Raw genomic sequence first — 56,733 nt, forward strand, 5'->3', positions numbered from 1 at the left:
GGTGAGATCATCGAGAAGCTGTCGAAGATGCTGCGCAGGGGCGGCAAACCCGGCAGCGGCACCACTCCGTCGGCGGCGAAGACGTCGCCGAAGTCGCCGGACACCACCCCGAACAGCCCGGACACGCCCGACACCACCCCGTCCAGCACCGACACCACCCCGGGGAGCACGAACACCCCCGGAAACGGCAGCCGCGGCCCGGACGCCAACGGCAAGCCGCTCAAGGGCCAGGCGGACGACCCGAAGACCGCCGGGCGCGACACCAGCGTCAAGGAGGGCTGCGGCGACCCGGTCGATCCCGCCACCGGCGAGATGTTCTCCGTGCAGACCGATCTGCGGCTCCAGGGCGTGCTGCCGCTGGTGCTGGAACGCGCGCACACCTCGTCCTACCGCGCGGGCCGGTGGTTCGGCCGCACCTGGTCGTCCACCTTCGACCAGCGGCTGGAGGTCGACGGCGAGCGGATCCACTACGCCGCCCCCGACGGCGCCGTCCTCGTCTACCCGGCACCACCTGGCCCCGGTGGCACGACGCTGCCGGTGTCCGGCGCCCGGTGGCCGCTCACCCGGGACGCCGACGGCCACTTCAGCATCCGGCAACCACAGCAGCAGCTCGTGCTGCACTTCGCCGAAGGCGACGGGACCACGCTGCCCATTTCCGCGGTGGCCGACCACAACGGCAACCGCATCGACTTCGAGTACGACCCGGATGGCCAGGTGACCGGAGTCCGGCACAGCGGCGGTTACCGCGTCCGGGTCACCACCGGCGGTGGCCTGATCACCGGGATGTCGCTGGTGGCGGCGGACGGCGTGGAGATCAAGGTGAGGGACTACCGCTACGACGACGCGGGCAGGCTGGTCGAGGTGGTCAACTCCTCGGGCAGGCCGACGAGGTTCGAATACGACCACGCCGGCCGGGTGACCGCCTGGCACGACCGCAACGGCGAGTGGTACCGCTACACCTACGACGGCTCCGGCCGGGTGGTGCGCACGGAGGGCTCCGGCGGCTTCCTGGCAGGCACCTTCGACTACGACCCCGAGCACCGGATCACCCGCTACACCGACTCCCTCGGGCACACCACCACCTACCACCTCACCGAGGGCGGCCTGGTGGAGCGGCAGATCGACGCGCTGGGGAACGTCACCACCAGCGAGTGGGACGAGGCCAACCGCCTGGTGCGCCGCACCGATCCGCTCGGCCGCACCATCGGCTCCCGCTACGACGAGCAAGGCAACCTGGTCACCCTCACCCGGGCCGATGGCGCGCAGGTGCTGGCCGAATACAACGAGTTCTCCCAGGCCACCACGATCATCGACCCCGGCGGCGCGGTCTGGCGCAACGAGTACGACCACCGCGGCAACCTGGTGGCCACGGTCGACCCGCTCGGCGCGACGATCCGGTTCGACCGCGACGAACGCGGGTTCCTGGTCTCCCGCACCGACGCCGCCGGGGTCACGGTGCACGTCACCAACGACGACGCCGGGCTCCCCATCGCGCTGACCGAGGCGAGCGGCACCAGCCGGATCCAGCGGGACGCCTTCGGCCGGGTGGCCGCGATCACCGATCCGTCCGGCGGGGTGACCAGGTACGAGTGGACCGTGGAAGGCGCGCTGCTCAGCCGCACGCGACCGGACGGTTCGGTCGAGCGGGCGGTGTACGACGCCGAAGGCAACCAGGTCCGGCACATCGACGCGCTCGGTCAGGAGACCCGCAGCGAGACCACGCACTTCGACCTGCCGCTGGCCGAGGTCCGGCCGGACGGGTCGCGGATGGAGATCAGCTACGACACCGAGCTGCGCCCCGTCGCGATCACCGATTCGCGGGGCCAGGCGTGGCGCTACGAGTACGACGCGGTGGGACGGCTGGTCCGGGAGATCGACTTCAACGGCCGGACCACCGACTACCGCTACGACCCGGCCGGTCAGCTCGTCGAGCAGTGGGACAACACCGGCACCGCGGTGCGGTTCGTCCGCGACCGGCTGGGCAACGTGGTGCAGCGGCAGTCCGGGGACCGAACGGTGACCTTCGAATTCGACCCGATGGGCAGGCTGGCCCGCGCGGTCAACGCCGACGCCGAACTGCGCTATGAACGGGACGCCACCGGCCGGGTGCTCGCCGAAACGGTCAACGGGCGCACGGTGCGCTCCGAGTACGACCTGGCGGGCAGGCGGGTGCGGCGGGTGACGCCGAGCGGTGCGGAAAGCGTGTGGGAGTTCGGCGTCGGCGGCAGGCCGGAGGCCCTGCGCACCGCGGGCCGGATCATCACCTTCGGCTACGACAACGGGGGCCACGAGGTCGAGCGGCTGCTGGACACCGGCACCATCCTCGCCCAGTCGTGGGACAGCGCCGACCGGCTCATCTCCCAGACGGTGTCCGCGGTCGGCGGAGCCGGCCGGGCCAGGCTGATCCAGCAGCGCCGCTACCACTACCGCGCCGACGGCTACGTCACCGGCGTGGACGACCACCTGGCGGGTACGCGCCGGTTCGAGCTCGACGCGCTCGGCCGGATCACCACGGTGCACGGCGGTGCCGGGGTGGAGCGCTACGGCTACGACGCTTCGGGCAACATCACCGCGGCGGCCTGGCCCGGGGCGGACACGGACGCGCAGGGGTTGCGCGAGTACCAGGGCAGCCAGGTCGAACGCGCGGGCAACGTGCGCTACCGCTACGACGGCCGTGGCCGGGTGGTGCAGCGCCAGCGCAAGCGGTTGTCGGCCAAGCCCGACACCTGGCAGTACCACTGGGACGCCGACGACCGCCTGGTCGGCGTGGTCACGCCGGACGGCGCCCGCTGGCGGTACCTCTACGACCCGTTGAACCGCCGCATCGGCAAGCAGCGCCTCGACGCCGGCGGTGCGGTGGTCGAGCGCGTCGACTTCGCCTGGGACGGGGCGCAGCTCGCCGAGCAGACCGAGGGCGGGGTCCGCAGCACGAGCTGGGACTGGAACCCGGTCCGCTTCCAGCCGGTCACCCAGGTGGAGCGGGTACCGGTGGCGGAGCGGCCGCAGGAGTGGATCGACGAGCGGTTCTACTCGATCGTCACCGACCTCATCGGCACACCGGCCGAACTCGTCGATCCGTCGGGCAACCTCGCTTGGCGCAGCCACGCCACCGTGTGGGGCCGGGCACTGGGCCGGTTGGCCAACCAGGCGGACACGCCGCTGCGGATGCCGGGGCAGTACTTCGACGCGGAAACCGGGTTGCACTACAACCTCAACCGCTTCTACGACCCGGAAACCGGCCGGTACCAGAGCGCTGATCCGCTCGGCCTGGTGCCCGGGCCCAATCCGCACGCCTACGTGCACAACCCGGTCGGTGTGCTGGACCCGACCGGCCTGGTCGAGGTCTGCCCGAAGGAGTGGCAGAAGCAGCGCGACAACTACCTGGCCGAGATCGACTGGACGCATTCGAACAAGGTGGCCCAGGGGGTGGACTACAACTACGGCCGGATGGACCCGCAGAACCCGAAGAACACGCCCGACCACATCAGGAGCCACAACCTGCCGGACATCGGCCAGGACCCGCACAAGATGGCGGACTACTTCCGCCAGTTCGAGGGCAAGGGGACCCACCAGGAGATGGTCGACGGCAATCCGAAGGCCAACGTGCGCGTTTCCTACGACCCGGAGAAACAGGTGATCATCGTGGAGAACGCGCAGATGATCCACGGTTACCGGATGAGCCAGGCGGATTGGGACAAGTACGTGCAGCAAGGAAGGTATCGGCTCGGAACATGATTTCCACGGTGAAGGTCGTCGACGCGGGTGGGCCCTCGTTGCAGCTTTGGCTCCAGCAGGCGCAGTTGCTCCACAGCGCCCTGCTGTACGTGCTGTCCGCCGAGGTCGGCGACGACGTGGTCGAGGCGTGGCTGGGTACCGGCATCGCCGGGGCGCGGCGGTTCGGGGACGAGTTGCTGGACAAGATCGGGGTGGCGCAGCGGGCTTACGAGACGCGTGAGTCGAAGGAGGCGACCAAGGTCCTGTTGCCGCTGGCGCGGGCTCATCTGGCGTACTGCGTGCTGGTGGTGTCGACCAGGCAGACGGGTTCGGAGGAGGAGTACAACATCCGCGTCGGTTACTTCAAGGAGCACGCGCTCGACCTGGCGGACGGCATCATCGACGCCCTGCGGACGTGATGCACTTCCGCGAGGAATTCGAGCGGTTGCTGGGGGAATCGGATTTGCTGGATCTCGACGGATTGATGGCGTACGACGGGTACTTCGACGAACTGCCGCTGTACTCGACGCGGCGGCAGATCGCTTTTCTCGACGAACTGCCACCGATGGAGCGGAACGGGGTGCTCGTCCGGGCGGCCGCCGGGTACCTCGATCGCATTCTCGACCACGCCCGTGGTTATCACGCGGGTGAGGAGTTCGACTTCTTCTGCGCGGTGACGGTGACCGGCTGGGACTTCTTCGCTGAAGGTGACCCGCTGACGCCGCGGTTCTGGCTGGCCAATCCCAGCAAGGGTGTCTTCGAGCACCTCCGCCTGCGGCCGCCGGAGAGCGAAGGCAGCGCCGTGGTCGCCCACCTGCTCGGCCACGACCACGGTTATCTGCTCAACGACGACGTGGTGGCGGAATTCGGCGAAGAACGCCTGGAACGCGTATTCGTCCAGCGAGCCGACTGCCCGGTACCCCGGGAAAACGTCGAGCGGTAGCCGCCGCTTTTCAAGTGGTCGTGAAGAGCGTTGACTGTGATGTGGGCACCAGGGACCTCGAGGCATGACGCTCAAGAAATCTGGAAAGTCGCCTTGGTGGCCTGACCACCTACCTCGGGCACTGCTGACCCGCTTTGGACCAGTTCGGCAGCGCTTGATTGGACCTGTTCAGTGGGCCACACCGGCTCCAGGATGGGCGCCGTGACTATCGAGTTCCCCCTGGCGGCGCTGGTCGTCGCGGCCACCCCGGGTGCCGGGCCGGCCGCGCTCCTGCACACCAGCGCGACCGCCTTCGAGGTGCTGAAGTACCTCGGCGTCGCCTATCTGCTGTACCTCGTCGGGACCCGACGCAGGTTCGCCGGGCCGGCGGTGACGCCGGCATGAGCACCTTCCACCACACCGGCGCCATCTGGGCCGACTTCCCGCAGCTGGTACCCGGCGTGCTGCACGTCGAAAGCTTCGCCGCCGAGTACGACCTCACCAAGTACCACGAGATCGCCAGGAACCGCCTCAACGGCACCACCGAAGCGCAGCTGCCCGAGATCCAAGCCTGGCGGCGGGCCTTCGGCCGGCTCGGGCTCAAGCCGACGCAGTACCGCTGCGCCTCCGAATCGCTGCTGCGCCGCTTCCGCCGCGAAGGCGCGCTGCCGCGCATCCACCCGATCATCGACCTGTGCAACGCCGTCTCCCTCGCCTACGCGATCCCGGTCGCGGTGCTCGACCTCGCGCACATCACCGGCGACCTCGAAGTGCGCTATGCCACCGGCGAGGAGGAGTACCTGACCTTCGGCGGCGAGGTCGAGCACCCGCAGCCGGGCGAAGTGGTCTTCGCCGACGGGGCCGGGCACGCCCACGCCCGCCGCTGGACCAATCGCCAGAGCGGGCGGTCGGCCGTCAGCGAACGGACCGAGACCGTGCTGATCGTCGCCGAAGCCCTGCACGAGACCGCGGCCGAGGACGTGTCTTCGCTGGTCAGCGCCTTGTCCGAAGAACTGGGACAGCCCCGGTCGGTGATCCTGCGGAACTCGGCACCGGAATTCTCCTTCTGAAGCGAGAATGGGTGTCCGGGACGCCGCCGCGGCTCCGACGTCTCCGGTGAAGGGCACCGACGACCGAGGAGCGGGCGCATGAAGTACATGATCCTGAGCTATGGCACGCAGCGGCAGTACGACGCCATGGCGGGCAAGGGCGACTACCGGCCCGAGGACTTCGCCGGGCTGTACGAGTTCATGGCGAAGTTCAACGCCGACCTGGAGGAGTCCGGCGAACTGGTCGAGACCCGCGGCCTGCACCAGCCGGTGCACACCCGCCGGGTGCACGACGCCGAGGACGGCGTTCCGGTGTGGACGGACGGCCCGTACGCCGAGACGCAGGAGGTGCTGGCGGGCTACTGGGTCGTCGAATGCGAGAGCTTCGACCGGGCCACCGAGATCGCCGGGCGGCTGGCCGGCTGCCCGGCGCCGGCCGAGTTCGCCGAGCCCGCCTACGCCGACGTCCGGCCGATCATGGAGTCCGCCGGCGACCTGGACTTCTAGTGCCCGCCGAGTTCGAGGACCTGCTGCGCACCCTGGCGCCGCAGGTCCTCGGCGCGGTGGTCCGCCGGTTCGGCCACTTCGACACCGCCGAGGACGCGGTGCAGGAGGCCCTGCTGGCGGCCGCCACCCGGTGGCCGTCCGACGGTGTGCCGGACCACCCGCGCGGCTGGCTGATCACCGTCGCCTCCCGGCGGCTGACCGACCTGCTGCGCAGCGAGTACGCCCGGCGCCGCCGGGAGGACACCGCCGCCCAGCAGGTGCTGCCCGAGCAGTGGCTGGCCCCCGCCGCGGACCGGTCGGCGGCCGCCACCGACGACACGCTGGTGCTGCTGTTCCTCTGCTGCCACCCGTCGCTGTCCCCGGCCGCGCAGATCGCGCTCACCCTGCGTGCGGTCGGCGGGCTGACCACCGCCGAGATCGCCAGGGCGTTCCTGGTGCCCGAAGCCACCATGGGCCGTCGCATCAGCCGGGCCAAGCAGCGGATCAAGGACAGCGGTACCCCGTTCGGCCTGCCCGCGGACCCCGGGCGCCGGTCCGCCGTGCTGCACGTGCTGTACCTGATCTTCAACGAGGGCTACGCCAGCACCTCCGGCGACCGGTTGCAGCGCACCGAACTCACCGCCGAGGCGATCCGGCTGACCCGGCTGGTCCACCGCCTGCTGCCCGAGGACAGCGAGGTGGCCGGGCTGCTCGCGCTGATGCTGCTCACCGACGCCCGCCGCGCGGCGCGCACCGGACCGGACGGCGCGCTGATCCCGATGGCCGAGCAGGACCGCCGCCGGTGGAACGCGGACGACATCACCGAGGGGATCGCGCTGCTCACCGCCGCGCTGCCCCGTGGACCGGTCGGCGAGTACCAGTTGCAGGCGGCCATCGCGGCCGTGCACGACGAGGCCCCCAGCGCCGAGGAGACCGACTGGCCGCAGATCGCCGCCCTGTACGAAGCGCTGCTGCGGTTGTCCGGCAACCCCGTGGTGGCGTTGAACCACAGCGTCGCCGTGGCGATGGCCCGTGGCCCGCGGGCCGGGCTGGACCTGCTCGCCGCGGTGGCCGAACGGCTGCCCGGTGACCACCGCGTGGACGCCGTGCGCGGGCACCTGCTGGAACTGGCCGGTGAGCGGGCGAAGGCCCGTGAGTCCTATGTGGTCGCGGCGGGCCGGACGACGAGCGTGCCGCAGCAGCGTTACCTTCTGGGGAAGGCGGGACGGCTCGCCGGCGACTGAAGGGAGCTGTTGTGTCCCAGGAGGAAACGCGGCGGCGCGATGGATCGCTGTTCAATGAGGACTCGATGGACGGGTTCCTGCACCGGGCGTTCCTGCGGGCGACCGGCCGGTCCGGCGAAGAGGTGCGGCAGCGGCCGGTGATCGGCATCTGCTCCTCGGCCAGCGAGCTGAACCCGTGCAACGCCGGGCTGTCCGTGGTGGCCGAGTCGGTCAAGCGCGGGGTGCTGGCGGCAGGCGGGCTGCCGGTGGTGTTCCCGACCATCTCCATCTCCGAGCCGTTCGTCCGGCCCACCTCGATGTTCCTGCGCAACCTGATGGCGATGGACGTCGAGCAGATGGTCACCTCCAGCCCGATCGACGCGGTGGTGCTGCTCGGCGGCTGCGACAAGACCGTTCCGGCGCAGGTGCTGGGCGCGCTGAGCGCGGGCAAACCGGCACTGGTGCTCGCGGCGGGGCCGCGGCCGGTGCCCCGCTGGAACGGCGAAGCGCTGACCGTGGACGACTTCTGGCCGCTGGCCGCCCGGCGCCGCCGCGGTGAACTGTCCGATCAGGACTGGAACCGGCTGGAGGGTTGCCTGATGAGCGGGGTGGGCACCTGCAACGTGATGGGCACGGCGACCACCATGGCGACCGTGGCCGAGGTGCTCGGGCTGGCGCTGCCGGGCTCGACGCTGCTGCCCGCCACCGGCTCGGCGCGGCAGGACGCGGCGGTCCGCACCGGTACGCGGGCGGTCGCGCTGGCGCGGGAGGGCCGTGCCCCCGCCGAGGTGGTGACCGCGGCGGCGATCGAGGACGCCTTCCGGGTGGTGTGCGCGATCGGCGGGTCGACCAACGCGATCGTGCACCTGGCGGCGATGGCGGGCCGGATCGGCGCGCCGGTGGACTTCCGGCGGTGGAGCGAGACCACCCCGCTGCTCGGCGACGTCCGGCCGTCCGGCCCGTACCTGCTGGCGGACCTGGAGGAGGCCGGTGGGATCCCGGCCGTGGTCAAGGAACTGGCGCCGGTGCTGCACCTGGACCGGCCGTCGGCGAGCGGCGCCACCTGGGCGGCGGAGGTGGCGGGCGTCCAGCCGAAGACCGGGGGCGCGCTGCGCCCGTTCGACCGGCCGGTCGCCGGCGGTGGGGCGCTGGCCGTGCTGACCGGCTCGCTGGCCCCGGACGGTGCGGTGATCAAGCGGTCCGCGATGGACCGGCGGCTGCTGCGGCACACCGGCCCGGCGCTGGTGTTCGACGGGGTGGGGGAGATGAACGCCCGCATCGACGACCCGGACCTGCCGGTGACCGCCGATTCGGTGCTGGTGCTGCGCGGGGTCGGCCCGGTCGGCGGGCCGGGCATGCCGGAGGTCGGGCACGTGCCGATCCCGGCGAAGCTGGCGCGCGCGGGTGTCGAGGACATGGTCCGGGTCTCGGACGGGCGGATGAGCGGGACGGCCGATGGCGCGGTGGCCCTGCACGTGGCGCCGGAGGCCGTGGTGGGCGGCCCGCTCGCGCTGGTCCGCGACGGCGACCTGATCGAACTGGACGTCGACGCCGGTCGGCTGGACCTGCTGGTCCCCGAGGCGGAACTGACCCGGCGGCGGGCGGATTTCGTGCTGCCGGAGGCACCGGCGCGTGGTTACGAACGCCTGTACCACCAGCACGTCCTGCAAGCCCCGGACGGCTGCGACTTCGACTTCCTGCGGCACAGCTGATCGAAGTGCGCTTCCCGCGCCGGACTCAGCTGAACGGCAGTGGGGTGGCGCCCCGGTCGGTGAGCATGCCGGTCATCACCCGGGCCTCGGCGCTCTGCGACTTGAGGATGCTGTTCGTCAGCGACTTCACCGCGTTCATCCCGGTGTGGTCCTGGGCGTACTGCGCCATCTCCGTACCGCCCTGGTGGTGGCGCAGCATCAGCTGCAGGAAGTAGACGTCCAGCTCGCCGCCGGAGAGCGAGCGCAGCTTCGCCAGTTCGTCGTTGGTGGCCATGCCCGGCATCAGCCCGCCGGTGGTGGCCGGGTCGGGTGCCGAGGCGTGGCCGCCGTGGGCGTGGCCGGCGGGCTCGGTCATCCAGGTCATGTACCCGCCGATGGCCTGCTCCGGCTTGTCCCACAGCATCAGCCAGCCCTTCATCCGCCCGACCTGCTCCAGCTGGGTGCTGGCGATGTCGAAGGCGAGCTGCTGGACCTGCGGATCGGTGGAGTGGTCCCGGGCCCAGTTGGCCATGGTGACCGCCTGGAGGTGGTGCACCGCCATGTCCTGGGCGAAGCCGACCTCCACCGCACCCGGTCCGGCGGGCTCGGCCCCCTCGTCCAGCGACCGGGTCAGGAACATGCCGATGGTGGCACCGACGAGCAGCACCGCCAGCGTGGCGGCGCCCAGGATGACCACCCGCGACCAGGCCGGGCGGGTGTCCTCGAACTCCGCCCGGTCCTGGTCCTCGTCGGGTACGGCCGAACTCATCCGCCGGCCGGCGGCTGCTGCGCGGGCGGCTGCTGCTGGGCGGGCGGCGTGCCGCCGGTCATGCCGGTGGTGTCCGGCTCGGCGCCTTCGGTGCCCTTGTAGTCCATCGGCTTGGCGTCCGGGCCCGGCGGCGTGGGGTCGAAGGCGGGCGGCGCGTCCACGTCGAACCGGCCGGGGCCCATCGCGTCGCAGGAGGCGCCCTGCTCGGGGTAGGTGCTCGGGTTCAACCGCAGCGCGGCGATGAACTGGTCGATGCGCTCGTCGTCGACCGAGTCGACCTTGAGCTGGTGGCCCCACGCCTGCAGCGAGACCGGCTTGTCCAGGCCGGGGAACGGCGACATCATCGTGTACGGCTTGCCCTCGGCCCGCACGCGCAGCTTGTTCACCGCGTCGCCGGTGACCTGGTCGGGGTTGTAGGCGATCCAGACCGCGCCGTGCTCCAGCGAGTGCACCATGTTCTCGGTGCGCACCGCGTTCGGGTAGACGATGCCGGTGCAGGCGGCCCAGAACCCGTCGTGCGGACCGCCGAAGGCCGGGGTCTTGTCGTAGGCGACGCGCTCGGTGGGCAGCACGTGCACGCTGGCCTCGTACTGGTGGGTGACGATGCCGGGGATCTTCAGCGACGGGTCCGGGTTCTCCGCCGACGGCGCGAAGGCGGCGGCCGCTTCCTCACGGCTCTTCTGCTCGCGCTTGTCCGCCGAGTTGATGTAGTAGTAGCCGAAGACCACCCCGGCGAGCGCGACGATCGCCACCACCGCGACGATCGTGCCCCACGGCGTGCCCTTCTTGGCCACCACGGATCCGCGAGCCGACTTCACGGCGTTCTTCGGCCTGCCCTTTTTCTTCGTGCCGCTTGCCATCGTGCTGTACCGACCTCGTCTCGTCGTCGCCCCGGTCATGGAGCACCCCGGCCAGTGTAGGGATGGCGTGTCTGGTCGGTGTAGGGCGCTTCGGAGGGTTCGTCAGGCCACCAGGTGGGCGCGGACCAGGGCGTCCAGCCGCCGCCACGCCGGGGAGGCGGCGTTCACCGCGCTCTGGATCAACGCCGGGACGGCCGAGCCGGGGTCGTACCCGGGCAGGTCGCTCCCGTAGCGCGTGCGGGTGGCGTCGACGATCCGGCGGGCGAGGTCGTCGACGCGCGGGTCGTCCGGGGCGAGGTCGTGCGCGCGGTCGTAGTCGAGGCAGATCTCCCGCAACGCCGGGTCGGTGAGCAGCTGGGCCTGGTCGCGGAACATCGTGCTCGCCGTCTCGGGGTGGGTGGCGAAGGACAGGATCCACAGGTCCCGCAGCAGGGCCACCCAGCGATCGCTGAACCCGAAGCCGGGCAGCCGGTCCAGGTGCGCTTCGACCTCGGCGGGCAGGCCCGAGACGTGACCGCCGGCGAGTTGCCGCAGCCGGTCCCGGGTGGCCCGCAGGGCGCGGATCCGGGCGGACAGCTCGGTGTCGATCCGGTCCAGCGCCCGCTGGAACTCGTGCCCGTCCGCCGACCGGAGGTCCCGGATGCGGGCCAGCGGCACCCCGGCCTCGGCCAGCGTGCGGATCTTGATCAGGTCGATCGCCTGGTCCGCGCCGTACCGCCGGTACCCGGAGGCGTCGCGCTCGGCCTCGGGCAGCAGGCCCTTGTCGTGGTAGACGCGAATGGTCTTCACCGAGACCCCGACGTAGGCGGCCAGCTGTCCGATGGTGAGCACCGGGTCATCGTGGCACTTGACCCCGCCCCAGGGGCAGGGCCGCACCATGGCGCCATGAACCGGGAAACCCTGCGTGCACTGGCCGACGAAGGCAACGAAACCGCCATGGACCGGCTCGCCGACCTCGCCGACGCCCGCGATGACGTCGACGAGCTGGCTGAGCTGCTGGACGAGGGCTGCCTGCACGCCGGGCGCCTGCTCACCCGCCGGGCCGTCGCGGCGGGTGACCTGCTCGCCCTGCAGCGGATCTCCGACGCCGGTTGCGAAGAGGCGGGCACCGAGCTGGAGCGGCTGCTTCGGCCGGGCGGCTGAGCGTCCGGGCCGGTGCCCGGTCGCGTGCGGAGGTGGTCGCCTGACCGGCCACCGCGCGCTCCGCCGTGAGCACCGCCACGCCGATCAGCGCCGCACTCGCCAGCCGTACCGCCACCAGGGCGGTGACCAGCGCCGTTGTCCTCGAATCCAGCGACTGCCGGCCTTTCGCGCGGTGGTGGGACCGTCTTGGTGCCGGTCGGCGGGGCACACCTAGAATTCTGCAGGTGACTCCCGCCGATCTCGCCGAACTTGTCCGTACCTCCGCCGTGGACGTCCTGACCGCACGCGGTCTCGACCCGGCGGTGCTGCCCGACGCGGTGACGATCGAGCGACCCCGCAACCCGGAGCACGGGGACTACGCCACCAACCTGGCGCTGCAGGTGGCGAAGAAGGCGGGGCTCAAACCGCGGGACTTCGCCGACGCGCTGGCCGAATCGCTGGCCGAGACCGAAGGCGTCGACGCCGCCGAGGTGGCCGGGCCCGGCTTCCTCAACCTGCGGCTGGCCGCGGACGCCCAGGGCGCGCAGATCAGCCGGGTGCTGGCCGAAGGCGAGGCGTACGGCCGCGGGGACGCGCTGGCCGGGACCAGGATCAACCTGGAGTTCGTCTCGGCCAACCCGACCGGGCCGGTGCACCTGGGCGGCACCCGCTGGGCGGCCGTCGGTGACGCGCTGGGCCGGGTGCTGGCCGCGCAGGGCGCCGAGGTCACCCGCGAGTACTACTTCAACGACGCCGGCGCGCAGATCGACCGGTTCGTCAACTCGCTGATCGCCGCCGCGAAGGGCGAGCCCGCGCCGGAGGACGGGTACGCGGGCAGCTACATCACCGACATCGCCGCCGAGGTGCTGCGCAAGGAGCCGAGCGCGCTGTCGCTGCCCGAGGCCGAGCGCCACGAGACCTTCCGCCGGGTCGGCATCGAGCTGATGTTCACCGAGATCAAGAAGAGCATGCACGAGTTCGGCACCGACTTCGACGTGTTCTTCCACGAGAACTCGCTGCACGAGAACGGTGAGGTCGCCCGGCTGGTGGCCAAGCTCAAGGACGAGGGCTCGCTGTACTTCGAGGACGGCGCCTGGTGGCTGCGCACCACCGACCACGGGGACGACAAGGACCGCGTGGTGATCAAGCAGGACGGCCAGCCCGCCTACATCGCCGGTGACATCGCCTACCTGCACGACAAGCGCAGCCGCGGCTTCGACCTGTGCATCTACATGCTCGGCGCGGACCACCACGGTTACATCGTCCGGCTCAAGGCCGCCGCCGCCGCGCTCGGCGACGACCCGGCCGTGGTCGAGGTGCTGATCGGCCAGATGGTCAACCTGGTCAGCGACGGCAAGCCGGTGCGGATGAGCAAGCGCGCGGGCACCGTGATCACCATGGAGGACCTGGTCGAGGCGGTCGGCGTGGACGCCGCCCGCTACGAGCTGGCCCGCTACTCGGTCGACTCCACCCTGGACATCGACCTGGACCTGCTGCGCAAGCACAGCAACGAGAACCCGGTCTACTACGTGCAGTACGCGCACGCCAGGCTGGCCTCGCTGCAGCGCAACGCCGCGGACCTGGGCCTCGAGGCCGGCGGGGAGCCGGACCTCGGCCTGCTCACCCACCCGCGGGAAGGCGACCTGATCCGAACGATCGGCGAATTCCCGGACATGCTGCGCAAGGCGGCCGAACTGCGGGAACCGCACCGCGTCGCCCGGTACCTGGAGAGCCTGGCCAGCGCCTACCACAAGTTCTACGACGTGGCCCGCGTGCTGCCGCAGGGCGGCGAGGAAGCCACGCCGCTGACCTTCGCCAGGCTGGCGCTCTGCGAAGCCGCCCGCCAGGTGCTCGCCAACGGTCTCGAACTGCTGGGCGTTTCGGCGCCGGAACGGATGTAGTTTCATGGCTCACCCCGCGGGACCCCGGTACGCCGAGGTCCATGCCCATGCGGACACCGCCGGGTTCCCACCGGCCAACTCGGGCGAACTCGACCGGCTCTACCCGAAGGTGTGGCCCCGCAACGCCTTCCGCGCCCCGGACGGCGTGGTCCGGATCGCCGGGGTAGACGTGCGGGAGCTGGCCGAGACCTACGGCACCCCGCTGTTCGTCATCGACGAGGCCGACTTCAAGTCGCGCTGCGCCGAGTACGCCGAGGCGTTCGACGACCCGGCGCTGGTGCACTACGCGTCGAAGGCGTTCCTGAGCACCGAGATCGCCCGCTGGGTGGCCGCGCAGGGGCTGAGCCTGGACGTGTGCAGCGGCGGCGAACTGGCCGTCGCGCAGCGCGCGGCGTTCCCGCCGGAGCGGATCACCTTCCACGGCAACAACAAGTCGGCCGCCGAACTGGAGGCCGCGGTCGAGGCCGGGGTGGGCACGGTGGTGCTCGACTCGTACTTCGAGATCGCCCGCCTGGCCGAGATCGCCGCCCGCCGCGAGGTGGTCCAGCAGGTGATGGTGCGGGTCACCGTCGGTGTCGAAGCGCACACCCACGAGTTCATCGCGACCGCGCACGAGGACCAGAAGTTCGGCTTCTCGCTGGCTTCCGGGGACGCCGCCGAGGCGGTGCGCCGGGTGCTCAACGCCGGTTCGCTGAAGCTGATCGGCCTGCACAGCCACATCGGCTCGCAGATCTTCGACGCCGACGGCTTCGAGGTGGCCGCCCGCCGGATCATCGGGCTGCTCGCCGAACTGGGCAAGGAGCACGGCCCGGAGCTGGTCGACCAGCTGTCCACGGTGGACCTCGGTGGTGGCTTCGGCATCGCCTACACCGACCGCGACAACCCGCCGCCACCGGCGCAGATGATCACCCAGATCCGGGAGATCGTGCGCAAGGAGTGCGCCTTCGCCGGGCTGCCGGTGCCGCGCATCGCCGGTGAGCCCGGCCGCGCCATCGCCGGTCCCGGCACGGTCACCCTGTACGAGGTCGGCACCATCAAGGACGTCTCGCTCGGGGACAACGCGGCCCGCCGGTACGTCAGCGTCGACGGCGGGATGAGCGACAACATCCGCACCTCGCTCTACGACGCGGTCTACGACGTCCGGCTGGTCTCGCGGGCCGCCGCGGACGGCCAGGACGACGAAACCCACCCCGCGTTGTCCCGCGTGGTGGGAAAGCACTGTGAGTCCGGCGACATCGTGGTCCGCGACTGCTGGTTGCCCGACAACCTGGCTCCCGGTGACCTGATCGCGGTCGCCGCGACCGGTGCCTACTGCTACTCGATGGCCAGCAACTACAACCGCCAGCCGCGTCCGGCGGTGGTCTCGGTGCGCAACGGCGGGGCGCGGTTGCTGCTGCGCCGGGAAACCACCGAAGACATGCTGGGCTTGGAGGTGTCGTGAGGTCCGCTCCCATCCGCGTGGCCCTGCTCGGCTGCGGCACGGTCGGCGGTGAGGTGGCGCGGTTGCTCACCGAGCAGGCCGAGGAACTGGCCGCCCGCGCGGGTGCGCCGGTCGAGCTGGCCGGCATCGCGGTCCGCCGCCCGGACAAGCACCCCGAGCTGCCCGCCGAACTGCTCACCGCCGACGCGGCGGAGCTGGTCACCGCGGACGACGTGGACGTGGTGGTCGAGCTGATCGGCGGCATCGAGCCGACCCGCAGCTGGCTGCTGGCCGCCCTGCGCGCGGGCAAGTCCGTGGTCACCGCGAACAAGGCGCTGCTCTCGGAGCACTCGGCGGAGCTGTCCGAGGCCGCCGACGCCTCGGGTGCCGACCTCTACTTCGAGGCCGCCGTCGCCGGGGCCATCCCGCTGCTGCGCCCGCTGCGCGAATCGCTGGCCGGTGACCGGATCACCCGGGTGATGGGCATCGTCAACGGCACCACGAACTACATCCTGTCCGCAATGGACTCCACCGGCGCCGGCTACGCCGAGGCGCTGGACGAAGCGAGCAGGCTGGGCTACGCCGAGGCGGACCCGACGGCCGATGTGGACGGTTACGACGCCGCCTCGAAGGCCGCCATCCTGGCCTCGCTGGCCTTCCACAGCCGGGTGACCGCGGCCGACGTGCACCGCGAGGGCATCGCCGGGGTCACCGCGTCGGACATCACCGCGGCGAAGATGCTCAACCGCACGGTGAAGCTGCTCGCCATCTGCGAGCGGGTGACCAGCGAGGACGGCAGCGAATCGGTGTCCGCCCGGGTGCACCCGGTGATGATCCCGCGGGCGCACCAGCTCGCCGGGGTCAGCGGCGCGTTCAACGCGGTCTACGTGGAGGCCGACGCCGCCGGGGAGCTGATGTTCTACGGCCAGGGCGCCGGTGGCGCGCCGACCGCCAGCGCGGTGCTCGGCGACCTGGTCGCGGTGGCCCGCAACCGGGTGCTCGGCGGGCTCGGCCCGCGTGAGTCGGCGCACGCCGCGCTGCCGGTGCGGCCGATGGGCCAGACCCCGACGCGGTACCACGTCAGCCTGGACGTGGCCGACCGGCCGGGCGTGCTGGCCCAGGTGGCGCAGGCGTTCGCGGCGAACGGGGTGAGCATCGCCGCGGTCCGCCAGCGCGACCGGCTGTCCACCGCGAGCCTGGTGATCGTCACCCACCTGGCGCCGGACGCCGCCCTGGAGTCCACTGTGGACGAGATCGCGAAGATGGACGTGGTGCACGAGGTGGTCAGCGTGATGCGCGTGGAAGGCGAAGACCAGTGACCGGGATCATCGAGGCGTACGCCGACCGCATCCCCGTCCCCGACGGGGCGAAGATCGTCACCCTGGGGGAGGGGAACACACCGCTGCTGGCCGCGCCGCACCTGTCCGAGCTGACCGGCTGCTCGGTGTACCTGAAGGTCGAGGGCGCCAACCCGACCGGCTCGTTCAAGGACCGCGGCATGACCGTGGCGATCACGCACGCGCTGGCCAGCGGGCTCAAGGCGGTCATCTGCGCCTCCACCGGCAACACCTCGGCCTCGGCTTCGGCCTACGCCGCCCGCGCCGGGCTGACCAGCGCGGTGCTGGTGCCCGAGGGCAAGATCGCGCTGGGCAAGATGGCCCAGGCGGTCGCCCACGGCGCGAAGATCCTCCAGGTGGAGGGCAACTTCGACGACTGCCTGGAGCTGGCGCGCAAAACCGCGGCCGACTACCCGGTGACCCTGGTCAATTCGGTCAACCCGGTGCGCCTGGTCGGGCAGAAGTCGGCTGCCTGGGAGGTCTGCGACGTGCTCGGCGCGGCCCCGGACATCCACTGCCTGCCGGTCGGCAACGCCGGCAACATCTCGGCCTACTGGGCCGGGTACGCCGAGTACGCGGCCGACGGTGTGGTGGACAGCACACCGCGGATGTTCGGCTTCCAGGCCGCCGGTGCGGCACCGCTGGTCGACGGCGAGCCGGTGACCCGGCCGGAGACGGTGGCCACCGCGATCCGGGTGGGCAGCCCGGCTTCCTGGACCAAGGCGGTCAAGGCGAAGGACTCCTCCGGCGGCCTGTTCGAGAAGGCCACCGACGAGCAGATCCTCGAGGCGTACCGGCTGCTGGCCCGCAAGGAGGGCGTGTTCGTCGAGCCCGCCTCGGCGACCAGCGTGGCCGGACTGCTGATCACCGCCGCCGACGGCCGGATCCCGCGTGGCTCGACGGTGGTCTGCACGGTGACCGGGCACGGCCTCAAGGACCCCGCCACCGCGCTGAACGGCGTGGTCGAGGTGGAGCCGCTGGCGGTCGACCCGACGGCCGTGGCGGCGGCGCTGGAGCTGGCGTGAACCTGCGGGTGACGGTCCCGGCCTCGACGGCGAACCTGGGGCCGGGGTTCGACGCGCTGGGGCTGGCGCTCGGGCTGCACGACGTGGTCGAGGTGCAGGTCACCCACACGGGGCTCAAGGTCGAGGTGCTCGACGCGGGCGCCGGTGGTGTGGCGGACGTGCCGACCGACGACTCCCACCTGGTGGTGCGGGCGCTGCACCGCGCCTGCGAGCACCTCGGCTTCCCCGTGCCGGGGCTGCACCTGCGGTGCCACAACGCGATCCCGCACGCACGCGGCCTCGGCTCCTCGGCCGCCGCGGTGGTTTCCGGGGTGGCCGCCGGGTACGCGCTGGCCGGGCGGAACCTCGACGACGACGCGTTGCAGCTGGCCGCGGGCTTCGAGGGCCACGCGGACAACGCGGCGGCCAGCCTGCTCGGCGGGCTGGTCGTCGCCTGGGAGTCCGGTGGCCGGTTCGGCGCCGAACGGCTGGACCCGCACCCGGACCTGCGGCCGGTGCTCGCCGTGCCGGGGCAGCGCAGCTCGACCGACGCCACCCGCGGGCTGCTGCCCGAACGGGTGCCGCTGGCCGACGCGGCGTTCAACGCCGGGCGGGCGGCGCTGGCGGTGCACGCCCTGACCCGGCGGCCGGAACTGCTGCTCACCGCCACCGAGGACCGCCTGCACCAGGGCTATCGCGCCCCGGCGTACCCGGCGAGCACGCGCCTGGTGGCCCAGTTGCGGGCGCACGGCGTGCCCGCCGCGATTTCCGGTGCCGGGCCGACGGTACTGGCGCTGACCACCACGGGAATACTGCCGGAGGTGCCCGGTGTTACGTCTTTCGAGGTCACCGCGCTGCCGATCGACAAGGGCGGCGTCCAGGTCGCTGTGGGATAACACGCCGAAGGCAAAGTAGGGGTGGTTGTTGCACGGCGAAGCGGGCCGGTCTACCCTCGGGGGCGTTCGATCACCGTGCGCAGTCCGCACCCGGTGCAGGTTCCGGGGGTTCAGCCCGGATCGCATTTTCCCGTTCAGTCCAGGGTCCTGCGGGGGTCCTGGAATGCGGCAACGGGCTCCGGTGCGGTCGCGGTGACGGATTTCGCGTGTGCCGTATGGGGCACGTACTTCCCGTGTCGGCGGTTCTCCCGCCGTGACTCGTACGTCTCGGCTGGATCTGGCTTCCGGCCACGGGAACAACTAGCCGTCTCGTGATTCGGACGCGGGCGGCAGTCCGCTGATCCACCTGGAGGCGTGGATCGGTAAGGAAGGACTTGTGTGAGCAACACCGATCTACTCAGCGGCGACGCGGCGGTGGCTCCGCCGGAGGGCGAGCCGCAGGCCAACGGCACCGCCGCGCCGAAGCGCCGACCGGGCGGTCTGTCCGGGATGGTCATCGCCGACCTGCGTTCGCTGGCCGGGGAACTCGGCATCAGCGACACCGCGGGCATGCGCAAGGGGGACCTCATCGCGGCCATCCGCGAGCGCCAGGGCAAGACCAAGCGGCGCACCGCCGCGACCGCCACCACGGACACGCTTCCGCTGGACGGCATCGAGGCGGACAAGCCGGCCCAGCCCAAGGCCCGCGTTTCGCGCAGGACGGCCGAGAAGCCGGCCGAGCAGCCGAAGGCGGAGTCCCCGGCGACCCCGGTGACCCAGCCGGAGCAGGCCCCGCCTGCCGTGAAGGCGCCCGAGCCGCAGCCGCAGCCCGAGCGCAAGGAGCCCGAAGGCGAGGCGCCGTCGTCCGGCGACCAGTCCGCCGGCGGGGAAGACGGTGGCCGCCGCGAAGGCGGGCGCCGCCGCCGCGGGGCCAACCGCGCCGCCGACTCCTCCGGGGGCTCCGGCGAGCAGCGCCGCGACCGCCAGGGCGGTGACCGCCAGCAGGGCGACCGCCAGCAGGGTGGGGACCGCCAGCAGGGCGGTGACCAGCAGCAGCGGGGCGACCGCCAGCGCGGGGACCGGCAGAACGACCGCCAGCGCGGTCAGCAGGACAGCCGGGACAACCGGGACAACCGGGGTGGCCCGCAGGCCGACGAGGACGAAGAGGGCGGCCGTCGCGGCCGCCGCTTCCGCGACCGCCGCCGCCGCGGTGGCCGCGGTGAGGGCGGCAGCCCGGACACCGAGGTGCGCGAGGACGACGTCCTGCTCCCGGTGGCCGGCATCCTCGACGTGCTGGACAACTACGCGTTCGTCCGCACTTCGGGCTACCTGGCCGGGCCGAACGACGTGTACGTCTCGCTGTCGCTGGTCCGCAAGTACGGCCTGCGCCGCGGTGACGCCATCACCGGTGTGGTGCGCCAGCCGCGTGAGGGCGAGCAGCAGCGGCAGAAGTTCAACCCGCTGGTCCGCGTGGACAGCATCAACGGCCTCGAGCCGGACCAGGCGAAGAAGCGCCCGGACTTCACCAAGCTGACCCCGCTGTACCCGAACGAGCGCCTGCGGCTGGAGACCGAGCCGCACAAGCTCACCACCCGCGTGATCGACCTGGTGATGCCGGTCGGCAAGGGGCAGCGCGCGCTGATCGTGTCGCCGCCGAAGGCCGGCAAGACCACGATCATGCAGGACATCGCGAACGCGATCACCACGAACAACCCCGAGTGCCACCTGATGGTGGTGCTGGTCGACGAGCGGCCGGAAGAGGTCACCGACATGCAGCGGTCGGTGAAGGGCGAGGTCATCGCCTCCACCTTCGACCGCCCGCCGTCAGACCACACCTCGGTCGCCGAGCTGTCCATCGAGCGGGCCAAGCGCCTGGTCGAGATGGGCCTCGACGTGGTGGTGCTGCTCGACTCGATCACCCGCCTCGGCCGCGCCTACAACCTGGCGGCCCCGGCGTCCGGGCGCATCCTGTCCGGTGGTGTCGACTCGACCGCGTTGTTCCCGCCGAAGCGCTTCCTCGGCGCGGCGCGCAACATCGAGAACGGTGGCTCGCTGACCATCTTCGCCACGGCGATGGTGGAAACCGGCTCCACCGGTGACACGGTGATCTTCGAGGAGTTCAAGGGCACCGGCAACGCCGAGCTCAAGCTGGACCGCAAGATCGCCGAGCGGCGCGTCTTCCCCGCGGTGGACATCAACCCGTCCGGTACCCGCAAGGAGGAGCTGCTGCTCTCGCCGGACGAGCTGGCCGTCACGCTGAAGCTGCACCGGGTGCTGCACGCGCTCGACTCGCAGCAGGCCATCGACCTGCTGCTGTCCCGCCTGCGCAAGACGAAGACCAACATCGAGTTCCTGATGCAGGTCTCGAAGACGGCGCTGGGCCCGGACGACGACTGAGCCGGTACGACGAAGGGGGTGCGACCACACCGTGGTCGCAGCCCCTTCGCTTTCCTCCGGTCCCCACCGAGAGGTCCGGGTTCGAGGTTACTGGTGGGGGACCGCCGCGGGGGTCCAGCCGCGGTAGTTGTTGAAGTAGTTGACGCTGGAGGCGTGGCCGATCTTGCCGCCGATGCTGGTGGCGTAGATGCCGCCGTTGCCGTCGGCGATGCCCACGTGCCCCCACTGGCTGATGTTCCAGTACACGAACGCGCCCTTCGGCGGCCTGCTGCCGTCGGTGTGCTTCGGGCTCGCGCCGTTCCAGTGCGCGTTCGCCGAGGCCCAGACGCCGGTGGTGCCGTAGGCGTTCTCCACCGCCTTCTCGCAGTAGCCCTGGTAGGCGGTGCTGCCCAGCCTCGCCTTGAACCAGGCCACCGCCCCGGCTGGTGTGCCGTCGCCCGCGCCGAGGGTGGACAGCTCCGCTTCCGGAACGGTGGTGAACGCGCCGGCCGCCGGGTTGACGTCGGCGGCGGTGATCTCCGCCGTCAGCGGGCTCGCCTGGGCCGGGGCCACCGCCGCGCCGGCGACGGCCGCCGCCACGGCGGCCCCGATCAGCAGTCTCCTGGTGCGCATGTCCACTCCTCCGGTCGGGAATTCACGAACTCGGGCACCTTCTCGTGAAGATGTACAAGATCCGTACAAGCCGGGGAATATCCGCAGGCCCCGCCCGGTTGAACCGACTACCAGCGGCGTCTGGCAGAATGAGCCGCTGACGTCCGGCTCCGGTTCACCCCGTGAAATCCCGGGGACCCGGCGGCCAGCCAAGAGAGGACACCATGAAGAGCGGTATTCACCCCGAGTACGTGGTCACCAACGTGACCTGTGGCTGCGGCAACACCTTCACCACCCGGAGCACCAAGACCAGCGGCGACATCCACGTCGAGATCTGCTCGAACTGCCACCCGTTCTACACCGGCAAGCAGAAGATCCTCGACACCGGTGGCCGGGTCGCGCGCTTCGAGGCCCGCTACGGCAAGCGGCAGAAGAAGGCCGACGCCAAGTAGCTTCACCGACGGCGCCCACCCGCACTGCGGGTGGGCGCCGTTTTCGCGCCAGCCCCTCTCCGGAAGAAGGACAGACCGTGGATTCGAGCTCGTTGCGCGGGCTGCTCGACGAGTACGCCGAGCTGGAACAGCAGCTCGCGGACCCGTCGGTGCACGCCGACCAGGGCCGGGCGCGCAAGCTCGGCCGCCGCTACGCCGAACTCACCCCGGTGGTGCGGGCGATCGGTGAGCTGGAGACCGCCAGGGACGACTTGGAGGCCGCCCGTGAGCTGGCCGAGGACCCGGCGTTCGCGGCCGAGGCCGAGGAGCTGGCCGCGCGCATCCCGGCGCTGGAGGCGCGGCTGACCGAGCTGCTGCTGCCGCGCGACCCCCACGACGGCTCCGACGTGGTGATGGAGATCAAGTCGGGGGAGGGTGGCGAGGAGTCCGCGTTGTTCGCGGGCGACCTGCTGCGCATGTACCTGCGGTACGCCGAGCGGCACGGCTGGAAGGCCGAGGTGCTCGACTCGGTGGACTCCGACCTCGGCGGCTTCAAGGACGCCACGGTGTCCATCAAGAGCAAGGGCGCCGAGGCCGACGGCGTGTGGGCCCGGCTGAAGTTCGAGGGCGGGGTGCACCGCGTGCAGCGCGTGCCGGCGACCGAGTCGCAGGGCCGCATCCACACCTCCGCGGCCGGCGTGCTGATCTACCCGGAGCCGGAGGAGGTCGAGGTCGAGATCGACCCGAACGACCTGCGGATCGACGTGTTCCGCTCGTCCGGCCCCGGTGGGCAGAGCGTGAACACCACCGACTCGGCGGTGCGCATCACCCACCTGCCGACCGGCATCGTGGTCTCCTGCCAGAACGAGAAGTCGCAGATCCAGAACCGCGCGCGGGCGCTGCAGGTGCTGCAGGCGCGGCTGCAGGCGATCGCCGAGGAGGAGGCCGCGGCCAAGGCCTCGGACGCCCGCCGCTCGCAGGTGCGCACGGTGGACCGGTCCGAGCGGGTGCGCACCTACAACTTCCCGGAGAACCGGATTTCCGACCACCGGGTGAACTACAAGGCGTACAACCTCGACCAGGTGCTCGACGGTGAACTGGACGGCGTGCTCGACGCCCTCCGCGCCGCCGACCGAGACGAACGGCTGGCCGCCCACACCGGCTAACGAATCTTTTCCCGTTGTCGATCGAAGAAGTGCGTAGATCGACGAGGGGGACAAGTGCAGACCGATCAGTACGGCCGGACCATCCTGCCGGAAAGACCCGCGCCGAAGCGGCGGGGCCGGGCCGGGTTGCTCGTGCTGGCGGTGGTCCTGGTGGCCGCCGCCGCGGTGGGCAGCTACTTCGCGCGGGCGGCCCGCGAGCCGCTGCCGGTGGGCACCAACGCCGACCTGGCGCAGGCGCTGTGGTCGCTGGACAAGAGCCGCCCGTTCCTCGGCACCCCGGCGCAGGACTGGGCCGAGGGCGAGGCGGCGCTCAAGCTGCCCGAGCCCGTCGCCACCGGTGGGTTCACCGCCAAGCAGGTGGGAACCGCGCTGGGCAAGGTGAAGGAGTTCCTGGTCGCGGGCCGGGTGAACCGGCAGGTGCTGACCGGGGCCGACCTGGAGCCGCTGTACGCGCCGCTCGCGCCCAGCTCCCGTGAACTGGTGCGAGACCAGCTCCGCGAGCCGACGTGGCCGGACTCCTACGCCACCAAGGTCGCACCCGGTTTCCGGTTGCTGCCCGCCGAGCCGAAGATCAACGGCACCATCCGCGTCGAGCCGGGCGCGCAGCGGGGCGAGCTGCTGGTCAAGACGAACCTGGTGTTCTCCTACGCCTTCGACATCGACGACCCGAGCCAGGCGTCGGCGCCGCTGGACGTGGTCACCGGCGCCCGGTGGGACCTCGACTTCACCTACCGGGACGGCACCGGCTGGGCCGCCGAGGACCGCGGCCTCGCCGCCCCGGTGGGCCAGGGGTACACCTATTCGATCGCCTGCGCGCCCGCCAGGCAGGGGCTGCTGGCCCCCGCCTACAGCGATCGCACGGTGAGCACCACCGGTGGGGTGGCGAAGCGGCCGACGGAGTACTTCGACCCGGCCGCTCCGATCACCGGCGAGGAGAGCTGCTAGCGCATGGCTCCGGCGAACGCGGCCATGCGTTCTTCGTAGCCGTCGTCCTGGCCGAACCAGACGGCCAGGAACTCCGCGCCCGCCTCACGCAGGGCCCGGGCGCGGTCCACCGTCGGTTCCAGCCCGTCCCAGGAAATGCGCGTGCCCACCCGGATCGGCCGATCAGCGTGTTCACGCAGCCTCGCCACCTGCCCGGCGAATTCGGCCGGATCGGCGGCGATGCTCTGCCATTCGTCGGCCACCCGTGCCACCCGGCGCAGGGCGGCATCGCTGATTCCGCCGACCATCAACCGCACGTTCCCGCGTGGTCGCGGCTCGAACACACCACCGTCGAAACCGTAGAACCGGCCCTCGAAAGAACGCGCACCGGAGAACAACGCGCGCATCAGGTCGATGGCCTCGTCCGTCCGCGCCCCGCGCGTGGTGAAGTCCGAGCCGACGTTCTCGAACTCCTTGCGGTCCCAGCCGACCCCGAGGCCGAGCGTGAGCCGTTCACCGGAGAGCCGGTCCAGCGTGGCGACCTGCTTGGCCAGCGAGAACGGCTCACGCAGCGGCAGCACCAGCACCGAGGTGCCGAGCCGGATCCGGCTGGTCCGGGCGGCCAGGTGGGACAGCGTGATCAACGGCTCGTACACACCGCCGTAGAAACTGCCGTACTCCTCCGGCGGCAACACGTGGTCGGGCAACCAGGCCGTGTGATAACCGAGTTCCTCGGCCCGCACGGCGATTTCGGCTGGCCTGCCCGGTTCCATTTCCGGCGACTCGTTCGGCAGCACCACTTGGAGGTCCATTGATCAACCAATCTCGGAAAGGAACTTCTGGATCAATTCCAGCCATTTTTCGCGTGCTTCGGCACCAATGTTGTGCCCCGCGTCGACTTCGGCGAGGCGGGCGCCGGGGATTCCGGCGGCCAGCTCGGCCGACAGCGCGGGGGAGGCCAGGCCGTCCGCGAGGGTGGCGATCACCAGCGTGGGCACCGCGATCCCGGCCAGTTCGGCGCGGGTGTCCACCGAGGACACCAGGTCGACGTGCTCCGGGGAGCCCGCGGGGATGAAGGCGGTGAGGTCGTCGAGCGCGGCGTCCAGTTCGGCCGGGCTCAGCGCGTTCAGCGCCCGTTCGCCGGTGCCCATCAGCATCAGGTACTTCGCCAGGAGGCGGCGGTCGCCGGCGTCCAGCAGCCCGCGCCACACCTCGGCGGCCAGCCGGAGCTTGTTGCCGGGGTGGCTGAAGCCCGAGGTGAGGATCAGCCCGGTGACCCGGTCCGGGTGCCGCGTGGTGGCCCGCACGGCGACGCCGGTGCCGAGCGAGTAACCGAGCACGGTGAACCGCTCCACCCCCGCGTCCACCGCGGTGCGGACCAGTTCGTCGGCCACGGCGTCCAGGTCGAGCGGGGTCTCGCTGCGCGGGGTGGCGCCGGAACCGGGGTAGTCCGGCCCGACCACGGTGTGCGTGCGGGCCAGTTCGTCGACGATCGTGCCGAAGTTGCCTTCGATGCTGCCCCCACCGCCGTGGGCCAGCAGCAGGCCGGGGCCCGAACCCCGGACCAGGTGCGCGAAATGTTCAGCCATGCGGTGACGTTAAGCACTCACATCGATGTCAGGGTCAAGCTCACGTGGGGTGGATCTCAATGCTGATCGGGGAACTGTCGGCCCGGACCGGGGTCAGCCAGCGCATGCTCCGCTACTACGAGCAGCAGGGCCTGCTCACCGCGCACCGCGACCCGAACGGCTACCGCCGCTACGACGCGGACTCGGTGACCACCGTGCGCCACATCCGGAAGCTGCTGGAGCTGGGGCTGACCACCGAGGTGATCGCCGAGGTGCTGCCCTGCGCGATCGAGGACCTCGACCGGCTCGACCTGTGCCCGGCGCTGGTGAAGACGCTGCGCCAGGAGCTGGCCGAGCTGGACGCGCGGATCGACACGCTGCGGCGCAACCGCGGTGCGCTCGCCGGATACCTGCCCGCGGTGTGACAGGCTGGCCACCGTGAAGCGGCAACCCCTCCGGCTGGCGATCATCGAAGCGGTAAGGATCCTCGAACGCGCCGGGGTCGCCTCCCCGCGCACCGACGCCGAACTGATCGCGGCCCACGTGCTCGGCGTCGAGCGCTCCCGGCTGCCGCTGGTGCCGCTGGTCGACCCGCCGGTGGTGGAGGCCATCGGGCAGCTGGTGCACCAGCGCGCCAAGCGGGTCCCGCTGCAGCACCTGACCGGCTGGGCGCCGATGGGCCGGATCACCGTGGACGTCGGCGCCGGGGTCTTCGTGCCGCGGCCGGAGACCGAGCTGCTGCTGGAGTGGGGACTCTCGGTGCTCGACGGCCGGGAGTTCCCGGTGGTGGTCGACCTGTGCACCGGTTCGGGCGCGCTGGCGCTGGCCGTGGCGCACGAGCGGCCGGACGCCGTGGTCTACGCCGTCGACGTCGATCCGCAGGCGCTGGCCTGGGCGCGGCACAACGCCGAAGCCAGGGCGGCGGCCGGTGACACCGCGATCCGGCTGTACTCCGGGGACATCGCCGACGGCAGCATGTTCGCCGAACTCGACGGCCTGGTCGACCTGGTGCTGTGCAACCCGCCGTACGTGCCGCCGAGCACCGACGTGCCGCCGGAGGTGGCCGACTTCGACCCGCCGCAGGCCGTCTTCGCCCAGGAGGGCGGCCTCGAGGTGATCCGGTACGCCGTGGCCGCGGGTGCCCGCCTGCTCAAACCGACCGGTGGCCTGGCCATCGAGCACGACGAGACGCACGGCGCGGTGGTGCCCGAGCTGATCGCCGCGCGGCGCGTGCTGACCGACGTCCGGTGCCACGACGACCTCACCGGGCGTCCCAGGTTCACCACCGCCCGTCGCGGCTGAGGGGGCGCAGTAGGCTGCGGGCATGAGCGCGGTGTACGACTGCAGCCAACCCGATTCCCGAGCCGACGGCCTGACCGCGGCGGCCGGCGCGGTCCGCTCCAGCAGGCTGGTGGTGCTGCCGACCGACACGGTCTACGGCATCGGCGCCGACGCCTTCGACGCGGCCGCCGTGCAGTCCCTGCTGCGGGCCAAGCACCGCGGCCCGGACATGCCGGTCGGCGTGCTGGTCGGCTCCTGGTCCACTGTGGACGGCTTGGTGCTCGGCGTGCCCCCGCAGGGAAGGGCGCTGATCGAGGCGTTCTGGCCGGGCGATTTGTCCATTGTGCTCCCGCACGCGCCGAGCCTGCAGTGGGACCTCGGCACCACCCGCGGCACGGTGATGCTGCGCATGCCGCTGCACCCGGTGGCGCTGGAACTGCTGCGCGAGGTCGGGCCGATGGCGGTCTCCAGCGCCAACGTCTCCGGGCAGCCGCCCGCCGCGACCGCGCAGCAGGCCCAGGAGCAGCTCGGCGACTCGGTGGCGGTCTACCTCGACGGCGGCCCCAGCGGTGAGCCCGTGCCGTCGACCATCGTCGACCTCACCGGCGACCAGCCGCTCGTGCTGCGCGAGGGCGCGGTCCGCGTGGACGCGGTGTCCGAAGTGCTCGGCGTCCCCGTGCAGACCGCCTGAACCCGAGAGAACTCCCCGTGCCCCCCACGATCACCCAAGGTCTGCCGATCCGCGAGTACCTGCTCGTCGGGCTCACCGCGGCGGCGCTGACGTTCCTGCTGACCGGTGTGGTGCGCCGGTTCGCGATCAAGATCGGCGCGGTGGCCAATCCCCGCGCCCGCGACGTGCACGTCATCCCGATTCCCCGGATGGGCGGGCTGGCGATGTACTTCGGCGTGGTCGGCGGCATGGCGCTGGCCCACCAGCTGCCGGTGCTGCGGCGGGCCTTCGAGTACTCGCTGGACCCGGTCGGCGTGCTGATCGGCGGCGGGCTGATCGTGCTGATCGGCGCGCTGGACGACCGGATCGAGCTGGACGCCTGGACCAAGCTGGCCGGTCAGGTGATGTGCGCCGGGCTGCTGGTGCTGTTCGGCCTGCAGTGGGTGTCGTTCTGGGTGCCGTGGGGCGAGGGCGACGGGCTCGGCTCGGTGCTGGTGCTGGACAAGAACCAGGGCGGCCTGCTCGCGGTGTTCCTGGTGGTGCTGATGGTCAACGCGATGAACTTCGTGGACGGCCTGGACGGCCTGGCCGCCGGGCTCGGTCTCATCGCCGCCGCGGCCACCTGCGCGTTCTCCCTCGGCGTGCTGCACGACACCGGCGGCGACGTGGGCAGCTACCCGCCCGCGCTGATCGCCGCCGCGCTGGCCGGGGCCTGCCTGGGTTTCCTGCCGCACAACTTCCAGCCCGCGAAGATCTTCATGGGCGACTCCGGTTCGATGCTGATCGGGCTGATGCTGGCCGCCGCGAGCACCTCGGCTTCGGGCAAGATCCCGTACTCGCAGGTGGACCCGACCGACACGCTGGCGCTGCTGTCGCCGCTGCTGGTGGTGGCCGCGGTGCTGTTCGTGCCGCTGCTGGACCTGCTGCTGGCGGTGGTCCGCCGGACGCGTCGCGGGGAGAGCCCGTTCGCCGCGGACAAGATGCACCTGCACCACCGCCTGCTGGAAATCGGCCACTCGCAGCGCCGCGCGGTCATGCTCATCTACTTGTGGGCGGGCGTGCTGGCCTTCGGGGTGGTCTCGGTGACGCTGTTCGACACGGCTGCGGTGTTCTGGTTGGTGGGTGCGGGGTTGCTGCTGGCGATCCTGGTCTCGGCGGTACCGCGGTTGCGGGCCCGGCAGCGGGTTTAGCGGCTTCCGCCGGAGCGACTGCTCGTTGCCCGTGTTGGTGGGGCGCTGGTGTGGTGGCGGTTTCGGTCAGCGGGTTCGGGGGGTGTTCGCTGGGGGAGCTGTGGCGGCTCGCTGCTCGTGTTGGCGGCGCTGGTGTGGTGGCGGTTTCGGTCAGCGGGTCCAGGGGTGGTCGCTCGGGGTTGTGTCGGCTCGTTGCCCGTGTTGGTGGGGCGCTGGTGTGGTGGCGGTCTTGATCAGCGGGTTCGGGGGGTGTTCGCTGGGGGAGCTGTGGCGGCTCGCTGCTCGTGTTGGCGGCGCTGGTGTGGTGCGGTCTCGATCAGCGGGTTCGGGGCGTTCGCTCGTGGTGACTGGGCGGCGGTGTGCTCGTTCGTGGCCCGGTGTGCAGGCTTCCGGTGCCCTCGATGCGGCTGCGGTGTGCTGGTTGGGGTGTCCAGCCGTGTCGGCCGCAGCGACGCCGGCGAAAACCGGGCCGATGCGATCGGCTCGGGTTCGATTCCACTCAGCCGATCACCCGGTGAACAATGGGTGAAATGCTTCGATCGCGACCACTCGCGGCGAGCCGGAATCGCCCGGTTCTACACTGCGGGGGTGAGCGACACCGAAGCGACCGAGTCCGCGACCGCCGCCGAGAAGCCGGACCCGCACGCCGAAGCCGTGCTCAAGCTGGCCGGGGCGATGCAGCGGGACATGCTGGTCGCCGGTGGGGCGGTGGTGGCCGTCGCGGTGGTCGCGGCGACCATCTGGCAGGGGCTGCCGGGCCTGGTCAGCGCCCTGGTCGGCGGGGTGATCGCCCTGCTGTCGGCGCTCGGCACCATCATGATGATGCGCAAGACCGCGAACCTGCCGCCGACCTTCGTGCTGGTGTTCGCCCTCGGTGGTTACGCGGTGAAGTTGTTCGTCCTCTTCGGGGTGATGTTCGCCCTGCGTTACGTGACGTACCTGCACGACCTGTCGGTGGGCCTCACCATGATCGCGGTCATCCTGGTCGCCGCCATCGCCGAGATGCGGGCGTTCAAGCGGACCAAGATCCCGACGATCATCCCCGCCTGACCCACCCCGCCGGAACGCCCTGCTCAAGCCGCTGACCGGCGCTTAGGAGTACGGGCGTACGGCACCGTTCCACCGACTGGTATCGTCCGCGCATGGAGGCGGCGCTCAGGCCGTTCTCCCGGGTCAAAGCCCCGGAACGCGAAGAGGCGCACCAGTCGTACCGCTCCTCTGCCCACCGCGCCCGGCTGGCTGAATCCGGGAAGTCAGGCCCTGAACTACCCACAGTGGTATCCGCCTCCGGGTGCCCGATCCGTGTCGGGTACGTTAAGTCCAGATCGTGACGATTCCCCCGGCGGAGTGAACGCCGGCCGGGAGAACCGGAAGGAGCCCAGTTGGGCGCGCTGGTACTAGCCGAGGGTGGCGAGTTCGTCGCCCCGGGTGCGAAGGACTTCGACCTCGGCCCGATCTTCGGCGAGGGCACATTTCTCACCAAGCCGATGCTGCTGGTCATCCTTTCGGTGATCATCATCGCGGGCTTCTTCATCGCCTCCTCCAGGAAGCTGAAGATCGTCCCCGGCAAGGGCCAGTTCATCGCCGAGTCGCTCTACGACTTCGGGCGGAACAACATCGCCCGCGAGCAGATCGGCTCCAAGGACTTCAAGCCGTACGTGCCGCTGATCCTGTCGATCTTCACCTTCATCCTGGTGAACAACATCTTCGGCATCATCCCGGTGGTGCAGTTCCCGACGATGGCGCACTTCGGGTTCCCGCTGGCGATCTCGGTGCTCGTGGTCTACCCGATCTACAACTACGTGGGCATCAAGCGCCACGGATTCGCCGGCTACATCAAGAACCAGGTGGTCCCGCCCGGCGCGCCCTGGTTCGTGCTGCCGCTGCTGATCCCGATCGAGTTCTTGTCGAAGTTCATCCTGCAGCCTGCCACGCTGGCCCTCCGTGTTTTCGCGGCCATGTTCTCGGGCCACCTGCTGCTGCTGGTCTTCACCCTCGGTGGCGAGTACCTGCTGCTCGAAGCGGGCGGCGGCGTCTTCCCGGTGTTCTCGGTGTTCGGGTTCGGCATGGCCATCGCCATGACCTTCCTGGAAGCCCTGATCCAGGTCCTGCAGGCGTACATCTTCGCCCTGCTCTCGGCCAACTACATCGGCGCGGCGCTGTCCGCCGACCACTGAAAAAGAAGAAACACACAAGCCCCCGATCCGCGCACCTGCGGACCGAGTGAAAGGGAAAACGCAAGTGAGCAACATGGTTCTCGCTCAGGCCGCCGAAGCCGCCGTCGACATCAACCCGGGTCTCGCGGCCATCGGTTACGGCCTGGGCGCCATCGGCCCCGGTATCGGTGTGGGTCTGATCTTCTCCGCCGTCATCAACGGCACCGCCCGTCAGCCCGAGGCCCAGGGCAAGCTGCTCGGCCTCGCGTGGACCACCTTCGCCATCGTCGAGGTGCTGGCGCTGATCGGCATCGTTATGTACTTCCTCGCGGCGGGCTGATCCTTTCTCTCGACGCGTAAGGAGACGCTGTGCTGAACACCCAGATGGTGCTGGCGGCGGAGGGGCCCAACCCCATCGTCCCGCACCCGTCGGAGATCATCCTCGGCCTCATCGCGTTCCTGATCCTGCTGTTCCTGCTCCGCAAGTACGCGGTGCCCCGCTTCGAGAAGCTCTACGAAGAGCGGACGGCGAAGATCGAGGGCGGGATCGAGAAGGCGGAAAAGGCCCAGGCCGAGGCCGAAGAGGCGCTCGAGCAGTACAAGGCGCAGCTGGCCGAAGCCCGGTCCGAGGCCGCGAAGATCCGTGACGACGCGCGGCTGGAAGCCGAGCAGATCAAGGCGGAGCTGCGGGCCGAAGCCGAAGCCGAGCAGCGCCGGATCGTGCAGCAGGGCGAGTCCCAGCTGCAGGCGCAGAAGGCGCAGATCATCGCCGAGCTGCGGTCCGAACTCGGCCGCAACGCGGTCGAGCTGGCCAGCCGGATCGTCGGTGAGTCGCTGGAAGAAGAAGCGCGCCGCCGCGGGACGGTCGACAGGTTCCTCGCCGAACTCGATGCCAACGGTGTGGCCGGAGCCAGGAAGTAGAGACGCATGACGCTGCATGCTGCGAGCCGGGAGGCTCTGGGCCTCGCCGAGACCCGTCTCGGCGAGGTCCTCGGTGAGGCGGGCACCGACCCGTCAGCTGTCGGCGAGGAACTGCTCGCCGTGGTGGCACTGCTCGACCGCGAGCTGGGCCTGCGCCGGGCGGTCGCGGACGGTTCCGCCGCGCCCGAGGCGCGCCAGGGCCTGGTCCGCCGCCTGCTCGAGAGCAAGGTCAGCGCGCCGACCCTGTCGGTGCTCGACGAGGTGGCGGGCAACCGCTGGTCCAGCCCGCGGGAACTGACCGACGGGCTCGAATCGCTCGGCCGGTCCGCGCTGCTGACCAGCGCGGAGCAGGCCGGGAACATCGACACGGTCGAGGACCAGCTGTTCCGGATTTCGCGGATCGTGTCCGGCCAGCCGGAACTCGAGCGCGCGCTGGCCGAGCAGACCGCACCCGCCGAAGCCAAGCGCACCCTGGTCCGCTCGCTGTTCGCGGACAAGGTGGACCCGGTGGTCCAGCTGCTGGCCGAGCAGGTCGTGCTGCGCAACAGGGGCCGGGGCGTCAGCTTCGGGCTGGACGCGCTGGTGGCACTGGCGGCCGAGCGGCGCGAGCGCTCGGTGGCCTACGTGACCAGCGCGAGCGAGCTGACCGACGAGCAGCAGAACCTGCTGGCCGAGAAGCTGCAGCGGATCTACTCCCGGCCGATCGCCCTGCACGTCGAGGTGGACGCGTCCCTGATCGGGGGCCTGAAGGTCCGCATCGGCGACGAGGTCATCGACGGCACGGCCGCGGGCAGGCTGGACGCGCTGCGGCGCCAGCTGGCCTAGCCACGGCACAACTACTTTGCACACTGGCAAGAACGAAGCGAGAGCGGGAACGGACATGGCGGAGCTGACGATCTCCTCGGGTGAGATCGCCCACGCGATCGAGAACTACGTCTCGAGTTACGCCCCGGACGTAAGCCGGGAAGAGGTCGGCGTCGTCGTAGACGCTGGTGACGGTATCGCCCACGTCGAGGGCCTGCCCTCGACCATGGCGAACGAGCTGCTCGAGTTCCCCGGCGGGGTGCTCGGCGTGGCGCTGAACCTGGACGCGCGGCAGATCGGTGTCGCCATCCTCGGTGACTCGGAGTCGGTCGAAGAGGGCCAGCAGGTCAAGCGGACCGGCCAGGTGCTGTCGGTCCCGGTGGGCGAGGGCTACCTCGGCCGCGTGGTCGACCCGCTGGGCAAGCCGATCGACGGCCTCGGCGACATCGAGACCACCGAGCGCCGCCCGCTGGAGCTCAAGGCCGCTTCGGTGGTCGAGCGCCAGCCGGTGAAGGAGCCGCTGCAGACCGGCATCACCGCGATCGACTCGATGACCCCGATCGGCCGCGGTCAGCGCCAGCTGATCATCGGCGACCGCAAGACCGGCAAGACCGCGGTCTGCGTGGACACGATCATCAACCAGAAGGCCAACTGGGAGACCGGCGACCCGAAGCAGCAGGTGCGCTGCATCTACGTCGCGGTCGGCCAGAAGGGCTCCACCATCGCGTCGGTGAAGAAGTCCCTCGAAGAGGCGGGCGCGATGGAGTACACCACCATCGTCGCCGCCCCGGCCTCGGACTCGGCCGGCTTCAAGTGGATCGCGCCGTACACCGGTTCCGCGATCGGCCAGCACTGGATGTACCAGGGCAAGCACGTCCTCATCGTCTTCGACGACCTGTCCAAGCAGGCGGACGCCTACCGCGCCCTGTCGCTGCTGCTGCGCCGCCCGCCGGGCCGCGAGGCGTTCCCCGGCGACGTCTTCTACTTGCACTCGCGGCTGCTCGAGCGGTGCGCGAAGCTCTCGGACGAGCTGGGTGCCGGTTCGCTGACCGGTCTCCCGATCATCGAGACCAAGGCGAACGACGTGTCGGCCTACATCCCGACCAACGTCATCTCGATCACCGACGGCCAGTGCTTCTTCCAGTCGGACCTGTTCAACGCGGGTCAGCGGCCGGCGGTCGACGTGACCATCTCGGTGTCCCGGGTGGGTGGTTCGGCGCAGATCAAGGCGATGCGCAAGGTCTCCGGTTCGCTGCGCATCGACCTGTCGCAGTACCAGGAGCTGAAGGCGTTCTCCGCCCTCGCCTCCGACCTGGACGCGGCGTCGAAGGCCCAGCTGGACCGCGGCGAGAAGCTGTACGAGCTGCTCAAGCAGCCGCAGTACTCGCCGATCCCGGCCGAGGAGCAGGTCGCCATCGTGCACCTGGGCACCAACGGCCACTACGACTCGGTGCCCACCGAGGACGTGCGCCGGTTCAACACCGAATTCATGGACTCGCTCCGCCGCAAGCACGGTGAGGTCCTCGGCCGCATCCGCGACACCAAGCAGTTCGAGGACGCGGACGCCGCGGAACTCGTCGAGGCGATCGAGGAGTTCAAGAAGGGCTTCACCACCTCCGAGGGCCACACCCTGGGAGAGGTCGAGGCGGAAGCGATGGACGCCGACAAGGTCGGGCAGGAGACCGTGAAGGTCAACAAGCCCGCCCCGAAGAAGTAGAGCGCCATGGCCGCACAGCTACGCGAACTGCGGTCGCGCATCCGCGCGACCAAGTCGATCGGGAAGATCACCAAGGCGATGGAGCTCATCGCCACCTCGCGCATCACCAAGGCGCAGGCCCGGGTGGCCGCTTCCCGTCCGTACGCGGAGGAGATCACCAACGTGCTCTCCGCGCTGGCGGGCGGGGCGGCCAACCTCGACCACCCGATGTTGGTCGAGCGGGAGAACCCGCGGCGGGCGGCCGTGCTGATCGTGACCAGTGACAAGGGCCTCTGCGGTGCGTACAACGCCAACGTGCTGCGTGCCGCCGAGGAACTGCTGTCGCTGCTGCGCTCGGAGGGCAAGACCCCCCAGGTCTACGTGATCGGTGCCAAGGGGCTGAACTACTTCCGCTTCCGCGACCGCGAGGTCGCCGACAGCTGGACCGGGTTCAGCCAGCAGCCTCGCTTCGAGAACGCCAAGCCCGCCGCGGAGACGCTGGTCGAGGCGTTCCTGGCCGGCGCGGACAACGAGGGCGAAGGCCCCGGTCCCGACGGGGTGCTCGGCGTGGACGAGATCCACGTGGTCTACACCGAGTTCCACTCGATGCTGACCCAGAAGCCGGTCGCCAAGCGGGTCGCCCCGCTCGAGGTCGAGTACACCGAGGAAGGGCAGGAGGCCCCCAGCGGGCTCCAGTCCTCCTACGAGTTCGAGCCGAGCGCGGACAGGCTGCTCGCCGCCCTGCTGCCGAAGTACATCAACACGCGGATCTTCGCGGCGTTGCTGGAGTCGGCGGCCTCGGAGCTGGCCGCGAAGCGGACCGCGATGAAGTCGGCCTCGGACAACGCGACCGAACTGGTGGACTCGCTCACCCGGGAAGCGAACCAGGCGCGCCAGGCGCAGATCACCCAGGAGATCAGCGAAATCGTCGGTGGCGCTGACGCGCTCGCCGGAGTGGGAAGTGATGATTGATGACTACGACTGAATCCGCTGCCGCCAAGGGCAGGATCGTCTCGGTGACCGGTCCGGTCGTCGACGTCGAATTCCCCCGCGGTGCCGTTCCCGACCAGTTCAACGCGCTGACCGTCGAGATCGAGTTCGAGCAGCTGCGCAAGACGGTGACCCTCGAGGTCGCCAGCCACCTCGGTGACAACCTCGTGCGCACCATTTCGCTCCAGCCGCAGGACGGCCTGGTGCGGGGGGCCGAGGTGACCGACACCGGTGGCCCGATCACCGTGCCGGTGGGCGACAAGGTCAAGGGCCACGTCTACAACGCGCTCGGCGAGTGCCTCGACGAGCCGGGCTACGGCGCCGAGCTGGAGCGGTGGGGCATCCACCGCAAGCCGCCGGCGTTCGACCAGCTCGAGGGCAAGACCGAGATGCTGGAGACCGGCCTCAAGGTCGTCGACCTGCTCACCCCGTACGTGCAGGGTGGCAAGATCGGCCTGTTCGGCGGTGCCGGCGTCGGCAAGACGGTGCTGATCAAGGAGATGATCACCCGTGTCGCCAGGAACTTCGGTGGTACGTCGGTGTTCGCCGGGGTCGGCGAGCGCACCCGTGAGGGCAACGACCTGTTCCTGGAGATGAGCGAGGACGGCGTCATCAACGACACCGCGCTCGTGTTCGGCCAGATGGACGAGCCGCCGGGCACCCGCATGCGGGTCGCGCTGTCCGCGCTGACCATGGCGGAGTACTTCCGCGATGTGCAGAACCAGGACGTGCTGCTGTTCATCGACAACATCTTCCGGTTCACCCAGGCCGGTTCCGAGGTCTCCACCCTGCTGGGCCGGATGCCTTCGGCGGTGGGTTACCAGCCGACGCTGGCCGACGAGATGGGTGAGTTGCAGGAGCGGATCACCTCGACCCGTGGCCGCTCGATCACCTCGATGCAGGCGATCTACGTGCCGGCGGACGACTACACCGACCCGGCCCCGGCGACCACCTTCGCCCACCTGGACGCCACCACCGAGCTTTCGCGGTCGGTGTTCCAGAAGGGCATCTTCCCGGCGGTGGACCCGCTGGCGTCGACCTCGACGATCCTCGACCCGGCGATCGTCGGCGAGGAGCACTACCGGGTGGCCTCCGAGGTCATCGCGATCCTGCAGAAGTACAAGGAGCTGCAGGACATCATCGCGATCCTCGGTATGGACGAGCTGTCCGAGGAGGACAAGCTCACGGTGAACCGGGCGCGCCGCATCGAGCGCTTCCTGTCGCAGAACATGCTGGTCGCCGAGCAGTTCACCGGGCAGCCGGGCTCCACCGTGCCGCTGGCCGAGACCATCGAGGCCTTCGACAAGATCACCAAGGGTGACTTCGACAGCTACCCCGAGCAGGCGTTCCTCGGTATCGGTGGGCTCGAGGACCTCGAGAAGAAGTACCGCGAGATCACCAAGAAGTAGTTCTCGCTCGACGGCGGGGCTGGGTGTCCTCTGTGGACTCCGGCCCCGCCTTCTGGTAGTGGGCCCGGCGCGCGGCGAGCCTGCTATTACACTCAACTACAAGCGCGCCCGATGTGAAGGAGAGCCACGTGGCTGAGATGTCCGTTGAGCTTGTCGCGGTCGAGCGTCGCCTCTGGTCGGGCCAGGCCACCTTCGTGGTCGCCCAGACCACCGAGGGTGAGATCGGCGTCATGCCGGGCCACGAGCCGGTGCTCGGCCAGCTGGTCGAGGGCGGCGTGGTCAAGGTGAACACCACCGACGGTGAGACCTTCGTCGCCGCGGTGCACGGCGGTTTCCTGTCCGTCACGGCCACCGCGGTGATCATCCTCGCGGAGTCCGCCGAGCTGGCCGACGAGATCGACGTGGCCGAAGCCAGGACCGCGCTCCAGCAGGCCGGCGACGAGGCCGAGCGGGCGAGGGCCCAGGCGAGGCTGCGGGCGGCCGGGCAGACGGCCTGAGCGAGCGGGCGAGAGCGGGAGCCGGCCATGGACGCGAGTTTGATCGTTCTGTGGCTCCTGCTGGCCCTGCTGCTGGTCGCGGTCTGGTACGCGCTGCGGTGGGTCCGGATGCGGCGCGGTGGCGGCGTGAGCGTCGCCCTGCGCTGGCGGCCCGATGACAGCCGGGAGAGCTGGCACCTGGGCATCGGCCGGTACGAGGGCGAGGAGTTCGTCTGGTACCGGGTGTGGAGCCTGCGGCTGAAGCCGGACCGGGTGTACCGGCGTGAGCACCTGGAGATCGCCGACCGGCGGGATCCGGAGGGCTACGAGTCCTACGCCGTGCCCGCCGGTTCGAAGGTGCTCCGCTGCGAATCCGGCGGCAAGAACCCGATCGAGATCGCCATGGGCCCCGGCGCCCTGACCGGCTTCCTGTCGTGGCTGGAATCCGCCCCGCCCGGCCGCCGGGTCCACTGGGGCTGAGGGGCCGGTTCCCGGGGCGCCTCCCGCCCCGGAAGCCCGGTGTTCAGGTGCGGTCGCCGCCCGGGGTCCACAGGACGTCGCCGTCCGGGTTGGCCAGGCGGGCCAGGATGAACAGCAGGTCGGACAGGCGGTTCAGGTACTTCACCGCCACCTCGTTCGTGGTGTCCGGTTCGGCTTCGACCAGTGCCCAGCCCGAGCGCTCCGCCCGCCGCGAGACCGTGCGCGCCTGGTGCAGGAACGCCGCGCCGGGGGTGCCGCCGGGCAGGATGAACGAGGTCAGCTTCGGCAACCGCTCGTTGAACCGGTCGCACCACCCCTCCAGCCGCTCCACGTACGCGGGGGTGATCCGCAGCGGCGGGTACGGCGGGTCCTCGACCACCGGGGCGCACAGGTCGGCGCCCACGTCGAACAGGTCGTTCTGCACCGAGCGCAGCACCTCGGTGAGCTCGTCCGGCAGACCACCGACGGCGATCGCCAGGCCCAGCACCGAATTCGTCTCGTCGACGTCGGCGTAGGCCCCCAGGCGCGCCGATGTCTTCGGCACGCGGGAGCCGTCACCGAGCGCGGTGGTGCCGTTGTCGCCGACCCTGGTGTAGACGCGGTTGATCCGTACAGGCATACCGCCGAGGCTAGTCGCTGGCGGCCGCCCCGGCCCGGAAGCGTTGGGCGGTGAAGGCCGGATCGGCCGGGCTCCGCGCTCAGTCAGGCCGCGGCTGACTCCTCGGCAGACGCACCCCTGGTCGGTCGGCGGGGCAGGAACCGCGACCAGCGGTCCTCGGCGGTGGTTCCCGGCCGACGTCTGCCCGTGAGGTGGGCGTCGGTCGGGCGTTGCCCGGCCAGTTCTCGGCGGCTGCTGTGTGGCCCGGAAGTATTGGGTGGTGGAGACCGGATCGGTCGGCGGGCAGGAGTCGTGACCAGCCGTCTTCGGCGGTGGTTCCTAGCCGACGTCTGCCCGTGAGGTGGGCGTCGGTCGGGCGTTGCCCGGCCAGTCGTCGGCGACCGCCCCGGCCCGGAACCCGGGACCGCTCCAGGCAGGACCCGTCCACCGGGCCTCCTTGTGCGGCGGGCATTATTGGCGCTCATGAGCGAGCACTTCGACGTCCATGGCGGCGCCCGGCTGGTCGGTGAGGTCGATGTGGTGGGGGCGAAGAACAGCGTCCTCAAGCTGATGGCCGCGGCCCTGCTGGCCGAGGGCACCACCACGATCACCAACTGCCCGCAGATCCTCGACGTGCCGCTGATGGCGGACGTGCTGCGCAGCGTGGGCTGCGAGGTCGAGCTGGACGGCGGCACCGTGCGCATCACCACCCCCGCCGAGCTGTCGCACCGCGCCGACTCGGCCGCGATGGGCAAGCTGCGGGCCTCGGTCTGCGTGCTGGGCCCGCTGGTCGGCAGGCTGCGCAAGGCCGTGGTGGCGCTGCCCGGCGGTGACGCGATCGGCCAGCGGCCGCTGGACATGCACCAGAACGGCCTGCGCAAGCTCGGGGCCACCAGCACCATCGAGCACGGCTGCGTGGTCGCCGAGGCCGAGGGCCTGCACGGCGCGCAGATCTGGCTGGACTTCCCCAGCGTGGGCGCGACCGAGAACATCCTGATGGCGGCCGTGCTGGCCGAGGGCACCACGGTGATCGACAACGCCGCGCGCGAGCCGGAGCTGGTCGACATCTGCCAGATGCTCACCGAGATGGGCGCCAAGATCGAGGGCGCGGGCACCTCCACGCTGACCGTGCACGGCGTGACGCAGCTGCACCCGACCCAGCACGTGGTGATCGGTGACCGGATCGTCGGCGCCACCTGGGCCTTCGCCGCCGCGATGACCCGGGGTGACCTGACCGTGCGCGGGGTCAACCCGCACCACCTGGAACTGGTGCTGGACAAGCTGCGCCTGGCCGGCGCCGACGTGACCACCTTCGACGACAAGGGGTTCCGGATCGTGCAGGCCGAGCGGCCGACCGCGGTCGACTGGGTGACCCTGCCGTACCCGGGTTTCGCCACCGACCTGCAGCCGTTCGCGGTGGCGCTCTCCGCGGTGTCCGAGGGCACCTCGATGATCACCGAGAACGTCTACGAGGCGCGGTTCCGGTTCATCGAGGAGATGATGCGGCTGTCCGCCGACGCCCGCACCGACGGCCACCACGCCGTGGTCCGCGGGGTCGAGCGGCTCTCCAGCGCGCCGGTCTGGGCCTCCGACATCCGTGCCGGGGCCGGGCTGGTGCTGGCCGGGTTGTGCGCCGACAACGTCACCGAAGTCTGGGACGTCTTCCACATCGACCGCGGTTACCCGCATTTCGTGGAGAATCTGAACCGGCTGGGGGCCCGCATCGAGCGCGTCTCGGAGGTCCCCGACCGGGCCAAGTGATCCGCGAGGGAACGGGGAAACCTGATGGCGTCATTCACGATGACCGAGGAAGAGCGGGAGCGCTTCCTGGCCGGCGTCCACGTCGGGGTGGTGGCGGTGGAGCGGTCCGGCCGCGCGCCGCTGGCCGTGCCGATCTGGTACGGCTACGAACCCGGCGGTGAGGTGCTGCTGTGGACCGGGCCCGACACGGTCAAGGGCAAGCTGATCCGCGAGGCCGGCCGGTTCGCCCTCACCGCGCAGGTGGAGGAGTGGCCGTACCAGTACGTGACGGCCGAAGGGCCGGTCGTCGGCTTCGAAGTGCCCGCGCCCGCCGAGCCGGTCCGCGCGATCTCGATCCGCTACCTGGGGCCGGAGGAGGGGGAGAAGTTCTTCCAGGAGAACTTCAAGGCCGAGGAATCGGCGCTCATCCGCATGCGCCCGGAGCGCTGGCTGAGCACCGACTACCGCAAGGCCTGAGGCGGCTCAGGCTTCGGCGGCCAGCAGGGCGCCGAAGCCGAGCAGCGCGCCGCCGGTGACCGCGTCCAGCGTGCGGCGGACCCGGCGGCGCCGCAGCCACACCCGCACCCGGTGCACGAAGAACAGCAGCACCATCAGCCAGGCGAAGCCGAGCACGCCGACGGTGTAGGCGAGCAGCAGCGCGTCCAGCGTGGTGGTGACCGCCGGGTCGAGGAACTGCGGCAGCACCGACAGGTAGAGGATCAGCACCTTCGGATTGGTCACGTTGGACAGGAAGCCCTCGCGGAACCGGCGGAACCCGCGGGCGCCGCTCATCCCGTCCAGCGCCTGGTAGTCGCCCTTCCAGGCGCCACGCAGCGCCTGGAAGCCCAGGTAGCAGAGGTAGGCGACGCCGAGCCACTTGAGCGTGAGGAACAGCGGCTGGGAGTGCGCGATCACCGCGCCGAGGCCGAGCGCGGCGGCGCTGCCCTGGAGCAGGTTGCCGACGAGGATGCCGGAACTGGCCACCAGGCCGCCGCGGAACCCGCCGGCCACCGAGTTCTTCAGCACCACCATCGTGTCCGGCCCGGGGGCCAGCACGACCAGCACCACCACGGCCAGGTAACTGCCGTACACGCTCCAAGTCACAGTGGCTGAGGCTAATGGGTGAACCAGGCGTTGAGCCCGCGGTTTTCGGTCACAGTCGTCCGGACGAATATGTTACCGATGAGTACACTCGCGGAAACGCCCACTCCGGGAGGTAGCCGTGCCCTATCCCACCGACCGCGAGCGCGACCGGCCCTGGGTGATGCGCACCTACGCCGGGCACTCCTCCGCCGCCGCGTCGAACGAGCTGTACCGCCGGAACCTGGCCAAGGGGCAGACCGGCCTTTCGGTCGCCTTCGACCTGCCCACGCAGACCGGTTACGACGCCGACCACAAGCTCGCCAAGGGCGAGGTCGGCAAGGTCGGCGTGCCGGTGGCGCACCTCGGCGACATGCGACGGCTGTTCGACGGCATCCCGCTCGCCGAGGCCAACACCTCGATGACCATCAACGCGCCCGCCATGTGGTTGCTGGCGCTCTACGTCACCGTGGCGAAGGAGCAGGCGGAAGCCGAGGGCCGCGACGTGGACGAGGTGCTGGCGAAGCTGACCGGCACCACGCAGAACGACATCATCAAGGAGTACCTCTCCCGCGGCACCTACATCTTCCCGCCGGGCCCCAGCCTGCGGCTGATCACCGACGTGATCGCCTGGACGGTGCACCACGTGCCGCGCTGGAACCCGATCAACATCTGCAGCTACCACCTGCAGGAAGCGGGTGCGACGCCGACGCAGGAGGTCGCCTACGCGTTGTGCACGGCGATCGCGGTGCTCGACGCGGTCCGCGACTCCGGCCAGGTCGAGCCGTCGGACATGGCCAAGGTGGTCGCCCGGATCTCCTTCTTCGTCAACGCCGGCGTGCGGTTCGTCGAGGAGATGTCCAAGATGCGCGCGTTCACCGCGCTCTGGGACGAGATCACCCGTGACCGCTACGGCGTCGAGGACCCGAAGGCCCGGCGGCTGCGCTACGGCGTGCAGGTCAACTCGCTGGGGCTGACCGAGGCGCAGCCGGAGAACAACGTGCAGCGCATCGTGCTGGAGATGCTGGCCGTGTCGCTCTCGCGTGGCGCGCGGGCCAGGGCGATCCAGCTCCCGGCGTGGAACGAGGCGCTCGGCCTGCCCCGGCCGTGGGACCAGCAGTGGGCCCTGCGCATGCAGCAGGTGCTCGCCTACGAGACGGACCTGCTGGAGTACGAGGACATCTTCGACGGCTCGCACGTGATCCAGGCCAAGGTGGACGAGATCGTCGCCGGGGCGCGGGCGGAGATCGACCGGGTGCTGGAGCTGGGCGGGGCGGTCGCCGCGGTGGAGAGCGGCTACATGAAGTCGCAGCTGGTGGCCTCCTTCGCCGACCACCGGCGCAAGGTGGAGTCCGGGGAGCGGGTGCTGGTCGGGGTCAACAGGTTCGACACCACCGAGCCGAGCCCGCTGCAGGCCGAAGGTGCGAAGGCGATCGAGACGATCGATCCGGTGGTGGAGAAGCAGGCCGTCAGCGCGCTGGAGCAATGGCGGTCCACCAGGGACAACAAGGCTGTCGAGCAGTCGCTGGCGAACCTGCGCGCGATCGCGAAGACCACGGAGAACCTGTTCGACGCCACGCTGGCCTGCGCGGCGGCCGGGGTGACGACGGGGGAGTGGTCGGGTGCGCTGCGCGAGATCTTCGGCGAGTACCGCGCCCCGACCGGGGTGAGCGCGGCCTCCGGTTCCGGGGGGTCCGGCGAGCAGCTGGCGCGGGTGCGCGCGCGGGTCGCCGGAACCGGGGAGGAACTCGGCGAACGCCTGCGCATCCTGGTCGGGAAGCCGGGGCTGGACGGGCATTCGAACGGGGCCGAGCAGGTCGCCGTGCGGGCGCGGGACGCCGGGTTCGAGGTCGTCTACCAGGGCATCCGGCTCACCCCGGAACAGATCGTCGCCGCCGCCGTGCAGGAGGGCGTGCACGTCATCGGGCTGTCCGTGCTCTCCGGCTCGCACCTGGAAGTGGTGCCGGAGGTGGTCGACGGGCTGCGGGCGGCCGGGGCCGGTGACGTGCCGGTGATCGTCGGCGGCATCATCCCGCCCGACGACGCCAAGCTGCTCACCGATCGCGGCATCGCGCGGGTGTTCACGCCGAAGGACTACGAGCTGACCGAGATCATGGACGAGATCGTGACGGTGATCCGGGAGTCACGCGGGCTCGGCTGAGTGCTGGTGCCACGGCACCAGCACCGGCTCGCCGCCGTACTCGGCGAGCCCTGCTTCGGGCAGCGGCGGCCGGGTGCCGGGCAGGACGCGACCGGTGAGCCGCAGCGCCGGGGCGTCGGCCAGCGCGGCGACGATCGGGTTCGCCGCCATCGCGCCGGTGCCCGCCGCGATGAACCGCAGGCCGATCTGCCTGCCGTGGTGGAGCAGTTCCAGCAGCGGCGCCAGCTCGTCGGTCGCCGGCGGCGTCGAGTCGTAGTCGTCGACCACGAAGAACAGGTCCGGGCCGTGCCAGTCCTGGCCGAGCCGCTTGCGGATGGAGGTCACCGCGTCACCGACGACGGTGCGCAGCTCCTCGGGTGTGGTCGCGTAGGCGAGCAGCCGATCCGGCTCGACCAGCCCGCGCAACCGCCGGCGGAAGTCGGCCACGATGACCACCGCCTCCGCGACGGTGTAGCGGTTCATCACGCCCCGGAGCACCGTGCGCAGCACCGACGTGCGGCCGGTCCGGGGACCGCCGAAGACCAGCAGGTGCGGTTCGGCGGTGAAATCGAGTTCCAGCGGGGCGGAGAACTCCCGCGGCAGCACGAACGGGATGCCGTCGCCTTCGTGGTGCTCGCGGACCACGTCGTAGGTGACCGTGCCCAGCGGCGGCCACAGCGGCCGGGCGGGATTGCCGTGCGCCTTCATCAGCTCACCCAGTTGCCCGAGCCGGCCCGCCGGCACCCGCGCCAGCTCGAACCGCGCCGGGAGCTGGGTGAAGTCGCTCTTGAGGTAACCGTTCCCCGGCAGCGCGGGCAGCGGCGCCACGTCCGGCACACCGAGGATCTGGTGTTCCGTGGCGGGTGTGGCCCCCGGCAGCGCGATGCGGCCGGGCGCGAAGGCGTAGAGCCCGCGCAGCGCGCCGGTGGGCGGGGTGCGGCTGGTCAGCAGCAGGTGCACCCGCAGTTCGTCGCCGAGCTGCGCGGCCCGGAGCAGGCTGTCGGCGAGCAGCGGTTTGCGGGTGCTCGCCTCGCCGATCTCGTCGGCCACCACGACCAGCGCCGGTGCCTTGTCGAGGTCGCCGGACGCGCGCAGCCGGAGGCGGTGGCGGACCTCGTCGTCGAGCAGGTCGATGAACTGGTCGGTGTCACGGGCGACGCCGGCCACGTGCGGCAGTGCCGCCAGGCCGTCGGCGGTGCCCGCCAGCAGGAAGTTCAGGCATTCGGGGGAGTTGCGCACGGCCAGTCCGGTGACCGCGGTCCGCACCAGCTCGGACTTCCCGCTGCCCGGCATGCCGACGCAGATCCAGTGCGCGGCCAGGTCGAGTTCCACCGGTTCCCCGGTTTCCCCGTGGCCGAGCGGGGTGCGCAGGTCGAGCCCGGTGCTCCACGCGGTGCGGAGCGCCGGTGGGTGGCCGGGGTCGTCGGGGTCGTCGACCCCGAGCAGCTCGAGCAGCACGTGTTCAGCCTGCCACAACGCGCGGTGGTTGAGGGTGTTCGCGGCGCCGCCTACGGTCGGGTGTCATGGGCGAGTACCAGCACCTGAGCCACGAGCAGGACGGCGACACCGTCACCATCACGATGAACCGGGCGGCGCGGCGGAATTCGCTGTCCGCCGAGCACCTCGGCGAACTGCTCGCGGCGTTCCGCGAAGCGGGGAGCTCCGAGGCGACCGGGATCGTGCTGGCGGGGGCCGGCCCGGTTTTCTCGGCGGGGCACGACTTCGGCGACGTGGCGGCGCGTGACCTGACCGGGGTGCGGGAGCTGTTGCAGTTGTGCACCGAGCTGATGCGCACCATCCAGTCGGTGCCGCAGGTGGTGATCGCGCGGGTGCACGGCCTGGCGACGGCCGCCGGGTGCCAGCTGGTGGCTTCCTGCGATCTGGCGGTCGCCGCCGAATCGGCCGGTTTCGCCCTGCCCGGCGGCAAGGGCGGCTGGTTCTGCCACACCCCGGCGGTGCCGGTGGCCAGGGCGATCGGGCGGAAGCGGCTGATGGAGCTGGCGCTGACCGGTGACGTGGTGGACGCGGCCACCGCACTGGACTGGGGCCTGGTGAACCGGGTGGTGCCGGACGCCGAACTGGACCGGGCGGTGGCCGACCTGCTGGCCAGGGCGACGCGGGGCAGCCGGGCGAGCAAGGCGCTCGGCAAGCAGACGCTGTACGCGCAGCTGGACCGCCCGGAGGCCGACGCCTACGCGATCGCGCTGGAGGTGATGGCCGCGGCGTCACAACTGCCGGGGGCCAAGGAGGGCATGGCCGCCTTCCTGGAAAAGCGCCAGCCGGTCTGGCCGGACTGAGAAAAGCGGGGGCGTGCGCTCACCCCCAGCAAGCGCACGCCCCCGGAGCTCGGCAGGACTAACTGATAAAGCTGTCGTTGGCCCAGCCGGTGCCGAGCTGCATCTGGCCGGAGAACCAGGTGAGCCCACCGGCCTCGGTGGTGTGGTTGAGGAACGCCACCAGCTGGCCGTTCGCGGTCAGCCTGCCGACCAGGTCGGGCTTGTCATCGGCGTCGACGTCCTTGATCTCGAACGCGTTCGCCAGGCTCCAGCCCTCGCTGAGGATCTGGTACTCCGGCGCGGCCGCGGCCTTCGCTTCAGCGCCCTTCGCCTCCGGGGCGGCGACGGCGTCGGTCACCGCGCGCTTCGGCGTGGGGCCGCTCGACTTGGCCGCCGGCGCGGGCTGGCCGTAGTAGGCGACCAGGGCGTCGCCCTGGCGGACCACCCAGTCGCTGATGCCGTCGAAGTTCAGGTCGGCGATGTCGAACTGGTCGATGTCGCCCCAGCCGGTGCCCATCTCGATCTTCGAGCTGACCACGATCTTGCCGTTCTCGATGCCGGTCAGCCAGACGAACATCTTGCCGGTGCTGATCTCCCGCGCGGTGACGTCGACCAGGCCGTTGCCGTCCTCGTCGTAGAGCACCTTCTGGTCGAAGAAGTTCCAGCCCCAGCCGCCGAACTGCTCGGTGCCGTTCAGCGTGCCCCACGGGTTGCCCGCGCTGTAGGTGCCGGAGTGCTTGTGCGCGGTGAGCACACCGTTGACCTCGGCGAGCACGTCGGGCTTGCCGTCACCGGTGACGTCACCGGCGGAGAGCCAGTGCGCGTTGTTCCAGCCGTTGTTGATCGGCACCGACGCCCCGTAACCCGCCATGGGCCACCACGGGGAAACGGCCAGCTGCCCGTTCGGCTTGCGGCTGAGCAGGTCCTCCGAGCCGTCGAGGGTGAAGTCCCGGTCGCGGCCGGAGAACGGTCCCTCCGGTGCGGCCGAAGCCGCCGGCGCCAGTGCCAGCGCGGTGAGCACCGCGGCGGTGATGCCGATGACCGAATTGCGCAAAGACATACTCGTCCTTTGGTTCGAATAGCACGGGTGTTCGAACACTGCCCCTGACCAGAACCAATCTACACGAACTTCACCTTGCTGTGGATCGATTTACCGGCAGGGTGGACCGATTTCAAGCTGGGCTGAAACCGCCGGTCCAGGAGCAGGTCAAGGACTTTGTGAGCTATTCGAAACTACTTGACAGCAATTGTCTTCAATGTCCGCGCAGGCGGAGCAATGCGTATGCGGCAATTGTCGGAGCGTCGGTTATTTCCCCACTGAGGATCATTTTCTCGAACTTCTCGCGGGTGAACCACTCGGTGTGCATGTCCTGTTCTTCGAGTTCCCGTTGCGGCGGCCCGGTGCGCAGTTCGGTGGCCAGGTAGACGCGCCCGCGCTGGCTGGTCAGCCCCGGGGCCAGCGCCAGCCCGCCCAGTTCGGTCATCGACCCGGCTTCGAGACCGGTCTCCTCGCGGAGTTCGCGGGCGGCCAGCTCGGCCGGGTCGACGTCCGCGTGGTTCGGCGCGGTGCCCTGCACGAATTCCCAGGTCCGGGCGCCGAGCGGGTACCGGTACTGCTCGACCAGGTGCAGCCGGTCCTCCTCCGCCGGGATGACCAGGGCGAATTCCGGCTTGTCCACCACGCCGTAGATGCCGGCGCTGCCGTCCTCGCGGCGGATGTCGTCCTCGCGCACGGTCATCCAGTTGTTGCGGTAAACCTGACGGGAGCTGATGCGTTCGATCACCCGCCCAGTATCGGGGTGTCTGCCGGGCGGGGGTCGGTGTTGGCCTACCCTTCGCCGGGTGCGTCTTGTCATCGCTCGCTGCCAGGTCGACTACGCCGGCCGCCTCACCGCCCATCTGCCGATGGCCACCCGGCTGCTGCTGATCAAGGCCGACGGCTCGGTCTCGATCCACTCGGACGACCGCGCCTACAAACCGCTGAACTGGATGAGCCCGCCGTGCTGGCTGATCGAGGACCGCGACATCTGGACCGTGCAGAACAAGGCGGGCGAGAAGCTGGTGATCAGCCTCGCCGAGATCCTGCACGACTCGGCGCACGAACTGGGCGCCGAACCCGGCCTGGTCAAGGACGGTGTCGAAGCGCACCTGCAGGAACTGCTGGCCGAGCACATCAGCACCCTCGGCGAGGGCTACTCGCTGGTGCGGCGGGAGTTCCCGACCGCGATCGGCCCGGTCGACATCATGGCCCGCGACGCCGATGGCGTCTCGGTGGCGGTGGAGATCAAGCGCCGCGGTGAGATCGACGGGGTCGAGCAGCTGACGCGCTACCTGGAACTGCTCAACCGCGACCCCCTGCTCGCCCCGGTGCGCGGGGTGTTCGCCGCGCAGCAGATCAAGCCGCAGGCCCGCACGCTCGCCGAGGACCGCGGCATCCGCTGCCTCACCCTCGACTACGACAAACTCCGGGGCACCGATTCGGACGAATTCCGCCTGTTCTGATCGGCCCCCGCGGCTGACGGGCCACGCTCACCCGGCTCGCCCGCCAGCTGCTCAGCCGGGCAGCTCTCCAGGCAACCCGGGCTGTGGCCCGCCTCGCTGATCGGACTGCCACGTCCCGGCCGGGCGGTTCTCCGGACACCCGGGCGGCCGCTCGCTCCGCTGAGCGGGCGGCCACGTGCCCGACCGGGCAGCCACCCGGCTCGCCCGCCGAGGGGCCACGTGCCGGCGATGTGACCGATCAGGCAATTTTCCGGGCGAGCGGCCCAACTCCCCGCCGTCACGTGCCCGACCGGGCAGTTTCCCCGGGCAATCCGGGCAGTCACCCGCCTCGCCCGCCGTGCCTCCACGTGCCCGACCGGGCAGTTCCCCGGCAACCCGGACAGCCGCTCGCGCGGGTGCCCGTCGCCCGTTCTCGCGCTGATCTGCGGATCCAGCCCCGGAGTCGTACGCTTCCCGCGACTGGCGGTCGTTGAGTTGCGTTCGGTTGGCGGGGCGGCGCTGGAGAAACCTCCCCTGTACCGGTTAAGCCTGATGCAGTAAGGTCCGCCCGTTGGTGGGTCTTGTTGGATGATGTTTGAACTTGGAGGTGGCCGGTGGGTGTGCTCGCTGAGGCGAACCTGCGGCTAGACGCGAACGCGGTGGACTACGTCCTGCTCGCGTTCTACTTCGTTCTGGTGTTGGGCATCGGCTACCTCGCCCGCAGGCAGGTGTCGACCAGTCTCGACTTCTTCCTCTCCGGCCGGTCGCTCCCGGCCTGGGTGACCGGTCTCGCCTTCATCTCGGCGAACCTCGGCGCGATCGAGGTCATGGGGATGTCGGCGAACGGCGCGCAGTACGGCATGCCGACCGCGCACTACTTCTGGATCGGCGCGGTCCCGGCGATGCTGTTCCTCGGCATCGTGATGATGCCGTTCTACTACGGCTCGAAGGTCCGCAGCGTGCCCGAGTTCATGCTGCGCCGCTTCGGCAAACCCGCCCACCTGGTCAACGGCATCAGCTTCGCGGTCGCCCAGATCCTGATCGCGGGCGCCAACCTGTTCCTGCTGGCCACCGTGGTGAACCTGCTGCTGGGCTGGCCGATCTGGGTGTCGGTGATCCTGGCCGCGGTGATCGTGCTCGCCTACACCGCGCTCGGCGGCCTGTCCGCCGCGATCTACAACGAGGTGCTGCAGTTCTTCGTGATCGTCGCCGCGCTGGTGCCGCTGACCTTCGTCGGCCTCTACAAGGTCGGCGGCTGGCAGGGCCTGGTGGACAAGGTGACCAACAGCCCCGGCGGCGCGGAGCAGCTCAACTCCTGGCCGGGCAACGAGCTGACCGGTTTCGGCAACAACTTCCTCTCCGTGCTCGGCCTGGTCTTCGGCCTCGGGTTCGTGCTCTCCTTCGGGTACTGGACCACCAACTTCGTCGAGGTCCAGCGCGCGATGGCGTCGAAGAGCATGTCGGCCGCGCGCCGCACGCCGATCATCGGTGCCTTCCCGAAGCTGCTGATCCCGTTCATCGTGATCATCCCCGGCATGATCGCCGCGGTCACCGTCACCGAGCTGGTGCAGTTCAAGGGCGGTGCCGACGTCGAAGGCGTGGACTACAACTACGCCCTGCTGCTGCTGATGCGCGACCTGCTGCCCAACGGCATGCTCGGCATCGCCATCGCCGGTCTGCTGGCCTCGTTCATGGCCGGCATGGCGGCGAACCTCAGCTCGTTCAACACGGTGTTCACCTACGACATCTGGCAGTCCTACGTCAAGAAGGACAAACCGGACGGCTACTACCTCAGCTTCGGCCGCCTGGTCACCGCCGCGGGCACCATCCTGGCCATCGGCACCGCGTTCATCGCGTCCAGCTACTCGAACCTGATGGACTACCTGCAGCAGCTGTTCTCGTTCTTCAACGCGCCGCTGTTCGCCACGTTCATCCTCGGCATGTTCTGGAAGCGGATGACCGCGACCGCCGGCTGGACCGGCCTGGTCTCGGGCACGCTCGCCGCGATCGGCGTGTTCCTCCTCGCCGAGACCGGGGTGTGGGACCTGCCCGGCCAGGGCGCCAGCTTCATCGGTGCCGGTGCGGCCTTCGTGGTCGACGTGGTGGTCAGCGTGGCGGTCACCTACGCCACCCAGCCCAAGCCGGAGTCGCAGCTGGTCGGCCTGGTGTACTCGCTCACGCCGAAGGACACGCTGAAGCACTCGGACACCGGTGAGGACAGCGGCTGGTACCGCAAGCCGGGCCTGCTGGCCGGCATCGTGCTGGCGATCACCATCGTGCTGAACATCATCTTCTAGGAGGGCCGGGACATGAGCACGGAATCCACCCCGCGCCGCGCCGGCGGCTTCGACATCCGGCTGATCATCGCGTTGCTGATGGGCGTCTACGGCCTCGTCCTGCTGGTGATGGGTATCGGCTTCACCACCGAGGAGGAGCTGAACCGCGCCGACGGGCTGAACATCAACCTGTGGGCCGGGATCGGCATGCTGGTCTTCGCCGTGGCCTTCGTGCTGTGGGCGAAGCTGCGGCCGCTGGCGGTGCCGCCGCCGGCCACCGAATGACCGGATGACGAGGTTGTGCACGCGTGGCGGCCGGCGGGCCGCTACCGTGCAACCCGTGTCTTCAGCTGTGCGCCTCCGATCCGCGGTGACCGCCGCGGTGGCCGTACTCCTGCTCGGTTCGGTCGCCGGGTGCGGTGCCGACCTGGCCCGCTCGAACTTCCAGCGCACCACGGTGCCGCCGGAACCGGGCGCGTCCGGCGGCACCGGCCCGGCGCCGAACGGCGAGATCACCGACCCGGCCGTGTCGGCGGCGGCACTGCGGCTGATCGAGCCGTGCGCGCTGCTCTCGGCCGAGGCGTTCAGCGGGGTCGGCACCCCGGCCGAGCCGCGGCCCAGCGGCTGGGACCGCTGCTCGGTGGACGTCACCGACGCGGGGAAGAAGGAGATCAAGGTCTCGCTGGAGATCGGCGGCATCCTCATCGGCTCGATCGACGAGGCGAAGACCGCCGTCGAGGGCCTGCCGCAGCTGGAGCGGAAGGACGGCGACGACTGCTCGGTCACCGTGGTGACCTCGAAGGAGCCGAAGTCCGGCATCGTGCTGCAGGTCGGCTATCCCGGCGGTGACCCGTGCGGTGCCGGGCGCACGACGATGCAGCGGCTGGTCAAGGCCCTGCACAGCAATCCGAAGAAGCACCCGAACCCGGCCGGTTCGGTGATCGGCGTGGACGCCTGCGTCAGCGTGGACGCCGCGGTGGTGGCCGAGGTGCTCGGCGGCAAGCCGGACGAGCCGTCGCCGATGGGCCTGCACGGCTGCGCCATCCGCTCGCGCAGCCCGCAGGTGATGATCAACTTCCGGCCCACCTCCGCCCCGGCCGAGGAGGACGGCGCCAACCCGGTCGACCTCGGTGGCGGGGTGCGGGGCTACAGCAAGGTCCGGGTGAAGGACTCCCCGGAGTGCACGGTGACCTGGCAGCACCGGACCACCGGCACCGACGAGTACGGCATGGAGACCGCCGAACAGGCCGAAGTGGACTACCAGGGCGCCGACGGCACCCCGGAGTCCGACGGTTCCTGCGACAAGGCGGTCAAGGTGGCCAAGAGCGTGGTCGCCAAGCTGCCGAAGCCCTGACGCGCGCGTCTGCCTTGGCGCCGGCGGGCCGGGGGAGGTAGGAAGGTCCCGCAGCGTTGTCCAGTGCGGGAGGCTTCGATGAAGAAGATCATCAACGATCCGGCCGACGTGGTCGTCGAATCGCTGAGAGGCTTGGCCGCGGCGCACCCCGGGCTGCTGCGGGTGGTCGAGGACCCGGCACTGGTGGTCCGGGCCGACGCGCCGGTGGACGGCAAGGTGTCGGTGATCTCCGGCGGCGGGTCCGGGCACGAACCGCTGCACGGTGGTTTCGTCGGGCCGGGCATGCTCGACGCCGCGGTGCCGGGTGCGGTGTTCACCTCGCCGACGCCGGACGCGGTGCAGGCCGCCGTCGAAGCCACCACCTCCGCCGCCGGCGCGCTGCTGATCGTGAAGAACTACACCGGCGACGTGCTGAACTTCGAGACCGCCGCGGAACTGGCCGCCGCCGAGGGCACCGAGGTGCGCAGCGTGGTGATCGACGACGACGTGGCGGTCGCCGACTCCACCTTCACCGCCGGTCGCCGCGGGGTGGGCGGCACCGTGCTGCTGGAGAAGATCGCCGGGGCCGCCGCCGAACGCCGGTACTCGCTCGACGACGTGGAAGCCGTCGCCCGCCGGGTGATCGGCCAGGTGCGCTCGATCGGCGTCGCGCTCACCCCGCCCACCGTGCCGCACGCCGGTGAGCCGAGTTTCACCCTGGCCGACGACGAGATCGAATTCGGCATCGGCATCCACGGCGAGCCGGGCCGCGAGCGGATCCCGGCCGAGCCCGCCGACCAGCTGGTGGCCCGCATGCTCCGCGCGATCACCGAGGACCTGCCGTTCGGCGAGGGCGACCGGGTGCTGCTGTTCACCAACTCGATGGGCGGCACCCCGCAGGTCGAGCTGTACCTGGCGCACGGCATCGCCGAGCGGCTGCTCGCCGAACAGGGCATCACCGTGGAGCGGCGGCTGGTCGGGCCGTACGTCACCAGCCTGGAGATGCAGGGGATCAGCTTGACGCTGCTGAAACTGGACGACGAACTGGTCGAGTTGTGGGATGCCTGGGTCAACACGCCGGCGCTGCGGTGGGGAGTCTGAAATGGGTTGTGACGCACAGGGCGTGGTCCGCGCCATCCGGGCGGCGGCCGAGGTGGTCGGCGAGCACCGGGCCGAGCTGGTCGAGCTGGACCGGGCGATCGGGGACGCCGACCACGGCGAGAACCTCAACCGCGGCTTCACCGCCGTGCTGTCCGCTTTGGACTCCGCGGCACCGGGTTCGCCCGCGGCGGTGTTGAAGACCGTGGCCACCACGTTGATCTCGAAGGTCGGCGGCGCGGCGGGACCGTTGTACGGCACGGCTTTCCTGCGAGCCTCGACTTCACTCGGCGATGTGTCCTCATTGGACGCCGAGGCGGTGGTGACCGCGTTGCGGGCCGGGCTGGACGGGGTGAAGGCGCGGGGCAAGGCGGAGGTCGGCGACGCGACCATGATCGACGCGCTGGCGCCCGCGGTGGAGGCCGCCGAGTCGGCCGCGAAGCAGGGGGGAGCCGACGTCGTCGACATCGCCGCCGTGCTGACCGCCGCCGCGGACGCCGCGGACCGCGGTTGTGAATCCACAGTGGACCTGGTGCCGCGCAAGGGCCGCGCCTCGTACCTGGGGGAGCGGGCGGTCGGCCACGCCGACCCGGGCGCGCGCTCGACGGCGCTGCTGCTGCGTGCCTTCGCGGAGGCCGCCCGATGAGCCGCGTGGGTCTGGTGCTGGTGTCGCACAGCGCGAAGCTGGCCGAGGGCGTGGCGGAGCTGGCGGCCGAGATGGCGCCGGAGGTGACCGTGGTGCCCGCCGGTGGCTTGGACGGGGGCGGGCTCGGCACCGACTACGACGCCGTGGTCGCCGCCGTGCAGCGCGCCGATTCGGGTGCCGGGGTGGTGCTGCTGTACGACCTGGGCAGCGCGCAGATGACCGCCGAACTGGCCACCGAATCGCTGGCGGACCCGAACGCCGCGGTGGTGGCCGACGCCCCACTGGTCGAGGGCGCGGTCGCCGCCGCGGTGGCCGCGCAGGGCGGGGCCGACCGGACCGCGGTGGTCTACGCCGCCGCCTCGGCCGGTGCGGCGCCGGACCCGGCGGAGGCCGCGGACCGCCCGGCCGAGGAGTCCGCCGAGTTCACCCTGCGCAACGAGGTGGGCCTGCACGCCCGCCCGGCCGCCCTGCTCGCCCGAACCCTGGCCGACGTGGACGCCGAGGTCCGAGTCCGCCTCCGCGACGCCGAGGTCGACGCCCGCAGCGTGCTGGGCCTGATGTCGCTGGGCGCCCGCCAAGGCGACAAAATCCACCTCGACGCACGTGGCCCCCAAGCCGCTGACGCCATCGCGCGAGCCCGCACCCTGATCGACAACAACTTCAACGAATAGTCGGCCGCCACCCAGCCCACCGAAGCCCGGCTCACGCCACTGGGAGCCGGGCCAACCCAAGCACCGCAATAACAATCCGGCTGACTCAACCGGCGCTACAGGAACCCGGTCACCCAACACGACAGGGGATCGGGCCACCCAAGCCACAGGAAGGCTGGCTAACCCAACTGGCGCAACGGAAATCGGCCGAGCAACCAGCGCAACAGGAGGCCGGTCCACCGGCCTGCGCAAGCCTGCTGCCCCGATCAGCGCAACAGGAATCGGTTGCTCACCCCCGGCAACAAGAGGCCAGGCCCTCCAGCGCGACGGGAGGCCCGGCCAAATCCACCGAAGCACAGAAGCCTGCTAACCCGATCGACGCAACGGGAAGCCAGCCAGTCACCCAACGGAACAGCAAGCCTTGCCCCCAACGGAACAGTAAGCCTGGCCCCCCAACGCAACCGGGCAGCAAGGCACCCAAGAAGACCCACCACCCACCCACCCAACAAGAAACCCACCCACCAACAAGAACCCACCCACCCAATAAGAAACCCACCCACCCAACAGGAACCCGCCCGCCCACCCGGCGCAAACAGCGGCGACCCCAACAGGAACCCGCCCGCCCACCCGGCGCAAACAGCGGCGACCCCAACCGGAAGCCGGGCCACCCACCCAGGGCAGCACCCACACCCCCCGCCCCACCCCGGTCCACAGCCAAGAACACGGCGGAGAAGGCTTTGTCAAGGTACTCCCTCCCGCCTTGACAATGCCTTCTCCGCCGTAGTCACAATGATCGACCGGGGTGGGGCCCGGCGGTGAGCGTGTCCGAACCGGTGGAATTGCCGTCCACCACCCGATTCCGGAAACGTTAGCGTGCCGCATGCGAAGAAACCGGTTCCGGGCGGCTGGATTCCTCCTGCTGGTTGCGCTGCTCAGCGGTTGCGCGAGCACCGTCATCGGCAAACCGTCACCCGATCGGGCGGAGCAGGCACGCATCGAAGAGGAGCGGTCGCCGTTGACGGCGGCCGCCGCCTTCGGGAACTACACCACCGTCGACTACTGCTCCCTGCTCGACTTGCCCGCCCTGAACAACACCGCCGAAGTGACCGGCCGGCCCAGCACTTCACCGGACAACTGCATCGTCGCGGTCGAGGTCGACGGCGCGCAGGCCGACCTCTGGCTCGGCGGGGTGATCGACGAGCTGGAGCGCAACGAGATCACCCCGACCACCGAGATCGACCGCGCCCCCGAACTCGAACGCCAGCTCACCATCCACAAATCCGGCACCGACTACGAGGGCAACTGCTACCGCTACCTCGTCTTCGCCGACGAGCACAGCCTGCAGGCCAACATCAGCAGCTTCGGCTCCCCCGGCGGCGCGGACGTCGCCCCGGAAAGGTGGTGCCCGATCGCGGAAGAGGCACTGGAGCAGGCCGCGACCGCGGTGGTGGAAAGCGCGTGGGGCACCTGAGCTTCCCCGCGGGCTCACTCGGCGCGCTCGACGCCTGCGCGATCATCACCGACGCCGAAATCGGCGCGCACCTCGGTTCGGCGCGGACCGCGCGCAAGACACCGACCAAGCACAGCTGCCGCTGGGGCCGGTCCGGCGAAGACCACGTTTCGCTGTACTTCTCCATCGACGAACCGTTGAGCGCCGACGCCGGTTACGTGCCGGAGACCCCCGGCGGCCGCCAGGCCATGGTGTGGAACAGCAGCAGCGGTTACTGCTCGGCGCAGACCACGCTCAAGCCGTGGCCCGGGGCGCAGGCCGGTGAGCTGGAAACGGTGTCGATCTTCGTGTCGATGCGCGCCGGTGGGGACCCGTGCGGGGTGCTGCGCAACGTCGCCAACACGGTGTTCCCGCGCCTGCCCGCGTGAGCCTGCCCCCATCTTGCTCGATCCCGAACCGCCACCGGGCCGTTCCCGTGTCACCATCAGGGCTTCTACCGGCGAGTAACCTACGGAGGCCAATCGTGGCACGGGAGTTCTCGAGTGTGGGAGTGGTCGGGCTGGGCACCATGGGCGCGGGGATCGCCGAGGTGCTCGCCCGCAGCGGACTGGACGTGGTGGCCGTCGAGGTGGACGAAGCCGGGGTCACCAGGGGCCGGGGCCACCTGGCGCACTCGACCGCCCGGGCGCTGGCCAAGGGCAAGCTGAGCGAAGACGAGCACGCCGCGCTGCTCGGCCGCGTGCGCTGCACCACCTCGCTCGCCGAACTCGCCGGCGTGGACCTGGTCATCGAAGCCGTGCCGGAGAGCCTCGAACTGAAGGCCGAGATCTTCGCCAAGCTGGACAAGATCACCAAGCCGCAGGCGATCCTGGCCTCCAACACCTCCTCGCTGTCGGTGACCGAGATCGGCGTGCACACCTCGCGGCCGGGCAAGGTGGTCGGGCTGCACTTCTTCAACCCCGCGCCGGTGCTGAACTTCGTCGAAGTGGTGCGCACGGTCGTCACCGAACCGGACGTGGTGACCGACGTGGTGGCGTTCGCGCGGCGGCTCGGCAAGGAGCCGGTGGTCACCGGCGACCGCGCCGGGTTCATCGCGAACGCCCTGCTGTTCGGCTACCTGAACCACGCCGTGCGGATGTACGAGGCGCGGTACGCCACCCGCGAGGACCTCGACGCCGCGATGCGGTTCGGCTGCGGTTACCCGATGGGGCCGCTGGCGCTGCTCGACCTGATCGGGCTGGACACCGCCTACGAGATCCTCGAATCGATGTACCGGCAGTCGCGCAACCGGTTGCACGCGCCGGCCCCGCTGCTCAAGCAGATGATCACCGCCGGACTGCTCGGCCGGAAGACCGGCCGGGGGTTCTACACCTACCGGGCACCGGATTCACCGGTGGTGGTGGACGCCGCCCCCGAACCGTCCACAGTGGACGCCGCACCGC

57 protein-coding genes (1 of these 57 only partly in view) are annotated in these 56,733 nt (G+C 70.6%); 46 read left to right on the forward strand and 11 right to left on the reverse strand.

Translation table 11 applies throughout. The annotated features are described in order from the left end of the window. The 8 genes from AC07EG_RS36825 to AC07EG_RS36860 all read left to right on the forward strand — a co-directional run. The coding region (locus tag AC07EG_RS36825; protein WP_478257893.1) for a DUF6531 domain-containing protein at positions 1–3,735 on the forward strand (3,735 nt) is incomplete at its 5' end. After that, positions 3,732–4,133: a hypothetical protein gene (locus AC07EG_RS36830; protein ID WP_478257894.1), complete on the forward strand. Its 402-nt coding sequence runs from the start codon at positions 3,732–3,734 to the stop codon at positions 4,131–4,133. The genes AC07EG_RS36825 and AC07EG_RS36830, both read left to right, overlap by 4 nt. Continuing rightward, positions 4,133–4,657 (forward strand): Imm15 family immunity protein, encoded by a 525-nt coding sequence (locus AC07EG_RS36835; RefSeq protein WP_478257962.1) that lies wholly within the window; start codon positions 4,133–4,135, stop codon positions 4,655–4,657. Before AC07EG_RS36830 ends, AC07EG_RS36835 begins: the two co-directional genes overlap by 1 nt. 201 nt (positions 4,658–4,858) lie before the next feature. Beyond that, positions 4,859–5,041, forward strand: a complete 183-nt coding sequence (locus AC07EG_RS36840) for a hypothetical protein (protein WP_478257895.1) — start codon at positions 4,859–4,861, stop codon at positions 5,039–5,041. Then, positions 5,038–5,706, forward strand: coding sequence for a B3/B4 domain-containing protein (locus AC07EG_RS36845; RefSeq protein ID WP_478257896.1), 669 nt, complete (start codon positions 5,038–5,040; stop codon positions 5,704–5,706). Before AC07EG_RS36840 ends, AC07EG_RS36845 begins: the two co-directional genes overlap by 4 nt. 78 nt (positions 5,707–5,784) lie before the next feature. Then, positions 5,785–6,192, forward strand: a complete 408-nt coding sequence (locus tag AC07EG_RS36850) for a YciI family protein (protein ID WP_478257897.1) — start codon at positions 5,785–5,787, stop codon at positions 6,190–6,192. Beyond that, positions 6,192–7,415, forward strand: a complete 1,224-nt coding sequence (locus AC07EG_RS36855) for an RNA polymerase sigma factor (RefSeq protein WP_478257898.1) — start codon at positions 6,192–6,194, stop codon at positions 7,413–7,415. Before AC07EG_RS36850 ends, AC07EG_RS36855 begins: the two co-directional genes overlap by 1 nt. Positions 7,416–7,426: 11 nt before the next feature. After that, on the forward strand, positions 7,427–9,106 hold the full coding sequence (locus AC07EG_RS36860) for a dihydroxy-acid dehydratase (RefSeq protein ID WP_478257899.1): 1,680 nt from the start codon (positions 7,427–7,429) through the stop codon (positions 9,104–9,106). A gap of 25 nt (positions 9,107–9,131) precedes the next feature. Here AC07EG_RS36860 and AC07EG_RS36865 read toward each other — a convergent pair whose 3' ends face one another. The 3 genes from AC07EG_RS36865 to AC07EG_RS36875 all read right to left on the reverse strand — a co-directional run bounded on the left by AC07EG_RS36865 (position 9,132) and on the right by AC07EG_RS36875 (position 11,545). Next, positions 9,132–9,854, reverse strand: coding sequence for a DUF305 domain-containing protein (locus tag AC07EG_RS36865; RefSeq protein WP_478257900.1), 723 nt, complete (start codon positions 9,852–9,854; stop codon positions 9,132–9,134). After that, positions 9,851–10,714: a DUF3105 domain-containing protein gene (locus tag AC07EG_RS36870; RefSeq protein WP_478257901.1), complete on the reverse strand. Its 864-nt coding sequence runs from the start codon at positions 10,712–10,714 to the stop codon at positions 9,851–9,853. Before AC07EG_RS36870 ends, AC07EG_RS36865 begins: the two co-directional genes overlap by 4 nt. A 102-nt stretch (positions 10,715–10,816) precedes the next feature. After that, a complete protein-coding gene (locus AC07EG_RS36875; RefSeq protein ID WP_478257902.1) occupies positions 10,817–11,545 on the reverse strand; it encodes a MerR family transcriptional regulator in 729 nt (242 codons plus the stop codon). A 54-nt stretch (positions 11,546–11,599) separates the two neighbouring features. Between AC07EG_RS36875 and AC07EG_RS36880 the strand changes: the two genes are divergently transcribed. The 7 genes from AC07EG_RS36880 (at position 11,600) to rho (ending at position 20,770) form a co-directional block, all read left to right on the forward strand. Then, entirely contained in the window at positions 11,600–11,857 is a 258-nt protein-coding gene (locus AC07EG_RS36880) for a hypothetical protein (protein WP_478257903.1), read from the forward strand. 224 nt (positions 11,858–12,081) lie between these two features. Next, complete coding sequence (gene argS / locus AC07EG_RS36885) at positions 12,082–13,737, forward strand: arginine--tRNA ligase (RefSeq protein ID WP_478257904.1); 1,656 nt, start codon at positions 12,082–12,084, stop codon at positions 13,735–13,737. Between the two features lie 4 nt (positions 13,738–13,741). Beyond that, positions 13,742–15,178, forward strand: a complete 1,437-nt coding sequence (gene lysA, locus AC07EG_RS36890; protein WP_478257905.1) for a diaminopimelate decarboxylase — start codon at positions 13,742–13,744, stop codon at positions 15,176–15,178. Continuing rightward, positions 15,175–16,476, forward strand: a complete 1,302-nt coding sequence (locus AC07EG_RS36895) for a homoserine dehydrogenase (protein WP_478257906.1) — start codon at positions 15,175–15,177, stop codon at positions 16,474–16,476. The genes lysA and AC07EG_RS36895 overlap by 4 nt, the downstream gene beginning before the upstream one ends. Beyond that, positions 16,473–17,519: a threonine synthase gene (gene thrC, locus AC07EG_RS36900; RefSeq protein ID WP_478257907.1), complete on the forward strand. Its 1,047-nt coding sequence runs from the start codon at positions 16,473–16,475 to the stop codon at positions 17,517–17,519. The genes AC07EG_RS36895 and thrC overlap by 4 nt, the downstream gene beginning before the upstream one ends. Further along, the gene (thrB, locus tag AC07EG_RS36905; protein WP_478257908.1) at positions 17,516–18,394 is read left to right on the forward strand and encodes a homoserine kinase; all 879 of its coding nucleotides are present in this window, start codon (positions 17,516–17,518) and stop codon (positions 18,392–18,394) included. The genes thrC and thrB overlap by 4 nt, the downstream gene beginning before the upstream one ends. Positions 18,395–18,772: 378 nt before the next feature. Beyond that, entirely contained in the window at positions 18,773–20,770 is a 1,998-nt protein-coding gene (gene rho / locus AC07EG_RS36910; protein WP_478257909.1) for a transcription termination factor Rho, read from the forward strand. Positions 20,771–20,857: 87 nt separating this feature from the next. Here rho and AC07EG_RS36915 read toward each other — a convergent pair whose 3' ends face one another. Further along, the gene (locus AC07EG_RS36915) at positions 20,858–21,382 is read right to left on the reverse strand and encodes a CHAP domain-containing protein (RefSeq protein WP_478257910.1); all 525 of its coding nucleotides are present in this window, start codon (positions 21,380–21,382) and stop codon (positions 20,858–20,860) included. Positions 21,383–21,585: 203 nt separating this feature from the next. On the opposite strand from AC07EG_RS36915, the gene rpmE reads away from it, so the two are divergent. The 3 genes from rpmE (at position 21,586) to AC07EG_RS36930 (ending at position 23,903) form a co-directional block, all read left to right on the forward strand. After that, entirely contained in the window at positions 21,586–21,813 is a 228-nt protein-coding gene (rpmE, locus tag AC07EG_RS36920; RefSeq protein ID WP_478257911.1) for a 50S ribosomal protein L31, read from the forward strand. A 77-nt stretch (positions 21,814–21,890) separates the two neighbouring features. Beyond that, positions 21,891–22,958: a peptide chain release factor 1 gene (gene prfA, locus AC07EG_RS36925; RefSeq protein ID WP_478257912.1), complete on the forward strand. Its 1,068-nt coding sequence runs from the start codon at positions 21,891–21,893 to the stop codon at positions 22,956–22,958. 54 nt (positions 22,959–23,012) lie between these two features. Then, on the forward strand, positions 23,013–23,903 hold the full coding sequence (locus AC07EG_RS36930; RefSeq protein ID WP_478257913.1) for a hypothetical protein: 891 nt from the start codon (positions 23,013–23,015) through the stop codon (positions 23,901–23,903). Here the strand turns inward: AC07EG_RS36930 and AC07EG_RS36935 are convergent. Continuing rightward, positions 23,900–24,694 (reverse strand): TIGR03619 family F420-dependent LLM class oxidoreductase, encoded by a 795-nt coding sequence (locus AC07EG_RS36935; RefSeq protein ID WP_478257914.1) that lies wholly within the window; start codon positions 24,692–24,694, stop codon positions 23,900–23,902. The genes AC07EG_RS36930 and AC07EG_RS36935 overlap by 4 nt on opposite strands. Positions 24,695–24,697: 3 nt before the next feature. Beyond that, positions 24,698–25,471 carry an alpha/beta fold hydrolase gene (locus AC07EG_RS36940; protein WP_478257915.1) on the reverse strand — a complete coding sequence of 258 codons (774 nt, stop codon included), beginning with the start codon at positions 25,469–25,471 and terminating at the stop codon, positions 24,698–24,700. 59 nt (positions 25,472–25,530) lie between these two features. On the opposite strand from AC07EG_RS36940, the gene AC07EG_RS36945 reads away from it, so the two are divergent. From AC07EG_RS36945 to AC07EG_RS37010, 14 genes are all read left to right on the forward strand, one after another. Continuing rightward, positions 25,531–25,875, forward strand: a complete 345-nt coding sequence (locus AC07EG_RS36945; protein WP_478257916.1) for a MerR family transcriptional regulator — start codon at positions 25,531–25,533, stop codon at positions 25,873–25,875. 13 nt (positions 25,876–25,888) lie between these two features. Then, positions 25,889–26,752, forward strand: coding sequence for a peptide chain release factor N(5)-glutamine methyltransferase (gene prmC, locus AC07EG_RS36950; RefSeq protein ID WP_478257917.1), 864 nt, complete (start codon positions 25,889–25,891; stop codon positions 26,750–26,752). Positions 26,753–26,774: 22 nt separating this feature from the next. After that, positions 26,775–27,422 (forward strand): L-threonylcarbamoyladenylate synthase, encoded by a 648-nt coding sequence (locus AC07EG_RS36955; RefSeq protein ID WP_478257918.1) that lies wholly within the window; start codon positions 26,775–26,777, stop codon positions 27,420–27,422. 17 nt (positions 27,423–27,439) lie between these two features. Continuing rightward, the gene (locus AC07EG_RS36960; RefSeq protein WP_478257919.1) at positions 27,440–28,591 is read left to right on the forward strand and encodes a glycosyltransferase family 4 protein; all 1,152 of its coding nucleotides are present in this window, start codon (positions 27,440–27,442) and stop codon (positions 28,589–28,591) included. Between the two features lie 588 nt (positions 28,592–29,179). Beyond that, a complete protein-coding gene (locus AC07EG_RS36965) occupies positions 29,180–29,641 on the forward strand; it encodes a hypothetical protein (protein WP_478257920.1) in 462 nt (153 codons plus the stop codon). 332 nt (positions 29,642–29,973) lie between these two features. Continuing rightward, positions 29,974–30,768, forward strand: a complete 795-nt coding sequence (atpB, locus tag AC07EG_RS36970; RefSeq protein WP_478257921.1) for a F0F1 ATP synthase subunit A — start codon at positions 29,974–29,976, stop codon at positions 30,766–30,768. A 64-nt stretch (positions 30,769–30,832) separates the two neighbouring features. Further along, positions 30,833–31,087 (forward strand): ATP synthase subunit c family protein, encoded by a 255-nt coding sequence (locus tag AC07EG_RS36975; protein WP_478257922.1) that lies wholly within the window; start codon positions 30,833–30,835, stop codon positions 31,085–31,087. Between the two features lie 29 nt (positions 31,088–31,116). Further along, positions 31,117–31,668: a F0F1 ATP synthase subunit B gene (locus AC07EG_RS36980; protein WP_478257923.1), complete on the forward strand. Its 552-nt coding sequence runs from the start codon at positions 31,117–31,119 to the stop codon at positions 31,666–31,668. A 6-nt stretch (positions 31,669–31,674) separates the two neighbouring features. Continuing rightward, positions 31,675–32,493 (forward strand): F0F1 ATP synthase subunit delta, encoded by an 819-nt coding sequence (locus tag AC07EG_RS36985; protein ID WP_478257924.1) that lies wholly within the window; start codon positions 31,675–31,677, stop codon positions 32,491–32,493. A 55-nt stretch (positions 32,494–32,548) separates the two neighbouring features. Further along, positions 32,549–34,189: a F0F1 ATP synthase subunit alpha gene (atpA, locus tag AC07EG_RS36990; protein WP_478257925.1), complete on the forward strand. Its 1,641-nt coding sequence runs from the start codon at positions 32,549–32,551 to the stop codon at positions 34,187–34,189. A 6-nt stretch (positions 34,190–34,195) separates the two neighbouring features. Next, a complete protein-coding gene (locus AC07EG_RS36995; RefSeq protein WP_478257926.1) occupies positions 34,196–35,140 on the forward strand; it encodes a F0F1 ATP synthase subunit gamma in 945 nt (314 codons plus the stop codon). Further along, positions 35,140–36,567: a F0F1 ATP synthase subunit beta gene (gene atpD / locus AC07EG_RS37000; RefSeq protein ID WP_478257927.1), complete on the forward strand. Its 1,428-nt coding sequence runs from the start codon at positions 35,140–35,142 to the stop codon at positions 36,565–36,567. The genes AC07EG_RS36995 and atpD overlap by 1 nt, the downstream gene beginning before the upstream one ends. Positions 36,568–36,704: 137 nt before the next feature. Continuing rightward, entirely contained in the window at positions 36,705–37,064 is a 360-nt protein-coding gene (locus AC07EG_RS37005) for a F0F1 ATP synthase subunit epsilon (RefSeq protein WP_478257928.1), read from the forward strand. Between the two features lie 27 nt (positions 37,065–37,091). After that, a complete protein-coding gene (locus AC07EG_RS37010) occupies positions 37,092–37,523 on the forward strand; it encodes a DUF2550 domain-containing protein (RefSeq protein ID WP_478257929.1) in 432 nt (143 codons plus the stop codon). A 43-nt stretch (positions 37,524–37,566) separates the two neighbouring features. Here AC07EG_RS37010 and AC07EG_RS37015 read toward each other — a convergent pair whose 3' ends face one another. Beyond that, a complete protein-coding gene (locus tag AC07EG_RS37015) occupies positions 37,567–38,142 on the reverse strand; it encodes a cob(I)yrinic acid a,c-diamide adenosyltransferase (protein WP_478257930.1) in 576 nt (191 codons plus the stop codon). Positions 38,143–38,604: 462 nt separating this feature from the next. On the opposite strand from AC07EG_RS37015, the gene murA reads away from it, so the two are divergent. Together murA and AC07EG_RS37025 are read left to right on the forward strand one after the other, a co-directional pair. Beyond that, complete coding sequence (gene murA / locus AC07EG_RS37020) at positions 38,605–39,882, forward strand: UDP-N-acetylglucosamine 1-carboxyvinyltransferase (protein WP_478257931.1); 1,278 nt, start codon at positions 38,605–38,607, stop codon at positions 39,880–39,882. Positions 39,883–39,906: 24 nt separating this feature from the next. Next, entirely contained in the window at positions 39,907–40,338 is a 432-nt protein-coding gene (locus tag AC07EG_RS37025) for a pyridoxamine 5'-phosphate oxidase family protein (RefSeq protein ID WP_478257932.1), read from the forward strand. A gap of 6 nt (positions 40,339–40,344) precedes the next feature. Here AC07EG_RS37025 and AC07EG_RS37030 read toward each other — a convergent pair whose 3' ends face one another. Beyond that, the gene (locus tag AC07EG_RS37030) at positions 40,345–40,965 is read right to left on the reverse strand and encodes a LysE family translocator (RefSeq protein WP_478257933.1); all 621 of its coding nucleotides are present in this window, start codon (positions 40,963–40,965) and stop codon (positions 40,345–40,347) included. A gap of 118 nt (positions 40,966–41,083) precedes the next feature. On the opposite strand from AC07EG_RS37030, the gene AC07EG_RS37035 reads away from it, so the two are divergent. Next, a complete protein-coding gene (locus AC07EG_RS37035; RefSeq protein WP_478257934.1) occupies positions 41,084–43,102 on the forward strand; it encodes a protein meaA in 2,019 nt (672 codons plus the stop codon). Here AC07EG_RS37035 and AC07EG_RS37040 read toward each other — a convergent pair. After that, positions 43,085–44,539 (reverse strand): FtsK/SpoIIIE domain-containing protein, encoded by a 1,455-nt coding sequence (locus tag AC07EG_RS37040; protein WP_478257935.1) that lies wholly within the window; start codon positions 44,537–44,539, stop codon positions 43,085–43,087. The two genes, AC07EG_RS37035 and AC07EG_RS37040, sit on opposite strands and share 18 nt — an antisense overlap. A 65-nt stretch (positions 44,540–44,604) precedes the next feature. Between AC07EG_RS37040 and AC07EG_RS37045 the strand changes: the two genes are divergently transcribed. Continuing rightward, complete coding sequence (locus AC07EG_RS37045) at positions 44,605–45,378, forward strand: enoyl-CoA hydratase-related protein (RefSeq protein WP_478257936.1); 774 nt, start codon at positions 44,605–44,607, stop codon at positions 45,376–45,378. A gap of 58 nt (positions 45,379–45,436) precedes the next feature. On the opposite strand, the gene AC07EG_RS37050 is transcribed toward AC07EG_RS37045, so the two are convergent. Together AC07EG_RS37050 and AC07EG_RS37055 are read right to left on the reverse strand one after the other, a co-directional pair. Beyond that, the gene (locus AC07EG_RS37050; protein ID WP_478257937.1) at positions 45,437–46,417 is read right to left on the reverse strand and encodes a hypothetical protein; all 981 of its coding nucleotides are present in this window, start codon (positions 46,415–46,417) and stop codon (positions 45,437–45,439) included. A 193-nt stretch (positions 46,418–46,610) separates the two neighbouring features. Beyond that, positions 46,611–47,096, reverse strand: a complete 486-nt coding sequence (locus tag AC07EG_RS37055; protein WP_478257963.1) for an NUDIX domain-containing protein — start codon at positions 47,094–47,096, stop codon at positions 46,611–46,613. 103 nt (positions 47,097–47,199) lie between these two features. Between AC07EG_RS37055 and nucS the strand changes: the two genes are divergently transcribed. The 10 genes from nucS to AC07EG_RS37105 all read left to right on the forward strand — a co-directional run. Continuing rightward, a complete protein-coding gene (nucS, locus tag AC07EG_RS37060) occupies positions 47,200–47,859 on the forward strand; it encodes an endonuclease NucS (protein WP_478257938.1) in 660 nt (219 codons plus the stop codon). A 593-nt stretch (positions 47,860–48,452) separates the two neighbouring features. Further along, positions 48,453–50,135 (forward strand): sodium:solute symporter family protein, encoded by a 1,683-nt coding sequence (locus AC07EG_RS37065; protein ID WP_478257939.1) that lies wholly within the window; start codon positions 48,453–48,455, stop codon positions 50,133–50,135. Positions 50,136–50,147: 12 nt separating this feature from the next. Then, on the forward strand, positions 50,148–50,399 hold the full coding sequence (locus tag AC07EG_RS37070) for a hypothetical protein (protein ID WP_478257940.1): 252 nt from the start codon (positions 50,148–50,150) through the stop codon (positions 50,397–50,399). Positions 50,400–50,454: 55 nt separating this feature from the next. Next, positions 50,455–51,468 carry a DUF3558 domain-containing protein gene (locus tag AC07EG_RS37075; protein WP_478257941.1) on the forward strand — a complete coding sequence of 338 codons (1,014 nt, stop codon included), beginning with the start codon at positions 50,455–50,457 and terminating at the stop codon, positions 51,466–51,468. A gap of 78 nt (positions 51,469–51,546) precedes the next feature. Then, positions 51,547–52,548: a dihydroxyacetone kinase subunit DhaK gene (gene dhaK, locus AC07EG_RS37080; protein WP_478257942.1), complete on the forward strand. Its 1,002-nt coding sequence runs from the start codon at positions 51,547–51,549 to the stop codon at positions 52,546–52,548. A 1-nt stretch (position 52,549) separates the two neighbouring features. After that, entirely contained in the window at positions 52,550–53,191 is a 642-nt protein-coding gene (dhaL, locus tag AC07EG_RS37085; protein WP_478257943.1) for a dihydroxyacetone kinase subunit DhaL, read from the forward strand. Then, entirely contained in the window at positions 53,188–53,862 is a 675-nt protein-coding gene (dhaM, locus tag AC07EG_RS37090) for a dihydroxyacetone kinase phosphoryl donor subunit DhaM (protein WP_478257944.1), read from the forward strand. Before dhaL ends, dhaM begins: the two co-directional genes overlap by 4 nt. Before the next feature lie 859 nt (positions 53,863–54,721). Then, positions 54,722–55,312 carry a hypothetical protein gene (locus tag AC07EG_RS37095; protein ID WP_478257945.1) on the forward strand — a complete coding sequence of 197 codons (591 nt, stop codon included), beginning with the start codon at positions 54,722–54,724 and terminating at the stop codon, positions 55,310–55,312. Beyond that, the gene (locus AC07EG_RS37100; RefSeq protein ID WP_478257946.1) at positions 55,300–55,719 is read left to right on the forward strand and encodes a hypothetical protein; all 420 of its coding nucleotides are present in this window, start codon (positions 55,300–55,302) and stop codon (positions 55,717–55,719) included. Before AC07EG_RS37095 ends, AC07EG_RS37100 begins: the two co-directional genes overlap by 13 nt. Positions 55,720–55,814: 95 nt before the next feature. Beyond that, positions 55,815–56,733, forward strand: partial view of a 3-hydroxyacyl-CoA dehydrogenase family protein gene (locus AC07EG_RS37105; RefSeq protein ID WP_478257947.1) — the 5' portion only. The gene runs 851 nt beyond the window's last position; only the first 919 of its 1,770 coding nucleotides appear in the window; its start codon is at positions 55,815–55,817; its stop codon lies off the right edge, out of view.

It is taken from the genome of Amycolatopsis sp. NPDC045836, assembly GCF_056431745.1.

Excerpts from the sequence above, each read along its gene's own strand:
- AC07EG_RS36830 (WP_478257894.1), top strand. The coding sequence starts at position 3,732 with ATGATTTCCACGGTGAAGGTCGTCGACGCGGGTGGGCCCTCGTTGCAG.
- AC07EG_RS36835 (WP_478257962.1), top strand. The coding sequence starts at position 4,133 with ATGCACTTCCGCGAGGAATTCGAGCGGTTGCTGGGGGAATCGGATTTG.
- AC07EG_RS36845 (WP_478257896.1), top strand. The coding sequence starts at position 5,038 with ATGAGCACCTTCCACCACACCGGCGCCATCTGGGCCGACTTCCCGCAG.
- AC07EG_RS36850 (WP_478257897.1), top strand. The coding sequence starts at position 5,785 with ATGAAGTACATGATCCTGAGCTATGGCACGCAGCGGCAGTACGACGCC.
- AC07EG_RS36865 (WP_478257900.1), bottom strand. The coding sequence starts at position 9,854 with ATGAGTTCGGCCGTACCCGACGAGGACCAGGACCGGGCGGAGTTCGAG.
- AC07EG_RS36870 (WP_478257901.1), bottom strand. The coding sequence starts at position 10,714 with ATGGCAAGCGGCACGAAGAAAAAGGGCAGGCCGAAGAACGCCGTGAAG.
- AC07EG_RS36880 (WP_478257903.1), top strand. The coding sequence starts at position 11,600 with ATGAACCGGGAAACCCTGCGTGCACTGGCCGACGAAGGCAACGAAACC.
- lysA (WP_478257905.1), top strand. The coding sequence starts at position 13,742 with ATGGCTCACCCCGCGGGACCCCGGTACGCCGAGGTCCATGCCCATGCG.
- AC07EG_RS36915 (WP_478257910.1), bottom strand. The coding sequence starts at position 21,382 with ATGCGCACCAGGAGACTGCTGATCGGGGCCGCCGTGGCGGCGGCCGTC.
- rpmE (WP_478257911.1), top strand. The coding sequence starts at position 21,586 with ATGAAGAGCGGTATTCACCCCGAGTACGTGGTCACCAACGTGACCTGT.
- AC07EG_RS36935 (WP_478257914.1), bottom strand. The coding sequence starts at position 24,694 with ATGGACCTCCAAGTGGTGCTGCCGAACGAGTCGCCGGAAATGGAACCG.
- AC07EG_RS36940 (WP_478257915.1), bottom strand. The coding sequence starts at position 25,471 with ATGGCTGAACATTTCGCGCACCTGGTCCGGGGTTCGGGCCCCGGCCTG.
- AC07EG_RS36945 (WP_478257916.1), top strand. The coding sequence starts at position 25,531 with ATGCTGATCGGGGAACTGTCGGCCCGGACCGGGGTCAGCCAGCGCATG.
- AC07EG_RS36955 (WP_478257918.1), top strand. The coding sequence starts at position 26,775 with ATGAGCGCGGTGTACGACTGCAGCCAACCCGATTCCCGAGCCGACGGC.
- AC07EG_RS36985 (WP_478257924.1), top strand. The coding sequence starts at position 31,675 with ATGACGCTGCATGCTGCGAGCCGGGAGGCTCTGGGCCTCGCCGAGACC.
- atpA (WP_478257925.1), top strand. The coding sequence starts at position 32,549 with ATGGCGGAGCTGACGATCTCCTCGGGTGAGATCGCCCACGCGATCGAG.
- AC07EG_RS36995 (WP_478257926.1), top strand. The coding sequence starts at position 34,196 with ATGGCCGCACAGCTACGCGAACTGCGGTCGCGCATCCGCGCGACCAAG.
- atpD (WP_478257927.1), top strand. The coding sequence starts at position 35,140 with ATGACTACGACTGAATCCGCTGCCGCCAAGGGCAGGATCGTCTCGGTG.
- AC07EG_RS37005 (WP_478257928.1), top strand. The coding sequence starts at position 36,705 with ATGTCCGTTGAGCTTGTCGCGGTCGAGCGTCGCCTCTGGTCGGGCCAG.
- AC07EG_RS37010 (WP_478257929.1), top strand. The coding sequence starts at position 37,092 with ATGGACGCGAGTTTGATCGTTCTGTGGCTCCTGCTGGCCCTGCTGCTG.
- AC07EG_RS37015 (WP_478257930.1), bottom strand. The coding sequence starts at position 38,142 with ATGCCTGTACGGATCAACCGCGTCTACACCAGGGTCGGCGACAACGGC.
- murA (WP_478257931.1), top strand. The coding sequence starts at position 38,605 with ATGAGCGAGCACTTCGACGTCCATGGCGGCGCCCGGCTGGTCGGTGAG.
- AC07EG_RS37025 (WP_478257932.1), top strand. The coding sequence starts at position 39,907 with ATGGCGTCATTCACGATGACCGAGGAAGAGCGGGAGCGCTTCCTGGCC.
- AC07EG_RS37045 (WP_478257936.1), top strand. The coding sequence starts at position 44,605 with ATGGGCGAGTACCAGCACCTGAGCCACGAGCAGGACGGCGACACCGTC.
- AC07EG_RS37050 (WP_478257937.1), bottom strand. The coding sequence starts at position 46,417 with ATGTCTTTGCGCAATTCGGTCATCGGCATCACCGCCGCGGTGCTCACC.
- AC07EG_RS37055 (WP_478257963.1), bottom strand. The coding sequence starts at position 47,096 with ATGACCGTGCGCGAGGACGACATCCGCCGCGAGGACGGCAGCGCCGGC.
- AC07EG_RS37070 (WP_478257940.1), top strand. The coding sequence starts at position 50,148 with ATGAGCACGGAATCCACCCCGCGCCGCGCCGGCGGCTTCGACATCCGG.
- dhaK (WP_478257942.1), top strand. The coding sequence starts at position 51,547 with ATGAAGAAGATCATCAACGATCCGGCCGACGTGGTCGTCGAATCGCTG.
- dhaL (WP_478257943.1), top strand. The coding sequence starts at position 52,550 with ATGGGTTGTGACGCACAGGGCGTGGTCCGCGCCATCCGGGCGGCGGCC.
- dhaM (WP_478257944.1), top strand. The coding sequence starts at position 53,188 with ATGAGCCGCGTGGGTCTGGTGCTGGTGTCGCACAGCGCGAAGCTGGCC.
- AC07EG_RS37095 (WP_478257945.1), top strand. The coding sequence starts at position 54,722 with ATGCGAAGAAACCGGTTCCGGGCGGCTGGATTCCTCCTGCTGGTTGCG.